We start from the raw sequence: 57,034 nt of genomic DNA on the forward strand, positions 1-57,034 counted from the left end.
CCGCCGAAGCCTTGCACCATGCGCGCGATCGCGAGCGCGGGGAGCGACGTGGCCAGCGCGCAGCCCAGCGACGCGACCGTGAAGAGCGCGAGCCCCCACAGATACACTCGCCGGTAGCCGATACGGTCGCCGAGCGAGGCGAGCGGCAAAAGCGAGATCGTGACCGAAAGCTGGTACGCGTTGACGATCCAGATCGAACTGGCCGCGCTCGCGTTCAGGTTGCGCGCGATGGTCGGCAGGGCGACGTTGGCGATCGCGCCGTCGAGCACCGCGAGCGTGATACCGAGCGCGACCACGATGATCGCGTGATAGCGCTGCGGGAACGGCAGGCCGGGCTCGGCTTCTGCAGTGGCGTGATTCGGGTGCGTGGAAGCGGGGGAGGTGGTGGAAGTGGTGGGCATCGATGATCGGGTGTGCGTCGCGCGGCGGTCGGGCGTGCGTCGCGCGGCGACTTGCGTCGTGTTCGCACATGCGCTTGCGGCGGCCCGCGCGGCTGAGCGCGGGCCCGCTTGCGGCAAAACGTTATTTAAGTTCGTAGAGTCCGACGTAGGTCGTCGAGTCCAGTTCGTTCAGGTGCGTCATGAAGCGGGCGACTGCGTTGGTCGTCTCCGGCGTAACCGGAAGGTGTGCCGCCTTCAGCGCATGCACCCGGAAAATATAGCGATGGGGCTGGTCGCCGCGCGGCGGCGCCGCGCCGCCGAAGCCGACTGTGCCGTAGTCGTTGCGCATCTGCACGGCGCCCTGCGGCAGCAGACTGCCGTCCGCCTTGCCCGCATTGCGCGCGAGCGAGCGCACGTCCGGTGGAATGTTGACGACGACCCAATGCCAGAAGCCGCTGCCAGTGGGCGCGTCGGGATCGTAGATCGTCAGTGCGAAGCTTTGCGTGTCCTCGGGCGGCGCGTCCCACTGCAGGGCGGGAGAGACGTTGTCGCCGTCGACGCCGAAAGCCCGATCGTCGAATTCCTGCGCCTTCGGCATGAAGCCGTTGCTCGGAAAGTCGTCGGACCAGAGTCGGAAATCTGCCATTGTTTATCTCCTTCTCGCAGGTTCTTGCAAGCGTTCCTGAACCGGACGCGGCTGAGCAAAACCGGTCGAGTGAGTTTATCACCGCGACACGACTCTCAGCCTTCATCCGCGCGCTTCGAACCAGACCGAGCCGCTGTCCTTCAACCACGCGTCGAGACGCTCGACTACCGCTTGCGGATCGTGATCCGCGCCGCGTAGCGCACATTCCCAGATCACGGCGACGCGCCAGCCCTGCGCGGCGAGTGCGGCGAGCGTGCGCGCATCGTTGGCGCGGTTGCGCGCGATCTTTTCGCGCCAGAACTCGGGACGGGTCTGCGGCCATTTGAAGAGCGCGCACGCGTGGCCGTGCCAGAAACAGCCATGTACGAGCACGACCGCGCGATAGCGCGGCAACACGATGTCGGGGCGTCCCGGCAGTTCCCGCACGTCGAGCCGGAAGCGAAAGCCGCGCCGATGCAGCAGGCTGCGGATCACTCGCTCGGGTTTCGTGTCGCGGCCGCGGATGCCGGACATCATCCGGCTGCGGGTGGCGGCATCGACGACGTCGACCATGGCTTGGCGTCCGATCGTCGTGGGTTGGCGCGCCGCGGGTCAGGCCGCCTCGGCGGCCGGTTCGGTGCGCGGCGCTCGCGAAGTCGCGCCCGCTTTCCCTGCTTTCGCCGCTGGCTTGCGCACCGCGCCGGATTTCGCCTGTACCTTCGGGCCAGCCTTCGCGAGCGCCGCGTCGAGGTGCGGCATCATCGTGCGCGCCACTTCGCGCATCACCGGCATCACCACGCTGTTGCCGAACTGGCGATATGCCTGGGTGTCGCTCACGGGGATGCGGAACGTGTCGGGAAAGCCCATCAGCCGTGCGCACTCGCGCGGCGTAAGGCGGCGTGGGCGCAAGCCTTCGCCCTGGTGGACGAGAATCTCGCTGCCGTCCTTGTGATAGCGCGCCGAGAGCGTGCGCGTGACGCTCTGCTCGAACGCGAGGCCGTAGCCGAAGCCGTTGCCGGCGGCGCGATGCTTCTCGGCGTATTGCTGGAGGTACTGCCAGAGACCCGGCGTGAGTGTGTACTTCGGTTGGACGCGGCGTGCGCCGTGATCGAAGAAACGCTCGCCGTCCCACGGGAGGACGGGCTCGCAGCCGTCGGTGCGATGAAGGATCGATCCGAGACGCGGGCCCGCTTCGGGCAGCGCGAGCGCGTCCCAGGTGAACGCGGCGGGCTCGCGGAACCCGGCGATGATGATGCGCTCGCGATGCTGCGGCGTGAAATGGCGCCCGTCGATCACGCGATAGTGGACGTCGTAGCCGAGTTCGTCGCGCAGCACCTGGCGGATCACGTCGAACGTGCGACCGCGGTCGTGCGACAGCAGGTTCTTGACGTTCTCGAGCAGGAAGGCGGCGGGCCGCTTTTCGGCGATGATGCGCGCGACGTCGAAGAAGAGCGTGCCCTGGGTCGAGCATTCGAAGCCGTGCGGACGGCCGAGCGCGTTCTTCTTCGAGACGCCGGCAATCGAGAACGGTTGGCACGGAAAGCCGGCGAGCAGGACGTCGTGATCGGGGATATCGGCGGCGGGGACCGCGGTGATGTCGCCGGCGAACGCGTGGTCCTCGCCGTGGTTCTCCAGATAGGTCTTCTTCGAGAACGGATTCCACTCGCTCGTGAACACGCACTCGCCGCCATGCGCCTCGAAGCCCATGCGGATGCCACCGATGCCCGCGAACAGGTCGACGAAGCGAAAACGAGCGGGTGCCGCGACGGCGCGCGCGCCGCCGTGCAGGAGTTCGCGCAGCGCGGCTTCGAGCATGGCGGGGCAGGGTGTTTCGCCTTTTTCCCAGCGACGCACGGTTTTGACGTCTTTGCCGACATGCTCGGCGATCTGCTGCTGGGTGAAGCGCTGGCGTGCCTGCTGCAGCAGGTCTCGCGAATGGGCCGGGGACACGGGATTCTCTCTGGGGATTTTGGCGGACATTATGACCGATAGCCGACCCGCGGCACCAGGAAAACTGCCTGCTGGCTGCGAGGCGTCACGCAAAACCGGCCAGCGTCGTTGGTCCCGGCGAGGAGGGTCAGGCGAGTGTCGAACCGCCGGCAGCGGCCCGCAGCCCGGAAGCCGCGTCGGCATCTTCGGCCGCTTTCAGGTCGTGCTCGTCGAGCACGTTCAGCAGGCTGTCGATTTCGCTGAGCTGGCCCTTGTTGACGTAGCCGGTGTCGAGCAGGCGATGGAGACGCTTGCGCCAGTAGGTCGACGGGAGGATCGGACCGGCGAGATCGCCGTTCAGCGCGAGCGGCATGACACGGCGAATGTGCGTGATGTCCTGATCGATGAGGCTCGACATGAGTTGCCCGGCAGGAGTGGGACGATCGGAGTCCATACCGGACATAACGGCATGGATCGCCGCAGCTTGAGGGCTGCGCGCATCCATGTTTACCCGCGGCGATGAAGCGGCACGTGCAACCGCGCGCGCGGCCCGGCTGGCGCGGTGACGCGACACCGCGCGAACGGGCTTGCCGGACTTACTTGTCTTGCAGCGGCGTGTCCGCCGGCGGAAGCGCCGCGGCTTCGAAGAAGCGGCGGGTCGCTTCGAACGACTGCAGCATTTGTTCGGGCCACGGCGTTTGGAGCATCACGGCCTGATGATTTTCGAACGCCGATGTGAGCAGCCGGCCGAGTTCCGGCGAATTCAGATGACGCAACACGACGCTCAGCGCGATGGCGGTAGCCTGGCTGGCGCCGGCCGTCTGCAGTTCGGAGGCGGTGAGGGCTGCGAGTTGCTTGTTGATGTCCATGAGGAGTCAGGGCTCTGAGAATTGCGTCGCCGGGCGTATCGCGGATAGCGGCCTGTGGCGTGGGATGGGTGTTTGCGCGGAGCCTCGCCGGATTGGGTAACGGGATAGCGGGCTAGCCGGCTAACGGGCTAATGGGCGTCGGGCGGCTGGTCCCCCTGGCAGGAATCGAACCTGCATCTAGCGCTTAGGAGGCACTTGTTCTATCCATTGAACTACAGGGAGGCGTGCGGGACGCGAACCTGCGGGCTCCGCTATGTCCGCCATGTTTCCCAAGTCACCCGTCATGGCGCGGAGCGTTCGCGTTTTCGCGCCGAAGGCGAATCGCGATGCAGGACGTGGAGTATAGCAAACGCCTTCCAGCGCGAAAATGATGCGTTGCGGTGCGCCGGGGCAAGCGCGTTAGTCCCGGGGTCGCATCCACATTGCGTGCGGTCACTCACCAGTGAAACTGTGCCGGGAAACGGGCCGGATGCAATGACCTGGCAGCGGCGTCATTCCAGCTGACGTCGGCCTCGGCCGGGCATCGCGATGCCCGGCCGAGGCCGACTAGCGACTCAGCGATGCGCTGCGTCACGCGTTCCCCACGCTTCATGCACTGCCGTAGGCCTGGATGAACATCCCGTAGTTGTCGGCATTGGTGATGGCGGCCCGGGTGTTCGTCGCGGCGAGACGATGGTCATCCGCCCGGCCGTACGAATGATCCTCCGTGCCGCCGATGTTCGTGAAGTGACTTAGCTCGTGGATAAGCGTCGTCTCGAGCGTATTCCGACCTTCCACGTTGGTGAACGCCAGCGGTGCCAGATCGATCTTGTGAGGGGAGTCGGGGAACACGTGGGCCAGTTCATGACTGTTCGCTCCTCGGGTGGCGACCAACATGTTCACATCGTGTGCCAGAGCATGCTGGATGTTGCTCAATACCTGCGTCACGTGTTGTACGTTCGCGGGTGTCGGTGCTCCGAACCAACGCTGGAAGTTGCTGTCCGGGCCATGAGCGAGAAGATGGTCGAGCGCTGCATCGACCATTTGTTTTGCGTGGTGATACGCGTCGCGTAGCATGTGTTGCTGCTCCGCGTTAAAGCCTCTCATGAGCGGGTCGCGGGCTGATGCGTGCGGCGATTTCTCAGCGGGAAACGTGTCCAGCGCACCGCCTCGGCCGGTTGAGCCCGCCCCATTGGGTGCCCCGAATTCGCCGGGGAATTGGCCCGGATCGCCACCTCCAGATTCGCCGACTGGACCGGCTCCGCCACCGCCACCGCCGCCGCCCGCTCCGCCGGGTGCGCCACCACCGGCTGCTCCGCCTCCACCTGCTCCGTTGGGCGCACCACCACCTGCCCCGCCGGGTGCGCCACCACCGTCTGCCCCGCCGCCGCCCGCTTCGTCGGGTGCGCCACCACCACCGCCACCATCTGCCCCGCCCGGTGCGCCACCACTGTCACCACTGGCGTCCGCTCCGCCACCGCCGCCGCCATCCGGGCCGGACCCGCCATCTGCATCTCCGGGAGTACCGTTTGCCTCGCCGCCTGTTGGCCCGCTCATACCCGGGCCGCCGGGACCCGCGGGTGGCAGGCCGTCCCAGGGGTGTTTGTGGCGTGGAATTCCGTCGTCGTAGTCGATGAAGCGCTGATGGTGACCTTGCTTGTTCCAGATGTCGCGTATGTGGTTACCAGCCTTGTCCTGAGTCTCGCGAATGTGGTTGCCAGCCTTGTCCCAGATCTCGCGAATATGGTTGCCAGCCTTGTCTTGGGTGTCGCGTATGTGGTTGCCGGCCTTGTCCCAGGTCTCGTGAATATGGTTGCCGAACTTGTCCTGGGTGTCGCGTATGTGGTTGCCGGCCTTATCCCAGGTCTCGCGAATATGTTTGCCAGCCTTGTCCTGGGTGTCGCGTATGTGATTGCCAGCCTTGTCCCACGTGTCCCGTATGCGCTCGCCGTTTTTGCCCCGTGATTCGAGTACGGTGTTGCCATTCTTGTCCCGTGTGCCACCTATAGGACTACCAGCCTTATCGCGCGTATTGCCTGCGGGGCTATTCGCTGTATCTCCGCGTGGGTCGTGCGATTTGCCGAAGACTCCGGTATCGAGTGGACGATTACCGCTTCCAGGACCGTATTCAGTTGGTGAATGGATTTCGGGCTCGCGAGCGATACCGGCGGATTGCACTGCGCGTTCCGCGTTTTCCGAATGCCACGCGCAGTGAGTGCTGGAGAGGGAATTGACGTCCATGGGCGCTCCAATAGATTAAATTGGCAGAACGATTTAATCATCGGAGAATCACCCCAGGTAACACGCTGGTATGGTGATCGCCTTCCGCGCCCGCAGGCATTTTCACCCAATGCAGCGATGTGCTGGTCGATCTGGATTTGGCGAGGATTCGGCGTCATCCATTGCGTATATATGCTGCCCGTCCTCGCGTTGTGGTTTCATTTCAACGCATGCGAATTTCAATCGATGCCTTTGCAGCGAATTATCTGGATGCGCATGCGCGTGTCGTATCCGGAAACGACGACCTGGCTGACGCGATCTGGTTTTCCAGAGGATCACAAAAGTTTCTTGCGAGTGCCTCCGCGGGAAACTTGCGGGCATACGCGACGGTTTGTTCGCGGTGCGGACGTGGACCCTGCATTCAACGTGAACGTGCAAGAAACTGAGTCGGCATTGATTTCGTCAGGCAGAGGGAGCCGGATCGTGAACGGCGTGTCTGGCCAGGACAGGTACGTAACTGCCACGCTGTAACGTCCTTCATAACGCGTGCGCCATTCGTCCGTCGCTTTCCCGTCGCTGGACTGGCGTCCCCGCAAATCGACCGACCGACCCGACCAGCGAAGCGTGAACAATGATCGACGTGATTGAATCTCCACGATTGCTTCTTGCGCCTTTTTCTCCCGCTGACGCCGATGAAGCGTATCCGTGCATGACGCCTTCGCTGACGCGTTACATGGTGTCCGAGCCACCGGCAAGCCCGGATGAATTCGCCGCAAGCTGGCGGGCGTGGATCGAGGCCTGCGCCGACGGCACGGAGTGGGTCTTTACGGTGAGAGAGAAGATGAACAACCGTTTCCTGGGACTGGCCGGACTGGGCCGTATACAAACACCGAATCCGGAACTCGGAATATGGATTCGCGAAAGCCGCCAGGGCAACGGATTCGGACGGGAAGCGGTAACCTGCCTTTACCTGTGGGCAGGCGCGAATTTCGATTGCTCGTGCTTCATCTATCCGGTTGCTGAAGACAACTACTTCAGCCGTCGCATCGCTGAATCACTCGGTGGTGTCGTGACGAACAGCGGCGCGACGCCAAAATATCGATACGTTGTGTACAGCATTCCACGCTATCGTCCGGTGCCGGACGCTTCATTCGCAAACGCCACAACCCGCTCGACATGCGAACCACAGCCTGGTGCGATTGGCTTGTGAGGTGCGCGGCGCGCTCAGAACTCGACGATAACGAAATCGCCCTTGCCCACGTCGCACAGCGGGCAGCGCCAGTCGTCGGGGATATCGGCAAAGCGCGTACCTGCCGCAATGCCCTCGTTGGGCAACCCTTCTTCCTCGTTATAGATCCAGCCGCAGATCACGCAGACCCAGCTCTTGTATTCGATCACTTCGCTCACTGCATTCCTTTCGTCAGTTCGATGTCATGCCCGTTATGCGTCCCCATTTAGGGGAGCGTGGCGCTGCGCGATGTTACTTGAAATCGCCGCCGCTGCCACCGTGTGTCATCGCTGCCCCGCTGCGGTGGAGGGCGTCGCGCGGGAGCGGCGCATGCGGCGCGGGCGTTCATCGACGCGGTGTATGCTAGCCCGCAGGCGTCTCGTGAACATGGACGCATCACGCGGAGCCGGTCGGACCACTTACTCCCGAGGAGAACCATGATGGTCAAGAACACCTGGCTGGCGGGCGCGGCATTCGCGGCCCTCCTTGCCGTGAGCGGCGTCGCGCGCGCCGAAGGCGTCTCCATCGTCGAGCCGAAGGACGGCGCGACGGTGACCAACCCGGTGCACGTGAAGTTCGCCGTCGAGGGCATGACGGTCGCGCCGGCGGGCACGACGACGTCGGGAACCGGCCACCACCATCTGCTGATCGACGGCGGGCCGCTGCCCCAGGGGCAGGTCGTGCCGGTGGGCGACAAGTCGCTGCACTACGGCAAGGGGCAGACCGAAACCGACGTCACGCTGCCGCCCGGCGATCACACGCTCACGGCGCAGTTCGCCGACGGCGCGCACCGCTCGTACGGGCCCGAGTGGAGCCAGACGATCACGGTCCACGTGAAGTAACGCTGCCGCCTGCGCGGCCCGCGGCGGCGTCGGTGCGCGCAGGCGCTGCCCGATCGTCGCCGCGCCGGACCGGTACAATGCGCGCTTCAGGTCCAACGCAGGCACCCTTTCCCAGTCATGTCGCTTTACACCATTACCGGCGCGCAACTCGCGTTCGGTCACGTCGCGCTGCTCGATCACGCGGACTTCTCGCTCGAAGCGGGCGAACGCGTCGGGTTGATCGGCCGCAACGGCGCGGGCAAGTCCTCGCTGCTCAAGATCGTCGCCGAGCTTGCCAGACCCGACGACGGCCTCGTCACGCGCCAGCAGAATCTATCGACCGTTTATGTGCCGCAGGAGCCTGAATTCGACACCGATGCGACGGTGTTCGACACGGTGGCCTCGGGGCTCGAAGGCGTGCGCGCGCTGCTCGACGAATACGACACCGTCGCGCACCAGCTCGCGGACACGCCCGAAGGCGTGGAGCACGATGCACTGCTCGCGCGCATGAATGCGCTGCAGTCCTCGCTCGACACCGCCGACGCCTGGAACTGGCATACGCGCGTGGCGACGACGCTCGCCCAGATCGGCCTCGACGGCGATGCGCGCGTGGGCGCGCTCTCGGGCGGCATGCAAAAGCGCGTGGCGCTTGCGCGTGCGCTCGTCGTGCAGCCCGACGTGCTGCTGCTGGACGAACCGACGAACCACCTCGATTTCGACGGTATCCGCTGGCTGGAGGACCTGCTCGTCGCGCAGCGCGCGAGCCTCCTCTTCATCACCCACGACCGCGCGTTCCTCGACCGGGTGGCCACGCGCATCGTCGAACTCGATCGCGGGCGTCTGCTTTCCTATCCGGGCAACTTCTCGCAGTATCAGGAGCGCAAGGAGCAGCAGCTCGAAGTGGAGCGCGTCGAGAACGACAAGTTCGACAAGCTGCTCGCTCAGGAAGAAGTGTGGATCCGCAAGGGCGTCGAGGCGCGGCGCACGCGCAGCGTCGGACGCATCGCGCGGCTCGTGCAGATGCGTAACGAACGCTCAGAGCGCCGCAACGTGCAGGGCAACGTGAAGCTCGACGTGGCGCAGGGCGAGAAGTCCGGCAAGATCGTCGCGGAACTCACCGACGTCGTGAAACGTTACGGAGACCGAACGATCGTCGATCGTTTTTCGACGATCGTGATGCGCGGTGACAAGATCGGTTTCGTCGGTCCGAACGGTGCGGGCAAGACCACGCTGCTCAAGCTCATTCTCGGCGAACTGAAACCCGACGAGGGCACCGTGCGCGTCGGCACGAACCTGCAGGTCGCGTACTTCGACCAGATGCGTGCGCAGCTCGACCTCGATAAAACCCTCGCCGACACGATCAGCCCCGGCAGCGACTGGGTCGAGATCAATGGCGCGAAGAAGCATGTGATGAGCTATCTCGGCGATTTCCTGTTCGCGCCCGAACGCGCGCGCTCGCCGGTGAAGTCGCTCTCGGGAGGCGAGCGTAATCGTCTCCTGCTCGCGCGTCTGTTCGCGCGGCCCGCGAACGTGCTCGTGCTCGACGAGCCGACCAACGACCTCGATATTCCGACGCTCGAACTGCTGGAAGAACTGCTCGCCGATTACGACGGCACCGTCCTGCTCGTGAGCCACGACCGCGCATTTCTCGATAACGTGGTGACCTCGGTGATCGCGGCCGAGGGCGAGGGGCAATGGCGCGAGTACGTCGGCGGCTTCACCGACTGGCAGACGCAGAGCGCGCGCTCGCAGGAGCTTGCCGAGGCGCGCGCGCCTGCGGCATCGGCGCCGGTGGCCGCTGCGCCGAAGGACAGCGCGGCGGGCCGCAACGCCCAGCGCACCGTGAAGCTCTCGTTCAAGGAGCAGCGCGAGCTGGAGGCGCTTCCCGCGCGGATGGAGGCACTGGAGGCGGAGCAGAAGGCAATCGGCGCGCAGATCGAGGACGGTTCGATCTTCGCGAAGGACGCGCAGGAAGGCGCGCGGCTCACCGAGCGCTATGCGCAGATCGAAGAGGAACTGCTCGTCGCGCTGGAGCGGTGGGAGGAACTGGAGAGCAAGCGCAAGTGAGCGAAGCGGCCTTTGGACGGCCGCTTTTTTCTTTTGTGCCAGACCTCTCCCGATCGGCCATTTGTCGGCCATTCGACGTGAACCAAATTGCCGGGCCACACCAAATCAGTACAATACCTGGCGAATCGGCCCGCGCTGCATTTGCCTGCGCAGCGGGCAGACCAGTTCACCCCGTTGTTTCGTTTTGCTTTTTTTGAAAATTCAACGCGTTGTCCACGCGGTTGTCCACAGGACCTGTGGACAACCGTGCGGAAAACCGACGGACCACCATGTCTACGAAGAAGTCAAACGCTGCATATAGCGAAGCGTCGATCAAGGTGCTCAAGGGCCTTGAGCCCGTCCGGCAGCGGCCGGGCATGTACACGCGCACCGAGAATCCGCTGCACATCATCCAGGAAGTCATCGACAACGCTTCAGACGAAGCGCTCGGCGGCTACGGCAAGCACATCACCGTCACGCTGCACGCGGACCAGTCCGTCTCCGTCGAGGACGACGGCCGCGGTATCCCGTTCGGCCTCCATCCCGAAGAGAAGGTCCCGGTCGTCGAAATCGTCTTTACGCGGCTGCACGCGGGCGGCAAGTTCGACAAGGCTGCCGGCGGCGCCTATACGTTCTCGGGCGGTCTGCACGGCGTCGGCGTGTCGGTGACCAATGCGCTGTCGAAGCGCCTCGATGTCACCGTCTGGCGCGACGGCAAGGTCGCTGAAATCGGTTTCGCCGATGGCGACGTCGTCAAGCCGCTCACCACGCGCAACGCCGCGCGCGACGAAAAGAAGACCGGCACGCGTGTTACTGCCGTTCCCGACCCGAAGTATTTCGATTCGGCCAACGTGTCCGTCGGCGAGTTGCAGCGTCTGTTGCGCTCGAAGGCCGTGCTGCTGCCTGGCGTCGAAGTCACGCTCGTCAACGAGAAGACGGGTGAGCGTCAAACCTGGAAGTACGAAGACGGCCTGCGCGGCTATTTGCTCGAAGGCATGAACGGCAGCGATCTCCTGATCCCACTCTTCGAAGGCGAGCGTTACGCCGACAACGCGCGCACCGGCGACGACACCTTCGCGGACGGCGAGGGTGCTGCCTGGGTCGTCGCGTGGAGCGAGGAAGGGCCGCTCACGCGCGAGTCGTATGTGAACCTCATCCCGACGCCCGCAGGCGGCACGCACGAATCCGGCCTGCGCGACGGTCTGTTCCAGGCCGTGAAGAGCTTCGTCGAATTGCACAACCTTCAGCCGAAGGGCGTGAAACTGCTGCCCGAAGACGTGTTTGCGCGCGTCTCGTTCGTGCTGTCCGCGAAAGTGCTCGATCCGCAGTTCCAGGGGCAGATCAAGGAGCGCCTGAACAGCCGCGACGCGGTCAAGCTCATCTCGTCGTTCTCGCGTCCCGGGCTCGAACTGTGGCTCAACCAGCACGTCGAGCACGGCAAGAAGCTCGCCGATCTCGTCATCAAGCAGGCCCAGGCGCGCACGCGCGCGGGCCAGAAGGTCGAGAAGCGCAAGAGTTCGGGCGTGGCCGTGTTGCCCGGCAAGCTGACCGACTGCGAATCGACCGATATCTCGCGCAACGAGCTTTTCCTCGTCGAGGGCGACTCGGCGGGCGGTTCCGCGAAAATGGGCCGCGACAAAGAGTATCAGGCGATCCTGCCGTTGCGCGGCAAGGTCCTCAACACTTGGGAAACCGAGCGCGACCGGCTGTTTGCCAACAACGAAGTGCACGACATTTCGGTGGCGATCGGCGTCGATCCGCACAATCCGGACGAGACCGTCGATCTCTCGAACCTGCGTTACGGCAAGATCTGCATTCTGTCCGACGCGGACGTCGACGGTTCGCACATTCAGGTTTTGCTGCTCACGCTCTTCTTCAAGCACTTCCCGCAACTGATCGAGCGCGGCCATGTGTGCGTGGCGAGACCGCCCTTGTTCCGCGTCGATGCGCCCGCGCGCGGCAAGAAGCCCGCACAGAAGCTCTACGCGCTCGACGAGGGCGAACTCGATGCGATCCTCGACAAGCTGCGCAAGGATGGCGTGCGCGAGACGCAATGGTCGATCAGCCGCTTCAAGGGCCTGGGCGAAATGAGCGCCGAGCAGCTCTGGGATACGACCATGAACCCGGACACGCGGCGTCTTTCGCCGGTTGCACTGGGCGAGCTCGACTACGAGGCCACCGTCGCGCGCATGACGATGCTGATGGGCAAGGGTGAAGCGGCGTCGCGCCGCTCGTGGCTCGAAGAAAAGGGCAACGAGGTCGAAGCGGATATCTGACGCGCGAACCTGCGCTTACATGCGCTTTTCTGCGCTTCTTTGCAGGTCTGGACAGGAACACGGACTGATTGAATATGGACGATCTTTTTGCTGAAGTGACTGGCGGCGCCGAAGGCGACACGCTCACGCTCGGCCATTACGCGGAGCGCGCGTACCTCGACTACGCGGTGAGCGTCGTGAAGGGCCGCGCGCTGCCCGATGTCTGCGACGGCCAGAAGCCGGTGCAGCGGCGCATTCTCTTTGCGATGAACGAGATGGGCCTCGGCGACAACGCCAAGCCCGTGAAGTCGGCACGCGTGGTGGGCGACGTGCTCGGTAAATACCATCCGCACGGCGACCAGTCGGCGTATGACGCGCTCGTGCGTCTCGCGCAGGACTTCTCGATGCGCTATCCGCTCATCGACGGCCAGGGCAATTTCGGCTCGCGCGACGGTGACGGCGCAGCGGCCATGCGTTACACGGAAGCGCGCCTCACGCCCATCGCGAAGCTGCTGCTCGATGAAATCGACATGGGTACCGTCGATTTCATGGCGAACTACGATGGCTCGTTCCAGGAACCGAAGACGCTGCCGGCGCGCCTGCCGATGCTTCTGCTGAACGGTGCATCGGGCATCGCAGTGGGTCTCGCCACTGAGATTCCTTCGCACAACCTGCGCGAAGTCGCGGCGGCGGCTGTCGCGATGATTCGTAATCCGAATCTTTCGCACGCCGAGATCATGGAGCGGTTGCCGGGGCCGGACTTCCCGGGCGGCGGCCAGATCATATCGAGCGAAGCGGAGATCGCGGCGGCCTACGAAACGGGACGCGGCAGCCTCAAGGTGCGCGCGCGCTGGAAGATCGAGGATCTCGCGCGCGGCCAGTGGCAACTGGTGGTCACCGAACTGCCGCCGAACACGTCATGCCAGAAGGTGCTCGAAGAGATCGAGGAGCTGACGAACCCGAAACTCAAGCTCGGCAAAAAGACCCTCACGCCCGAGCAGTTGCAGAACAAGCAGTCGATGCTCGCGCTGCTCGACGCCGTGCGCGACGAGTCGGGCAAGGACGCACCTGTGCGTCTCGTGTTCGAGCCGAAGACGAGCCGCATCGACCAGACCGAATTCGTGACTTCGCTGCTCGCGAACACGAGCCTCGAATCGAACGCATCGCTCAATCTCGTCATGGTCGGCGCGGACGGCCGGCCGCGTCAGAAGGGCATCAGCGAGATCCTGTACGAGTGGATCGGCTATCGCTTCGCGACGGTCACGCGCCGCACGAAGCACCGTCTGATGAAGGTCGACGATCGCATCCACATCCTCGAAGGGCGGATGATCGTCTTCCTCAACATCGACGAAGTCATCCGCATCATCCGCGAGTCGGACGAGCCGAAGACGGCGCTCATGAGCGCATTCGGGCTTTCGGAGCGCCAGGCCGAAGACATCCTCGAAATCCGTCTGCGCCAGTTGGCGCGGCTCGAGAAGATCAAGATCGAGAAGGAACTCGAGGAGCTGCGCGACGAGAAGGCGAAGCTCGAAGAGCTGCTCGCAAACGAGTCGTCGATGAAGCGGCTCATCGTGAAGGAAATCGAAGGCGACGCGAAGCAGTACGGCGACGACCGCCGCACGCTGATCCAGCAGGAAAAACGCGCGTCCTTCGAGGTGCGCGTGGTGGACGAGCCGGTCACCGTGGTCGTGTCGCAGAAGGGCTGGGTGCGCGCGTTGAAGGGCCACGGGCTCGACCAGCAGGGCTTCACGTTCAAGGCCGGCGACGCGCTCTACGCGGCGTTCCAGTGCCGCACGCCCGACCTGCTCGTCGCGTGGGGCAGCAACGGCCGCGTCTATTCGGTTGCCGTGGCGCTTCTGCCAGGCGGGCGCGGCGATGGCGTGCCGGTTACGTCGCTGATCGAACTCGAAGCGGGCACGCACCTGCTGCACTACTACGCGGCGGGTGAGAACCAGCAACTGCTGCTCGCGTCGAGCAACGGCTTCGGCTTCATCGCGACGATCGAAAACATGAAGAGCCGCGTGAAGGCGGGCAAGTCGTTCATGACGATCGACGAAGGCGCCCTGCCGCTCGCACCGATGCCGATGTTGCCCGGTGCCATCCAGGTGGCGTGTCTTTCGTCGGGTGGGCGTCTGCTCGTGTTCGGCCTCGACGAGATGAAGACGCTCTCGGCGGGCGGCCGCGGTGTGACGCTGATGCAACTCGACGACAATGAAAAGCTCGTGCAGGCGCTCGCGATCAGCTCGGCGGGCGTGGTGCTGACCGGCACGGGCCGCGGCGGCAAGCCGGGCGAGGATCTGATGGCGGGGCCGGTGCTTGCGCCGCAGATCGGCAAACGCGCGCGCAAGGGTCGCGTACCGGACTCGAAGCTCAAGCAGATCGCGGCGTTGCGTCCGGTTCTGCCGCAGTAAGGCGCGCAATGTAGCTATGAGCGCCGCGTGAAATTATCGTGCGCAGTCGGGTGCGCGCCTTGAGCGCACCCGCCGCGCCGTCCCATTACGACAAAAAGGAATCTGAAGCATGGGTTACGCGATGGAAATTGCGCTGTTCGCGCATCTGCTGAGTGTTGCCGTCTGGGTGGGCGGCATGGTGTTCGCGCACTTCTGCCTGCGCCCCGGGCTCGCAGATCTCGCGCCGCAGTTGCGGCTGCCGCTCTGGGAGTCGGTGTTCGGCAGCTTCTTCAACTGGATTGGGGGCGCCGTGATCGTGATTCTGGTCAGCGGTGGCTTCATGCTGATGGAGTTCGGCGGCGCCAACGCCGCCTGGCAACTGAACACCATGGCCGCGCTCGGCTCGGTGATGATGCTGATCTACGGCCACATCCGGTTCGCTGTTTTTCCGCGCATTCGCCGCGCCGTGCAGTCGCAGAGCTGGCCCGAAGGCGCGCAAGCCGTGAACACGGTGCGCCGGCTCGTGGTCGTCAATCTCGTGCTCGGCGTCGTGACGATCGGCGTCGCGGTATTGGCGCGCGGGTACTAAGCTTCTTCCTTGATCGAGCAGTAGGTCGCGCGGCGCTGCCCACAAGCGCGTCGAGCGCCACCCACATTTAGCCGGAATGCGGCGCGTCGCTCAGGCGCTCGCTCTGTCCGCTGTGTCTGTTGCGTTCGGCCGTGTCCCCGCCATGCGCGCTCGCGCATACGCCGAATCGTTCGATCAGCGCGCCTATGCCTTCCACCGGTACGGGACGCGAAAACAGGTAGCCCTGTGCCTCGATCGGCCCGAGCGCCGAAAGCCATGCGATCTGCTCCTCGGTCTCCGTGCCTTCGACGACCACCGTCAGTCCGAGCGAGCGCGCAAGATTCACGATCGCCGAGACCATCATGCAGACGCTGCGGTCGGCGGGAATCGCCTGCACGAACGAGCGGTCCACCTTGAGCGTATCGACTGCGAAGCGGTTCAGATACGAGAGCGACGAGTAGCCCGTGCCGAAGTCGTCGAGGGCCACGCGCACGCCAAGGCGCTTTAGCGCGAAGATCTTCTCGGAGACGAGTTCGGGGTACTCCATCATCGCCGTTTCGGTGATCTCCAGTTCGAGCCGGTGCGCGGCGACGCCCGATTCCTCGATCGCGCGCGTGACCGTTTCGTAGAGATCGCCGCGCCAGAACTGGACCGCTGAGATATTGATGGCCAGCGTGAGCGTTTCATAGCCCTGTTGTTGCCACTGCGCGAGCTGCGCGCAGGCCGAACGGATCACGAAATCGCCGATGGGCACGATGAGGCCGGTCGATTCGGCGACGGGAATGAATTCGTTTGCGGCAATGAGCCCGTACTGCGGATGGGTCCAGCGCACGAGCGCCTCGAAGCCCGTAATGCAGCGCCGCCGTAGATCGATCTTCGGCTGGTAAGCGAGGAACAGCTGACCTTCGGCGAGCGCCACGCGTAATTGCTGCTCCCACTTCATCAAATGGTCGGCGCGATGTGCGAGTTGCGGCGAGTAGAAGCGGAAGCAGTTGCGGCCCGCTTCCTTCGCGGCGTACATCGCGAGATCGGCCTTTTTCAGCATATCGATTTCGCTTTCGTGCGCGACTGAGTAGAGCGCGATGCCGGTGCTCGCGTGCAGCACGAACGCGCTGCCGCGCACTTCGAAGGGCTGCGTGAACGCTGCGCTGGTCGCTTCCGCGATCGCGATCGCACGATTCTCGATGTCGTCGCCCTTGACGATCACGACGAACTCGTCGCCGCCGATGCGCGCGAGCGTGCCACCCCCGCCCACGGCGTCGGCAAGACGCGCCGAACTCATCTGCAGCACGATGTCACCGGCGTTGTGGCCGAGCGTGTCGTTGACGGTCTTGAAGTTGTCGAGGTCGATGAAGAGGATCGCAAGGCGTCCGACGTTGCCCGGCTGCGAGACCTCATGGCGCAACTGCTGCAATGTGGCGTAGCGGTTGGGCAGGCCGGTCAGCAGGTCGTACTGCACGAGTTGCGACATCTCGCGCTCGCGCCCGAGCAGCTTGCCGATGAGTCCCGTCGCGACCGCGAAGAACGACAGCATGGCGAGCGAGATGAACGTCGCCATGAGCAGATAGACGTCGCGCGTGTGGTTGTAGTCGCTGAACTCTTCGGCATGCGAAAGACCGACGAGCACGCCGAGCGGATAGCCGTCGATATGCCGGTACGACACGATGCGCTTGACGTGGTCGAGCGGGTCGTCGTAAGTCCCGGAGACGTGTTCGGAGATCGGGTACTCGCCGCTCGCGGAGAACGTGCCGTTCGCGCGTTCTGCGATGCCGGTGCGGCGGGCCAGCACCGTGCCCGTGTCGGAGATCACGGCGATCACGCCTTCGCGCCCGATGGCCGCGTTGTTGTAGAAGTCGCTCGTAAAGTAGCTCGGGTCTTCGGAGACCACCACGACGCCCGCGAACGAGCCGTCGGGATGGTTGAGCCGGCGTGTCATCTGCAGCGTCCACTGGCCGGACAAACGGCCGAGCACCGGTTTGCTGATAAAGAGCTGGTCGTCGTTCTCGTGCTCGTGCACGCGGAAGTGTTCGCGATCGGAGAGATCGATCGGCTTCGGGTTCGGCTCCGCAGTGCTCGCCATGAGCCGGCCGTGTTCGTCGATGAGCGAGACCTGCACGAGCGAGTCGCTCTGCACGACGCCCTTTTCGACCGTGTTCGCAAGATTGAAATGCTCCGGCGATTTCTCGAATTCGTACTTCACGAAGCGCGTGATCTGGTCGACCTGATGGATCGCCTTGACCGTATGTTGTTCGAGCGCCGCCGAGAGGAGCGCTGCGGACGCGGTGGCCTCGCGCATCGTCGATTCTTTTTCGACGGAGAGGCGCACGAAGATCACGGCCCACAGCAGCACGAGCACGAGGAGGCCGAGGATCGGGATTGCCAGAAGCGTGCGCGGGCGCGCGATGATGGGAGCGGGCGTTGCATGCAGGCCCGCTCCGCGGGAGAACGGACTGCGGCCAGCGCTCATCTCGACCGCCTCGCGCATGACTCACCGTGCCGCGGGTGCGGCGGCCGGGACGGCAACGTGGCGCTCGGACTTGTCGGCGGCATGCTGGGCGGGACGGCTGAGGAAGGCGCGCAGGACGTGCGCGAAGCGATGGCATCAGCCGCCTTTCAGCGCCCGATGCGACCGTTCGATATTAAAGGTTGGGAATAGTTTACGGAAGCGCTTGCGCCTCAGGTAATACGCGAGTTTCGTTGCCGCGCGGGCCGTTGCGGCGATACGCGGAGCATAAATGAGCGATGGCGCATAAGCCGACGCCTGTCGCTGCAGAGGCGCGAGGCGTCGACGCTTGCTCAGGGCAGGCAGCAGGTACCGTCGACGATCGTGACCGACGTACCGCCGATCCACACCCGGCCGCTGTCCTCGTAGTCAACTGTGACGCGGCCATCGCGCCCCATCACGGTGCCCTGGCGCACGGTGTAGTGTGCGCCGGGTCGACGGTTTTGCTGATCGAGCAGCATGGCGATAGCGGCGTTGGCGCTGCCCGTGACGGGGTCTTCGCCCTTGCCGAGGCCCGTCATCAGGCAACGGACCTCGAACGTGGCCGGGCCGCCCGCCGCGTGCGGTCCATAGGCGGCGAGGCCTTGTGCGCCGACGCCCTCGGCGATCGCCGCGAAGGCCTCCATGTCGGGGTCGAGCGCGAGTACGGCATCGGCGGACGCGAGGCGCACGACGAGCCACGGCGCGCCGTTGTCGACGCCACACGGCGCCGCGTCGAAATCGATTGCATCCGAGCGCAATGCGGCGCGCAGTGCGTCGTACTGCGCGGGCGGCAGTGGGCTCACACGCGCGGGCGGCGCGGCGAATGCCCAGGCACCCTCCTTGCGTTCGGCCAGTTCGACGAGACCGGCGCCGCACTCCTGCACGAGGCGTCTCGGCGTCTTCGGTCGATAGCCGCTTTCGAGCAGGGCGTGCGCGGTGCCGAGTGTCGGATGTCCGGCGAAGGGCAGCTCGCCGCACGTCGTGAAGATGCGCACGCGGTAGTCGGCGCGTGCGTCGGTGGGCGACAAGAGGAAGGTGGTCTCGGAGAGATTGGTCCAGCGTGCGATGGCTTGCATCTGCGCGGTTTCGAGGCCGTCGGCGTCGAATACCACGGCGAGCGGATTGCCCTTGAACGGCACCGGCGTGAACACGTCGACCTGTTTGAAGCGGACGCTGCGATTAGTCATGGCAGTGTGGAGTGAAGGCGTAAAAGAAAGGCCCGCGCACGGGGCGCCGTGGGCGGCCCGCACGCGGGCCGCATGCAGTCAAACCGGTGGGCGTCGCAGGAGCGCGAGGCCCGGAAGCCGATCGACGTTTATTCGACTTCGGCAATCAGCTCGATCTCGACGCACGCGCCGAGCGGAATCTGCGCCACGCCGAACGCCGATCGCGCGTGCTTGCCCTTTTCGCCGAACACGTCGGCGATCAGTTCCGATGCGCCGTTCGTGACGATGTGTTGTTCGGTGAACGTGAGCGTCGAGTTTACGAGGCTCATGACCTTGACGACGCGCTTGACCTTGTTGAGGTCGCCGGTGTGGGCATGCAGCGTGGCGATCAGGTCGATCGCGATCGAACGTGCGGCGGCCTTGCCTTCTTCGGTGGTCAGGTTGTCGCCCAGCTTGCCGGCCCACACCTTGCCATCCTTCCTGGCGATGTGACCGGAGAGGTACACCGTGTTGCCGCTCTGTGCGCTCATCACGTAGGCCGCGGCGGGCGCGCCGGCCTGCGGCAAGGTGATGCCAAGCTGTTCGAGACGATCGTAAACGTTGATGTCGGCCATGTTCGGAAATCCTCGTGCGAGAAATATAAGTACGAAAACGTGTGTGCCGGTCGACGGGTGCGCGACTTCAGGCGCGCGCACGGATCAGTGCGCCGAGCCTTGCGATGCCTTCGTCGATCTTTTCGGGCGGCACCGTGACGAACGACAGGCGCAGTGTATTGTGTCGCGCCTCATTCGCAAAGAACGGCGCGCCGGGCACGAACGCCACGTTTTGCGCGATGGCTTCGTCGAGTAGCTTCATGCTGTCGATTCGCGCGGGCAGATTCACCCAGATGAACATGCCGCCTTCAGGCCGGTTCCAGCTTACGCCCTCGGGCATGTAGCGCGCGAGCGCGGTATGCATCGCCTCGCACTGGTCGCGGTAGAGCGCGCGGATCTTCGGCACATGCGTATCGAGGAAGCCGTCTTTGACGACCTCGTGGACGATGCGTTGCGTGAAGCTCGGCGTGTGCAGATCGGCCGCTTGCTTGGCTTGCACGAGTTTGAAGTGCAGCGCTTCGGGCGCGACGATGTAGCCCACGCGCAGGCCCGGCGCCAGCACCTTCGAGAACGAGCCGAGATGGACGATGTGCTCCGGTGCCATTGAGAGCAGCGTCGGCAGCGGTTGGCCCGCGTAGTCGAGCGCGCCGTAAGGATCGTCCTCGATCACCGGGAACGGCGCGCGCAATGCGTACGCCGCGAGCGCTTCGCGACGCGCGAGCGGCAGGCGGCGGCCCGTCGGGTTCTGAAAATTCGGAATCGCGTAGAGCAGGCGCGCGCCGGCGGTCAGTTCGGGCGTGAGACCTTCGGGGACGAGGCCGAGGTCGTCGGACGGTACCTGCACGTAGCGCGGCTCGAAGAGCGAAAACGACTGGAGCGCGCCGAGGTACGTGGGCGTCTCGACGAGCACGGGGCTGCCCGGCGACACGAGAACCTTGCCGAGCAGGTCGAGCGCCTGTTGCGATCCGGTGGTGATGAGCACCTGCGAAGGACGGATTTTCACGCCGCCAACCGAATGGCGTTGGGCGACCCACTCGCGCAGCGGCAGATAGCCTTCGGTCGCGCTGTACTGGAGCGCGGCGGCGGCGTTTTCGCGCAGGATGCGGTCGGAGGCGGCGCGCATTTCCTCGACGGGGAAGGTGGCCGGCGAGGGCAGGCCGCCCGCGAACGAAATGACCTCGGGACGTTCGGTGACCTTCAGGATTTCGCGAATCGCCGAGCTGGTGAGCTTGATGGCGCGCTCGGACAGTTGCCAGGCGCGGGCGGCTTGAAGATCGCTTTGATCCATGTGGGTCTCCTGTGTCGACGGGAGTTAGCGCTTCAGCGCTTACTCCCGTCCCATGCCCGTAAGGGCGGTCCCATGCCCGTCAGGGCGGTCGACTGGAATAGACGCTTCAGCGCTTACTCCGGTCCCAAAAAGGTGCGGCTTACCACAACGCGGAACATCAAATGTACCGGCACGCGACCAGACAGTAACGGTACAATCGATCCGATAGTGTTCGGTACAGTTGAGAGAAATCATGTCCTCCGTCCCGCTCGACCAGATTCCGGCCCCGCACGACGCGGCCACGCTCACCCTCGTCGACCAGCTCGTGCAGTGGGGCCGTCGCCGCATTGACGAGCGCGTGTTTCGACCCGGCATGCGCATGCCGTCGATCCGCAAGCTCGCGCTCGACAAGGGTGTGTCGCGCTTCACGGTGGTCGAGGCCTACGAGCGGCTCGTCGCGCAGGGTTATCTCGATTCGCGGCGCGGCTCGGGCTTCTACGTGCGCGAGCGGTTTGCGAGCGCGTCTCCCATCGAGCGTCGCGCAACCGGGGCGAGCGGCCCGGCCGATTCAGCCGGGCCCATCGAGCCACCCACCATCGACGTAGTCTGGCTGCTGCGCAACATGCTTCAGTCCTCGACGCGTCCGGAGAAGGGGCCCGGCCTCGGCTATCTGCCAGCGCGCTGGCTGGACGGCGAACTGATCTCGGGCGCGCTGCGCTCGCTCGGGCGCCAGAGCGGCTCGCAGATACTCGGCTTCGGCTCGCCGCAGGGTTTCCTGCCGCTGCGTCAGCAACTGCAGACGCGCCTTGCCGAATTCGAGATCGGTGCCTCACCCGATCAGATCGTGATGGTTTCCGGCATCACGCAGGCCATCGACCTGCTCGCGCGCATCTACGTGCAGCCGGGCGACACGGTGATCGTCGGCGATCCAGCGTGGTTCCAGATGTTCGGGCGTTTCGCGTCGCAGGGCGCGCGGCTCGTCGGCATGCCGTACACGCCCGAGGGCCCCGACCTCGACGCGCTTGAGTCGCTCGTCGAAACGTGGCGGCCAAGAATGCTCGTCATCAATTCGGTGCTGCAGAATCCCACCGGCACGTCGCTCACGGCCGCGCAGGCGTTCCGCATCCTGCGGCTGGCGGAGCAGTACGACTTCATCGTCGTCGAAGACGACGTCTACGGCGACCTCTGCCCGGCGGGCTATCCGGCCACGCGTCTCGCGAGCCTCGACCAGCTGCGCCGCGTGATCTACCTCGGCAGTTTTTCCAAGACGCTCGCGCCGAATCTGCGCGTCGGCTTCATTGCTTCGGCGCTCGACGTCACGCAGGCTGTCAGCGACCAGAAGATGCTCGTGGCCATGACGACGCCTGAACTCAATGAGCGCGTGCTGTATCGCGTGCTCTCCGAAGGCCATTACCGGCGCCACGTGGAGCGCCTGCGCGCGCGGCTCGACGGCGTGCGCGACAAGGCCGCGCGGATGCTCGAGCGCACGGGCATGCGCCTTTTCACGGCGCCCGGGGCGGGCATGTTCCTGTGGGCCGACACGGGTGTCAGCGCCGACGCGCTCACGGCCGCCGGCCACGAGGCGGGCTTCCTGCTGACCCCCGGGAGCCTGTTCTCGCCGCACCAGTCGCCGACCACGTGGATGCGCTTTAACATCGCGAACTGCGGGGACCCGGCGCTGGCGTCGTTCCTGACGAGCTACCTGGACAGCGTCGAGCGGCGAGCCGGTTCGACCGGCGCTTGAAACATTCAAAACACGCGAAACACTTGAAACGCGCGTGGATCGTCCCCATTTGCACGGACGGCGCGCCGCACCGGGCGCGAACCCACCCAATTCGCATTGCAACGAAAGAGGACCCTCGACCATGGCTCAAGAAACGATGAGCTTCCAGGCGGAAGTGAAACAGCTTCTGCACCTGATGATCCATTCGCTGTACAGCAACAAGGAAATTTTTCTGCGCGAGCTGATCTCGAACGCATCCGACGCGGCCGACAAACTGCGCTTCGAAGCGATCGCGAACAACGCGCTCTACGAAAACGATCCGAACCTGCGCATCCGCGTGGGCTACGACAAGGCTGCGCGCACGATCACGATCGACGATAACGGCATCGGCATGAGCCATGACGAGGCGGTCGCGCACCTCGGCACGATCGCGCGCTCGGGCACGAAGGAATTCTTCGGCAAACTGTCCGGCGACCAGCAGAAGGACGCCGCGCTGATCGGCCAGTTCGGTGTGGGCTTCTATTCGGGCTTCATCGTCGCGGACAAGATCACCGTCGAGAGCCGCCGTGCGGGCCTCCCAGCGAGCGAAGGCGTGCGCTGGGAAAGCGCGGGCGAGGGCGAGTTCTCGGTGGACACGATCGAGCGCGCGCCGCGCGGCACCACGATCACGCTGCATCTGCGCGCGGACGAGGACGAACTGCTCTCGTCGTGGAAGATCAAGTCGATCATCCAGAAGTATTCGGATCACGTCGGCCTTCCGATCGAAATGCAGCAGGAAGAGTGGGACGCCGAAAAGAGCGAGACGGTCACGAAGGACGAAGTCGAGACCATCAACCAGGCCAGCGCGCTGTGGACGCGTGCGAAGAGCGATATCAGCGACGAGCAGTACGAGCAGTTCTATCAGCACCTCGCGCACGATCATCAGAATCCTCTCGCGTGGACGCATAACCGCGTCGAAGGCCGCAGCGAGTACACGCAACTTCTCTACGTGCCGTCGCACGCGCCGTTCGATATGTGGAACCGCGATCATCGCGGCGGCCTCAAGCTCTACGTGAAGCGCGTCTTCATCATGGACGACGCCGAGCAATTGCTGCCCGCTTATCTGCGCTTCGTGAAGGGCGTGGTCGATTCGAGCGATCTGCCGCTCAACGTTTCCCGCGAAATCCTGCAGGAAAGCCGCGACGTCAAGGCGATCCGCGATGGCGTGACCAAGCGCGTGCTGTCGATGCTCGAAGAAATGGCCGGCGCGCAGACCGACGCGGAAGCGAAGGACGAGGACAAGGCGAAGTACACGACGTTCTGGACCGAGTTCGGCCAGGTGATGAAAGAGGGCATCGGCGAGGACTTCGCGAATCGCGAACGCGTCGCGAAGCTGCTGCGTTTTGCCTCGACGCATGGCGATACCGCAGAGCAGAGTGTGTCGCTCGCGGACTACGTCGCGCGCATGAAGCCCGAGCAGACGAAGATCTACTACGTTACCGCCGACTCCTGGCTCGCGGCGAAGAACAGCCCGCATCTCGAAGTGTTCCGCAAGAAGGGCGTGGAAGTGCTGCTGCTCACGGACCGCGTGGACGAGTGGATGCTGTCGTACCTGAACGAGTTCGACGGCAAGCCGCTCGCGAGCGTCGCGCGCGGGGACCTCGATCTGGGCGCGCTCAACGACGAGGAAAAGCAGCAGCAAGAGAAGGTGAGCGAGGATCTGAAGCCGCTCGTCGAAAAGATGAAGGAGACGCTCAAGGACAAGGCGAAGGACGTGCGCCTCACGTTCCGCCTGACCGATTCGCCGTCGTGCCTCGTGGCCGACGAAGGCGAGATGAGCGGCTATCTGCAGCGCATGCTGAAGGCCGCGGGCCAGCAGGCGCCCGAGTTCCATCCGATTCTGGAAGTGAACCCGGAGCATCCGCTCGTGAAGGCGTTGTCTGCCGATCACGCCGATTTCGCGGATTGGTGCCATCTGCTCTTCGATCAGGCGCTGCTCGCTGAAGGCGGCGCGCTCGAAGATCCGGCGAGCTTCGTGAAGCGTACCAACGCGCTTCTGCTCGCTCGCGCAGGCTGACTGCACAGGGCGCGTGACGTAAGCGCCTTCGAAACCCCTCGCGGCCTGTGCGCTGCGAGGGGTTTTTCTTTGACGCGTCTGAGTGCGGCGCGAACCATGCGCGGCCTATAATGCGCGCCATGCCCATCCGATTTGATGCAGCCGACGCGCACTGGCGCGTGGCGCCTATGCCCGGCTTCAGTGCCGATCAGAAAGACTGGCTTACGCGCGGCGGTTCGCTGACCGCACATCTGCGCACGCTAGGCCAGGTCGAGGTGCGCGTGACGCGCGAAGCCGTGGATCTACCGTGGCCCGACGAGCGTGCGGCGCTTGGACTCGCACCGCGTGCGAGCGCGTGGGTGCGCGAGATCGTGCTCGTCGTCGACGGCGTGCCGTTCGTCGCCGCGCACAGCGCGACGCCGCTCGCCGCGAGTCATGGCGCCTGGCGGGCGATGCGCAGCTTGCGCACGCGGCCGCTGGCCGAACTTCTGTATAGCGACAGCGGTGTTTCGCGATCTGCGCTCGTTAGTCGGCGCGTAAATGCGCGACATGCACTTTATGCGCTCGCCGCGAATGCAACACACTCACGCGTGCCGCACGCTCACGCTGCGCGCCGGTCGGTGTTCGAGCGGCACGGCGCCCCCTTGCTCGTCACCGAGTGCATGTTGCCCGCACTGTGGACGCATCTCGCGCACGTTGCGCACATAGAGCACGTAGAGCACAACGTGCATATGGGACGCGAACGCGGCCCGCTCGATCACACGGCTTCGCGTGCAAATGCTGCGCAACGTGCGCATTCTGAATTGCGTTGAGGCGTTGCCGGAGGGGCGATGACTTTCAAGCGCTGTTTTCCACCCGTCGTCGATGATAAGACGCGTGTGCTGATTCTCGGCAGTTTGCCGGGGGAGGCGTCGCTTGCGCAACAGCAGTACTACGCGCATAAGCAGAACAAATTCTGGCTTCTGGTCGGACATGTGATCGAACGGGATCTTGCCGGTGCCGACTACGCGACTCGTCTCCATACCTTGCTTGAGAACCGCATCGGACTGTGGGACGTCGTAGCAGAAGCCCGGCGAACCGGTAGCCTTGATAGCCGTATCAGAGATCATTCGAGTAATGATCTGATCGCTCTCATCGATACGCTACCGAGTCTGTGTGCGATTGCATTCAATGGTGGGGCGGCCGCGAAGATTGGGGTAAAGACACTTGGCGAGCGCGGGGATAAATATAGGCTTCTCCGCTTGCCATCAAGCAGTCCTGCCCACGCCTCTGTTCCCTATGCTGAAAAATTGGCCGTTTGGCGGCAGCTACGCCAGTTGATCTGAGAGGGCAACAACGCAACCTGTTTCACGCGGGCACCCGTTGCGTTGCCTTCGTGTGACGCCAAATGAACGAGGCGGTGGGGTTGGGCGCCGGAAGGTGGCGGCTTACGCCGACGGTTAAAATGGCAGCACTTTTCTTGGGAGCGGCAAATGTCCTGGTTCATCTATGAAGTGCCCGAATACAACGAAGACGCGGCGCGTATCGAACCTTTCAGCGATTTGCGTAGCCGGGTCGTGAAAGTAAGTGGTCAGGCAATGGCGGACGAACTGGAAAGCGTCCGCGAGAACGCCGCGACGACGGCGGACACGCCCACGCGCCCCCTTCGCGCCGCGGAAAATCCGCACGTATTCCCGATTCCCTATGCCGAGTCGATGATCCTGGTCGGGTTCATCTTCGAACTGAAGCGCGAGGCCCGACAGCTTGTGGTGTCGCCGGTGGAAATGCCCTGGCTGAAAGACGCGTAGAGTGCGAGTCTATTGCTTGCATCACGCGCCAAAAGAAAGTACGGAGTCGCATACGTATGAACGAGAGACTTGCTTCCAAGGTTGCGCTCATCACTGGCGCGGCCCAGGGAATCGGTGCATCGATTGCACGGACGTTCGCAGAGAGCGGTTGCTTCGTCTACGTCACTGATATCAACGATGAGCTTGGCGGAACTGTTGCGACGTCGATTGGCGAGCGCGCAGCGTATTTGCGGCTTGACGTTCGAGTGGAAGGCGATTGGCAGCGCGTAACGACGCAGATCTTGAAGGAGCGCGGACGACTGGACGTATTGGTCAACAACGCAGGAATCACAGGCTTCGAGGCTCGGGCCGTGCAGCACGACCCGGAGCACGCAAGTCTGGAGGACTGGCGTGCTGTGCATCGGACGAACCTCGACGGCGTGTTCCTCGGGTGCAAGTACGCTATTCAGGCCATGCGGCGTCACGGGCAGGGGTCGATCATCAATATCTCGTCGCGCTCTGGCCTGGTCGGTATTCCGGGAGCTGCGGCATATGCATCGTCAAAGGCCGCTGTTCGCAACCACACAAAAACGGTTGCGCTCTACTGCGCAGAGCAGAACCTCAAGGTTCGCTGCAATTCGATTCACCCAGCTGCCATCCTCACGCCCATTTGGGAGCCCATGTTGGGTACCGATGCAGGCCGCGAGGAACGAATGGCTGCGCTGGTTCGTGATACCCCACTTCGGCGGTTCGGCATGCCTGAGGAAGTTGCTGCCCTCGCATTGTTACTGGCGTCGGACGAGGCGACGTACATCACGGGTAGTGAATTCAACATTGATGGCGGGCTCCTGGCAGGTTCGGCGGCGACACCTGCCCGATCGCGCGAGTGACATTGGCTTCTCGTCGCCAGGGCGTTGTTTGTTAGTGGCAACTGCACAGGGGTGCCGCGAGCTTTTACCTTGTCTGCGCCGGGCCGCCCGGTCATCGTGCGCTGTCCCTTAATGGAAAAGCGTCGCGGTTGGCGGAGCGGAACCTGCCCAACTCCAGCTTCCGTGCCCGCGGCGACCGGATTTATGGCTCAGGTAAAATCACCCGCCGCCGCGTTTCGCCAGGGCAGATGAACTGACGCTGGCGTCCCGGCAAGTGTAAATTCGTGCCATTTCCCCTTCTTATGAACCGGCGTCAGGTCCGCTGCTTTTTCGTCGGGCGAGCGCGTCACCAGAACGCGAATATCAACTGAATACCATGCCAGCCGCACCAAACTCACCCCACGAAAACAGACGACTTGCCGCCGTTCACAAAGTCAGGTTGCTCGGTACCCCGGCCGAGGAGCGCTTTGACCGGATCACCCGGCTGGCCCGGCGGATTTTCGGTGTGCCGATGGCATGCATCGACATCGTCGGGGAGAAACTCGCGTGGCTCAAAAGCGTTCAGGGCTTCGACGGCGTGGAAGGGCTGCGCAAGGACTCGTACTGTCACTACACGGTGCTGGACAAAGACGTCTGCGTGATACGCGACGCCCGCGAGGACGTTCGCGTCAGCGATAGCGCATTAGCCCACAATTGGGTTTTCTACGCCGGCGTGCCTTTGCTGTTCGACGGCGAACACGTTGGCGTGCTGTGCATTGGCGATAACACGCCCCGTGACTTCGGCACTGACGAGATGGATAGTCTCGCCGATCTGGCCGCAATGGCGAATCACGAATTGCAGGTGGTGGCTTTGTCGGAGTCGCAGGTCGCGCTCGCGTTGTCGAACGAAGAGCTTGAGATGAAGGCGCGCATCGACGTACTGACGCATCTGTGGAATCGTCTGGCGATCCGGGAGTTGCTCGACGCAGAACTGGCGCAGCCGGGGACGTCGTCGGTTGCCGTTCTGATGATCGATGTCGATTACTTCAAGGCCATCAACGACAAGCAAGGGCACGCGGCCGGCGATCAGGTCTTGCGCACCGTGGCCGAACGACTGCGGGCCGGCGCACGGGCGATGGACGCGGTAGGCCGATACGGCGGCGAAGAATTCCTGATGGTGCTGTCGGGTGTCGATGAGGACGAGGCGGTTCGAGTCGGCGAGCGCGTTCGGGAGCAGGTCGCGAGGACGGCGATCCAGTTCGACGAGCAGGGCATTGCGGTGACCTGCAGCATCGGCGTCGCAGTGGCGGCGGGTACGACCGACGCCGACGCGTTGATCCGGCGCGCCGATGATGCGTTGTACCGGGCCAAGGCGGCGGGCCGCAACCGCGTCGAGATCGAGCGCGCGCAGGGCGGATCGCGGAATTGAGCGCTGTGTAGAGCCGTTGCCGTCAGCAACGGACACTCCGCATTTCGCCGTGAGTGTCCGAGCTATGCTAATCACAATTGCGGCTTGGCGGCACGTTTTGACCGTTGACAGCTGTGCCATCGGGCAGCGAGTGCAACGATCAGGTGCTGAATCGTCCGCGCATTGGTATGTACTCCTGATGCATTGACCGTTCATGTGGTCGGTGGAGGACTCCGCTGCACATACTGACGCGGTCGCGCCATGCTGGAGAAGTTGGCCGATGTTGCGGAAGATGCATCAGGTGGCGCGAACCGCATGCATGACGCTGACGAGTGAGGCCGGCACAACATAATTTAGTGCCTGATCTAGAGTGTGGCTTGTGGCTGTTCGCTTACGGCGCACCAGCACATTCGCAACTGGCGGCCACGCCTGAACGCCGTTTACAAAGCTAACTGACTTGATTGATGTGGGACTATTTTTAAATGTCGCTTTTCGGACTGCCTGTTGGGCATTAGGTAAGCAATTACATAGGTGTTATTAACAAAAAAGGGACATTACCTAAGCGTCAGTAGCAAAAAGAAATCGAAGCAAAACCCTCAAGGATTCTCCCAGGTTGGCCGACATTTGATCCATAACAAGCTAAAAGCGTCGAGGCGCTTTTCAAGAGTTTGCTAATCAATGGAGTCGTAGATGGGGTTTAGTTTGAACAGCTTGCGCATTGGTGCCCGACTCGGTGTTGGTTTCGGAATTTTGTTGATTCTGCTGTGTGCGGTCGGTGGCTTCGCCACGTTCGAGGCGTCGAGACTCAACGACAAAACCGTCGATCTTGCCGATAACTGGCTGGTGGGCACGCGCACGCTCGGCGATGTGCGGGCGGCCGAGAACGGAGTGCGGCGCACGTCGTTGCGTTTCGTGCTCGAGACGGATGCAGCAAAGAAGCAGACTCTGCACGCCGCCCACGAAGCTGCGCAACAGCAGTTCGAAACGGCGATGAGCGCCTACGAGAAGACGATTGACGGGGCGGACGAGACACAACTGGCCCAGCGCATCCGGAGCACCTGGAGCGACTATCTGACGACCGACAAGCAGATGCTCGCCTTGTCGGAGGCGAACAATGTCGCGGCAGCCGATGCGCTCGCAACCGGCGACACTTCCGTGACCTTTAACACGGCGATGGACGCGATCTCCAAAGATGTCGCGTTTCAGACGCAGGGCGCCAACGCGGCGCGCAACGAGGCCTCGTCGACCTACCATACGGCGCTCGTTGCGATCGGGGTGGCGATTGCGCTCGCGGTGGTGATCGGCATCGTGACGGCTGCAGTAATCGCGCGCTCGATCGTCGAGCCGATGCAAAAAGCTGTCGCGGTCGCGCAAACGGTTGCGAATGGCGATCTGACCTCGCATATCGACGCGCACGGCAGCGACGAGGCGGCACAACTGCTCGGCGCACTCAAGCAGATGAACACGAATCTCGCGAATCTGATCGGCCAGGTGCGCAACGGCAGTGAAACCATCGCCACCGGTGCATCGCAAATCGCCACGGGCAACACCGATCTGAGCTCGCGTACCGAGGAACAGGCCGCGTCGCTCGAAGAAACCGCAGCAAGTATGGAAGAGCTGACTGCCACCGTGCGTCAGAACACGGAAAGCGCGAAGCAGGGCAACACGCTGGCAGCGAATGCATCCGAAGTCGCTGCGCGTGGTGGCGAAGTGGTGGGGCGCGTGGTTCACACCATGCGCGAAATTTCGGAAAGCTCGGCGAAGGTCGCCGACATCATCAGCACGATCGAAGGCATTGCGTTCCAGACCAACATCCTCGCGCTGAACGCGGCTGTCGAAGCGGCGCGGGCGGGCGAGCAGGGGCGCGGTTTCGCGGTGGTCGCGGGCGAAGTGCGCAGCCTCGCGCAGCGTGCGGCGACGGCAGCGAAGGAGATCAAGGAACTGATCAACGAGTCGGTGGATCGCGTCACGACCGGCACGGAACAGGTGGACGAGGCGGGTCGCACGATCAACGAGGTGGTGTCCGCCGTGCGTCGCGTGACGGATCTGATGGGGGAGATCGCCGCCGCGTCGAACGAGCAGCACAAGGGCATCGAGCAGGTGAACTCGGCGGTGGTCCAGATGGATCAGGTCACGCAGCAAAATGCGGCGCTGGTCGAACAGGCGTCGGCTGCGGCGCAGTCAATGGCCGAGCAGGCGCGTGGTTTGCGTGATGCCGTGTCCGTGTTCAAGGTCTCGACGGCACACGCGGCTTTTGCGGGGACTGCCAGTGTCGCGCCGCGCAGACAGGCTATGCCAGCGAATAAAGCATCCGTGGCACCCGTGCGTTCCGTGCCGCGTGTTGCGATGAAGTCGGTCGTCGCGGCAGAAGCGGTCAAGCCGGTTGAGCAAAGCGACGAATCCTGGGAAACGTTCTGACCGGATTCTTTCGTGCGCGATATAAGAGCGGAAGTTATGCCTGTCGCCCTAAACCGCGTTCGTGCCGCGTTGCAGATGGTCAAGGACGGGGAGATCGTCGACGGCAAGACGATCATCACAGTGCTGAGGTGACGGAGTGCGAGGCCGACGAGTGCTATGCTCTCGTTCGCCCGGGAAACCGCCTCTTTAGCACGATATCTCTAACATGACGACCTTGATCAAACGCGCCTCGGCTGAGGCACGCGCATTCCGCCAGACCCGTACTGCCCGCAACGCGGACGCTGCCGCGAAACTGGAGAGCGCGGAAGCCGGAACCGCGCCACGCGCAAAGACCGCGAAAACTGCAAAGGACGCCGCACGCACGCGCCGCGCCGCCGACGATCTCGACCGTGCGCCGATTATCGAAGCGCCGCGCAAGCCGCGTTTTGCGCCGGTGACGTTTTCGGAAGAGGACGGCGTGCGCTATCTGCACTTTGGCACCGAGTGGGTGCAAGGCGCGATGCGCCTGAAGAAGCCGCATCATATCGAGCTGGAATACGCCCAGCAGATGATGGCCTGGCTGCTGTTCCTCGCGACGCCGAAGCGCATCGTGCAACTCGGCCTCGGCGCAGCAGCGCTGACGAAATTCGCGCACCACTATCTGCGTGACGCGAAGGTTGAAGCGATCGAACTGAATCCGGCGGTCGTGGTGGCTGCACGCACGATGTTCGAACTCCCGCCCGACGATGCGCGTCTCACCGTGCGTGAGCTCGACGCGTGGGACTTCGTGAACGACCGCGCGAACAACGGTACCATCGGCGCGCTGCAGATCGACGTCTATGACGCGACCGCGCGCGGCCCGGTGCTCGACGGTGTCGCGTTCTATCGCGCCGTGCGCGCGTGCCTCGCCGATGCCGGTATCGCGACGATCAATCTCTTCGGCGATCATCCGAGCTTCGTGCGCAACATGAAGCGCCTCAACGAGGCGTTCGAGGGCCGCGTGATCGCGCTGCCGGAAGTGCACGAGGGCAATCGCGTCGCGCTCGCATTTTCCGGTCCCGCGCTCGAGGTGACGTATGCGGCGCTCGAAAAGCGCGCCCGCGTGCTCGAAACCACGCTCGGTCTGCCGGCGCACCAGTGGGTCACGGCGTTGCGCGAGTCGAGCGGCCAGAAGGGCGAGACGTTCTCGATCTGAGCGGATATCCCCCCCCGTTTTCTTTCCATTTCGCTTCGCAAGACCGGCCAATGCGCCGGCCCGGCGATGTCAACGGACACAAACCGGCCACTGGCCGGTTTTTTATTGCCGGTTGAGTATTCGCAACGGTATCTATGCGCAAATGTGCGCTGGCCGCTTGACAGCCGCGCCAGGATTGGGGTCCGCCCCGGGTTGACCTCGCGCTGCACCCTCGATACTCTTTTCCTGCTTTCGGGGACCTTGCTGGCTACGGATCGGCAAGGCGATCGACCGCTCCGCGGGGCGGTGCGCACATCACATCACAATAAGTAGAGAGGAGACGTCATGGCTCACAACGCCGACAGCGGCAAGGGCAGCAAGCACTGGCTCTGGCTGCTGGTGCTGCCCTGGATCGCGATGGTCTGGGTGCCGTCGTACAACCGGATCGAACCCACGCTGTGGGATTTCCCGTTCTTCTACTGGTATCAGCTCCTCTGGGTGCTGATCAGTGCCGTCATTACCGCGTTCGTCTATCAGAAGACGAAGCACCGCAATCGCGGCGATGAAGGGGGTGTGCAATGAACATCGTCGCCACCACTGTCTTCGTCCTGTTTTTCATCGGCGTCACGATTCTCGGCTTCTTTGCCGCGAACTGGCGCAAGGGCGACCTCGCCCATCTCGACGAGTGGGGCCTCGGTGGACGCCGCTTCGGCACGATCGTCACCTGGTTCCTGCTCGGCGGCGACCTTTACACCGCCTACACGTTCATCGCGGTGCCCGCGCTCGTGTTCGGTGCGGGCGCAACGGGTTTCTTCGCGCTGCCGTATACGATCCTGATCTATCCGTTCGCGTTTGTCGTGTTCCCGAAGTTGTGGGCCATCGCGAAGCGTCATCGCTATGTGACGGCCGCCGACTTCGTGAGCGCACGCTACGGTAGCCGCTGGCTCGCGCTTGCCATCGCCGTGACGGGTATCGTCGCGACGATGCCGTACATTGCGCTGCAGCTCGTCGGTATCGAGGTGGTGATCGGCGCGCTCGGCTTCAATACGACGGGCTTCGTCGGCGACCTGCCGCTCATCATCGCATTCGCCATCCTCGCCGCGTACACGTACACATCGGGACTGCGCGCGCCGGCGATGATCGCGGTCGTGAAGGACGTGCTCATCTACATCACGATCGCTGCGGCAATCATCGTGATTCCGGCGCAGCTGGGCGGCTGGGGCCACATCTTCGCTGCCGTGCCGCCGGAGAAGCTGCTGCTCAAGTCGCCGGATGCGTCAAGCCTGAACGGCTATAGCGCGTACGCGACGCTCGCAGTGGGTTCTGCGCTCGCGCTGTTCCTGTACCCGCACTCGGTCACGGCGATTCTCTCGTCGTCGTCGGGCAACACGATTCGCCGCAACATGGCGATGCTGCCCGCGTACTCGTTCGTGCTCGGCCTGCTTGCGCTGCTCGGCTTCATGGCGCTCGCCGCGGGCGTGCAGAACATGCCGGAGTTCGTGCCGTACTTCAAGGCCTTCGGTCCGAGCTTTGCGGTGCCGGCGCTGTTCCTGCACTTCTTCCCGTCGTGGTTCGTAGGCGTCGCGTTCGCCGCGATCGGCATCGGCGCACTCGTGCCCGCTGCGATCATGTCGATTGCCGCCGCGAACCTCTACACGCGCAACGTCCACAGGGAGTTCGTCAACCCGCGAATGAACCACGAGCAGGAGACCAACGTTGCGAAGCTGGTTTCCCTTATCGTGAAGGTCGGTGCGGTGGCGTTCATCGTCGGCTTGCCGCTCAAGTACGCGATCCAGCTGCAGCTCCTCGGCGGTATCTGGATCATCCAGACGCTGCCGGCCATCGTGCTCGGGCTCTACACGCGCAAGCTCGACTACCGCGGCCTGCTGCTCGGCTGGGCCGTGGGCATCGCGACGGGCACGTGGATGGCGATCTCGCTGAAGCTCGCAAGCTCGATCTTCACGATTCATGTGTTCGGTATGGCGGTCCCAGGCTACGCGGCGGTGTGGTCGCTGATCGTGAACCTCGTGGTGGCAGTCGTCGTATCGGCGCTCGTGCACGTCGTCGGCATGCAGAAGGGCGAGGACCGCACGCGTCCGGAGGACTATCTCGACGTCGTCGAGAGCTGATCGACGCCGATAGAAGCGGTGGCAGGGCCGTATCCACGAACCCGCCGCCCCGATGCCCGCAACGCGCAGTTGCGGGCATTCGTTTTTCTGGTGCACGATGAGCGCTCCAGACGCTTCCTCGCCGGTTCACGTTAGCCCGCGCCATGGCCCATTCCGAATCCGATTCCGCCGCCGTTCGTCCCGCGCCACCATTGCGCCGCCGCCGTTCGCGGATCTCGCGCATCTGGCACGCGCTGGCTTCGCCGTATTACCGCTACCGGAACGCCCGGCTTGTTCACAGCATCCGCGTCGGACTTGCGATGATGGTTTCCATCCTCGCGACCACCGGCATCGACATTCCGCATGGCATCTGGTCGTCGGTGACGGTGCTTGTCGTGATCGGCGGGCTTCAGCATCACGGCAATATCCGCAAGAAGGCCGCCGAGCGCTCGGTCGGCACGCTGCTCGGCGCGGGCATCGGCCTCGTGCTTATCGTCGTGCAGGCGGTTACGGAGTCGGCCGCGCTAACCTACCTGCTGATGTCGATCGTGGCGGGCGTCTGCGCCTGGCACGCGATCGGCAAGGCCGGCTACGTCGGGCTCCTCACGGCGATTACGATGTGCATCGTTGCGGGCCACGGCGACAATCTCATCGACGTCGGTCTGTGGCGCACGCTGAATGTGATGATCGGCATCGTGATTGCGGTGGCGTTCTCGTTTGCGCTGCCACTGCACGCCACGTACTCGTGGCGCTACCGGCTCGCCGACAACCTGCGCGAATGCGCGCGCATCTACGCGCAGGTGGCGCACGGCGAGCATGTCGACGGTGAGGAGCAGATCCGGACCTTCATGCGCCTGAATGAGCGGCTCGTGCAATTGCGCGCGCTGATGCCTTCGGTGGCCAAGGAGATCGATGTGCCGCTCGCGCGGCTGGAGCATATCCAGCGTTTGCACCGGTCACTCCTGAGCGCGCTGGAAATGATGTCGATGGGGATGCAGCGCTACGAGCAGGATCTCATTCAGGTGGCGTTCGCCGGACGTGGCGCGAGCGTGCGCGTGGCGCTGCTCCAGACGGCGCGGGCGCTGCGTTTTGGCGGCGGACGTCATCCGGAGGTGGTGGCCGGGGCGCTCGGCCCCAGCCGTGACATAGGGCCGGAGGGTGGGACTGCAGCGAACGGCGCCGGTGACGACGCGTTGCCCGAATCGGCCGCTCCGCTTGCGCCCGAGATGCAGGGACCGTACTGGCTCGGTCTGCGCGTGGAGGAACTGGTCGACATGCTGCGCGCGCTGCTGCTCGAAACCGAGCCGCACTGGAATATCGAGCGCACCTCGGCGCACCGGCCGGCGTGAGTGCGGTGAAGCGCGTCCCTTAGCCTGGCGTCATCCGGCGGGCATTTCCAGCGGCGGCGCGGTGACCATCCAGGGCACGCCAAAGCGGTCCGTGAGCATGCCGAATCCCGGCGACCAGAAGGTCTTCTGGAATGGCATCGTCACCTGCCCGCCTTTGGCGAGCGCGTTGAAATGCCGTTCGGCGGTCGCGACGTCCGGCGCGCCGAGTGAAATGCTGAAACCCTGGAACTTGTCGTTCTTCGTCATGCAGCCGCCGTCGGACAACATGAGTTCCGCCTCGCCGACCTGGAGCGTCGCGTGCATGATTTTTTCGGCGAACTCGGGCGGCGTCGGGTGCTCGGGATCGGGCGGGGCGTCCTTGAAACGCATCTTGAACAGCTCCTTCGCGCCAAGTGCCTCGCGGTAGAACGCGATCGCTTCCTCGCAGGTGCCGTTGTAGAAAAGATAGGGCTGGATTTGCATCGTCGGTTTCCTTGCGGATGGGACGTATGGCCGGCCCGAAGCCAGGGCCGGATCGTGCGGCAGAGGGTGCCGCTCAAGTGATTCTAGGCGTGCGGGTTCGTGCCTGCGTGCCATTTGTCCGGCCAGGGTTTGCGTGGTCGCTGCGGGGAAATAGCGATTGCGGGGTGGGGCAGCTGCGAGAGGTTGCCAGACCGGGGCAAACCCGGGCAAACCGGTGCGTAGAGCCCTGGGCCGGTTGCTGGGGGATACGCGCACGGGCCGGCCGTAGCGGGCCCGTGCGTGGCGTGAGTGCCGCCCGAAAACGCGATAGCGGCGCCACGGTGCCCTGGCGCGTCAGTGCGCGCGCACTTCCTGGATCAGCTTTTCGAGCTTCACGGCGTCGGCGGCGAACGCGCGGATGCCTTCGGCAAGCTTTTCCGTCGCCATCGCGTCGTCGTTCACGAGGAAGCGGAACGACGCCTCGTCCACCGGTACGCGTGCGATTTCCGCATTCTTCGACGCCTCCGGCGAGAGCTTGCGCTCGACCGTTTCCGTGCTGTCATGAAGCTTCTGCAGCAGGTCCGGGCTGATCGTAAGCAGGTCGCAGCCCGCGAGTTCGACGATCTGGCTCGTGGTGCGGAAGCTCGCGCCCATCACCTCGGTCTTGTAGCCGAACTTCTTGTAATAGGCGTAAATGCTGCGCACCGACCGCACGCCCGGATCGTTCGCGCCGCCGTCCTTCGCCTCGTCCCAGTTCGGGCCTGCGGCCTTCTTGTACCAGTCGTAGATGCGGCCGACGAACGGCGAAATCAGTTGTGCGCCCGCTTCAGCGCACGCCGCGGCCTGCGCGAGCGAGAACAGCAGCGTCATGTTGCAGCGGATGCCGTCCTTCTGCAGCACTTCGGCCGCGCGGATACCTTCCCATGTCGATGCAAGCTTGATCAGCACGCGCTCCTTCGGGATGCCGGCCGCCTTGTACAAATCGATGATGTGGTGGGCCTTGTCGATCGACTTCTTCGTGTCGAACGAGAGGCGCGCGTCGACTTCGGTCGACACCCGGCCCGGGATGATCTTGAGGATTTCGGTGCCGAAGGCGATCAGCAGGTGATCGATGATCGATTCGACCGATTCGTCCGCGTGATCGCGTACGGTTTTCTCGAGCAGCGGACGGTACTCGGCCTTCTGGACGGCCTTGAGGATCAGCGACGGATTCGTCGTCGCGTCCTGCGGCTTGTACTGTGCGAACTGCTGGAAGTCGCCCGTGTCGGCGACGACGGTGGTGTACTGCTTCAACTGGTCGAGTGCGGTAGTCATGTCAGGCCTTGAGGGCGCTCACGCGCCGTGACGGTTGAGAGTCGAACGGCTGGCCGGCGTTGGCGCCCAGCCGTTACGTCAGGGGGCACTGCAACGCCCCCGCGTCCGGTATGGATGGTACAGATTGTGTGCTTCACACGGACGGGGTGCGGTTCGCGACAATCATTTTATGGCGGATCGGGTGTAGTTGCGATGTCGCGGTCGAGGCCCCCGCCTGAGCCTCGGGACAGCGCCTTCCGGCGTGATCAGGCGCGCCGGGTGTTCAGCACGAACTGCGTGATCGCGCCCGCGATGAGTCCCCAGAATGCTGCGCCGATGGACAGCAGTGTCAGGCCCGAGGCGGTCACCATGAACGTGACGAGCGCGGCTTCGCGCTGCTTCGGATCCTGCATCGCGTTGGTGAGGCCGCTCATGATCGAGCCGAACAGGGCGAGTGCCGCGATCGAGACGACCAGCGCCTTCGGAAACGAGGCAAACAGCGCGGCGATGGTCGCGCCGAACGTGCCTGCGATCAGATAGAACACGCCGCCCCACACGGCGGCCATGTAGCGTTTCGTGGGGTTCTCGTGTGCGTGGGGTCCGGTGCAGATCGCCGCGGTGATCGCGGCGAGGTTCACGCCATGCGAGCCGAACGGCGCGAGCACGAGCGACGCGAGCCCCGTAGTCGCAATGAGCGGCGAGGCGGGCGCGACGGTGTGATCGTATCCGTCGGCACGCAGCACGGCGACGCCGGGCACGTTCTGCGATGCCATGGCGACGACGAAGAGCGGAATGCCGATGCTCACGATGGCTGAAACGGAGAACGCGGGCATCGTGAAGACAGGCTTCGCGACGGCCACATGGAAGTGGCTGAAATCGAGCAGGCCGAGCACGGCGGCCGCCGCAATGCCGACTAGGAGTGTCGCGACGATTGCATACCGCGGCAGGTAGCGCTTGATGACGAGGTACGCGAAGAACATCGTGAGAACGAGGGGTGTCTGGTACTGAGCGGCCCGGAATATCTCGATGCCGATCTCGAAGAGAATGCCCGCGAGCAGCGCGGCGGCGATTCCCGCCGGAATGCGCTTCATGAGCGGGTCGAACCAGCCGGACACGCCCACTGCGGTGAGCAGTAACGCGCAGACGATATACGCGCCGATCGCCTCGGCATAAGGGACATGGGGCAGCGAACTGATGAGGAGCGCCGCGCCCGGCGTGGACCATGCGACCACGATCGGCGCGCGGAACCACAGCGAAAGGCCGATGGTGCAAACGGCCATGCCGATGGAAAGTGCCCAGATCCACGAGGAAATCTGTTCCGCGCTGAGATGGGCGGCCTCGCCGGCCTGGAACATCAGCACGAGCGAACTCGTGTAGCCCGTCATCATCGCGACGAAGCCCGCGACCACCGTGGACACCGATGTGTCCGCGAACGGTCGCAGCGGTCCCGGCCGGAATGCCTTGAGGTCGGGGGATGAAGGCGCGCTCATGCGGTGGGTCTCCTCGTCGTGCTCGATTGTGATAGTAGGTGGTGATGACGTTTTACTTGCTCATCGCGCGCATGGCCGTCTCTAGCCCCGCGATCGTGAGCGGATACATGCGGTGGCCGAGAATCTCGCGGATGACCGACACTGACTGACGATATTCCCAGAGCCGCTCGGGCTCGGGATTGAGCCACGCGAAACGCGGGAAATGATCGGCGAGACGGCGCAGCCACACGGCGCCCGCTTCCGGATTGTTGTATTCGACCGAACCACCCGGCTGCAGCACCTCGTACGGGCTCATCGTGGCGTCGCCGACGAAGATCAGCTTGTAGTCGGGCGTGAACTTGTGCAGCAGGTCCCACGTGGGCGTGCGCTCCGCATGGCGGCGGCGGTTGTTCTTCCACAGATAGTCGTAGACGCAGTTGTGGAAGTAGTAAAACTCGAGATGCTTGAACTCGGCTTTCGCTGCCGAAAAGAGTTCTTCCGTGCGCTGAATGTGATCGTCCATCGAGCCGCCCACGTCGAGCAGCATCAGCACCTTCACGTTGTTGTGCCGCTCGGGGACCATCTTGAGGTCGAGCCAGCCCGCGTTCGCCGCGGTGCTGCGAATCGTGCCGGGAAGATCGAGTTCTTCGGCGGCGCCTTCGCGCGCGAAGCGGCGCAGCCGCCGCAGCGCGACTTTGATGTTACGCGTGCCGATCTCGACCTGGTCGTCGTAGTCGCGAAACGCGCGCGCGTCCCATACCTTCACGGCTTTGCGCTGGCCGCCTTCGCCGCCGATACGCACGCCCTCGGGATTGAAGCCGCCGTGGCCGAACGGCGACGTGCCGCCCGTGCCGATCCACTTGTTGCCGCCTTCGTGGCGCTCCTTCTGTTCCTCGAAGAGTTCCTTGAGGCGCTCCATCAGCTTGTCGAGGCCGCCCATCGCTTCGATCTGCGCGCGTTGCTCCGGCGTGAAGTCGCGTTCGAGCCGCTTCTTGAGCCAGTCCTCAGGAATGTCGAAAGCGAGTTCCGACTTCTTCTCCATGCCGCGGAAATACGCGCCGAACGCAGCATCGAAGCGGTCGAAGTATTGCTCGTCCTTCACGAGCGTCATGCGCGAGAGGTAGTAGAACTCGTCGAGCGACGGCGCGATCACGCGTTCCTTGAGCGCTTCGACGAGTGTCAGATACTCCTTCACGGAAACCGGCAGCTTCGCGTCGCGCAGCGAGTAGAAAAAGTCGATCAGCATGCGGGGGCTCCGGGCGCGCTGCGCTCAGCGGTTGTGACGGTTCATGTAGATCAGGCGCTCGAACAGGGTCATGTCCTGTTCGTTCTTGAGCAGCGCGCCTGCGAGCGGCGGCATGGTTTTCTGCCCGTCGGCGGCGCGCAGCGCTTCGGGCGGAATCTCTTCGGCGAGCAGCAGCTTGAGCCAGTCGAGCAGTTCGGACGTCGAAGGCTTTTTCTTCAGGCCCGCGACGCTGCGCAGTTCGAAGAAGCTTTCGAGCGCCGCGTTCAGCAGTTGCTTGCGGATGCCCGGATAGTGCACCTCGACGATTTGCTGCATCGTCGACGGATCGGGGAAGCTGATGTAGTGGAAGAAGCAGCGGCGCAGGAATGCATCGGGCAGTTCCTTCTCGTTGTTCGACGTGATGATGACGAGCGGGCGCTGCTTCGCTTTCACGAGCTCGCGCGTCTCGTAGACGTAGAACTCCATGCGGTCGAGTTCGCGCAGCAGGTCGTTCGGGAATTCGATGTCGGCCTTGTCGATTTCGTCGATCAGCAGCACGCTCTGCTGATCCGACTCGAAGGCCTGCCACAGCACGCCCTTCACGATGTAGTTGCGGATGTCCTTCACGCGCTCGTCGCCGAGCTGCGAGTCGCGCAGGCGCGAGACCGCGTCGTATTCGTAGAGGCCCTGCTGCGCCTTCGTCGTCGACTTGATGTGCCACTGCATGAGCGGCAGATCGAGTGCCGCCGCGACTTCCTCGGCCAGCATGGTCTTGCCGGTTCCGGGTTCACCCTTGATGAGCAGCGGGCGCTTCAGCGTGAGTGCGGCATTGACCGCGAGCTTGAGATCGTCGGTGGCGACGTATTGCGAAGACCCTTCGAAACGCATGGCGCACATGGTGTACCGCTCGCTGAAAAAAATTCCAGTATAAATCTAATGCGGTTCGGCGTCGGGATCAGCCCTGGGGACACAAAGTGTGTCAGGCATCGTGCACAGGCGTGACACGCTGCGCGCCCCGTGCCACGCGGCTTTGACGCCGTCGCCCAGGCAATCTGCGACGCTCGCCGGGTGCCCCGGGCCGTGTGGACGCACGCGTGGGCAGCACGGTACAATCGATTCGATTTTTTTCGGCCTGCACGGCGACGCATAAGTAAAAACAGCAGTACCTACGGCGCAGGCCGTCGCCTGCGGTTCGAGCGTTCGATTCCCCTCAAGCCAGGTAGGGTGCTATGAAAAAAATTGTCGGCAGGCACGTCGTGTTCGGAGCATTGACGGTGCTGGCGGGCTTCGCGGTCACGGCTCACGCGGATGTCGTGGGCAACGCGAAGGCGGGGCAGGCCAAGGTGGCGATGTGCATCGGCTGTCATGGTATTCCCGACTACCGTACCGCTTATCCCGAGGTTTATCACGTGCCGATTCTGGGCGGTCAGAACGCCCAGTACATCATGAACGCGCTGCACGGCTACAAGAAGGGCGACCGTCACTTCGAGACGATGCATGCGATCGCCGCGTCGCTCACCGAACAGGACATCGCCGATATCGCGGCCTACTACGCGTCCCAGACGGTCACTTCGAAGAACAATCCCGAGAAGTAACGGGCACCCCGCACGCACGGGACCGGAGGAAGTGCTCTGCACCAACTCTGGTCGACAGCTTTGCATGGGACCAGAGTAAGCGCCTGAAGCGCCAACTCTGGTCGACAGACAGGAGAATTCATGAACCAGTCGACCCAGGCCGCGCAGTCTTTCTTCGCCGATGTTTTCAACGCGCCCGCCTCGTTTGTGAAAGGCGCTGCATACGCGGCGACGCTGGCCGCCATGCTGGCGCTGAGCCCGGCCCACGCCGCCGACGCAGCCAACGGCAAGGTGCTCGCCGATGCCCACAATTGCGCCGCCTGCCACGGCGTCGGCCTGAACAAGCCGATAAGCCCCGAATATCCGAAGCTCGCGGGCCAGCATGCCGACTATATCTACTGGGCGCTGCGCCAGTATCAGATGGGCGTCGGCAACCCGCATATGGGCCGCAGCAATCCGATCATGCAGGCGCAGGTGCAGACGCTTTCGCAGAGCGACATGAAGGATCTCGCCGCGTATATCGAGTCGCTACGGGGCGATCTGATCGACAAGAAGTGATGCGTCGGTGTGTGCGGGCCATGCCTCACGGCGCCCGCGCCACTTGCGTCGCTTACGTCGCTCAAGCCAGATAGCGCGCAACGAAAACCCCCCGCGAAAGTATCGCTGTCGAAAGCGAGCCGTTCGCGGGGTGTTTTTTTGCTCGTCGGGAATGCTTGTGGATCGGCCTCTGCATACGGGCGTTCGCACGAGGGGCCACGTTCGCGCAAACGCGTGTTGGGTCAGGTCCGATGGGGAATCGGAGATATCAGTTGAGCAAACGCGGCTAGGCGCATGCGCGCCGGTGCAGGCGACCATATCGCCACCTGCACGATCTAGACTCTCTTCACGGACGTGACCCCATGCCAACCAACGCCGCCTACGCGAAGCGCTTCGATGCGGTTCTTGCCCACATCGACGCCAATCTCGACGGTGACCTGTCGGTGAAGGCGCTGAGTGAGGTCGCAAACTTTTCGGCGTTTCACTTTCATCGGCAATTCAAAGCGTACGTGGGCGTTCCCGTTGCACGGTACGTGCAATTGATGCGATTGCGCCGGGCAGCCCAGCGCCTTGCTTCCGCTGCGAACGGTTCGGTGCTGGACGTCGCGCTCGATGCCGGATTCGAAAGTCCCGAGGCATTCAGCAGGGCGTTCAGGCGCGCGTTCGGCATGGCGCCGAGCCACTTCCGGCAAAACCCGAACTGGCAGGTCTGGAGTGCGGTATTCGTTGTCCCTTACTTTTCCAGGAGCTTCATCATGCAAGTGCAAATTGTCGAGTTCGCTGAAGTCCGGGTCGCGGCGCTCGAACACTGCGGGCCACCCGGACTCATCAACGAGAGCGTGCGCAAGTTCATCGACTGGCGCGTGCAAAGCGGGCAATCGCCCGTTTCATCGAGCCGCACGTTCGGCATCCCTTATGGCAACCCCGACGTCACGCCGCCCGACGAATTCCGTTTCGCCATCTGCGGCGAGATCCACGAGGCGGTGGCGCCGAATAGCTATGGCGTACGCGAACTCGTCATCCCCGGCGGTCGTTGCGCTGTGGTGCGGCACGTGGGATCGACGGACCACATCGGCGAATCGATTTACCCGATCTACCGCGACTGGCTTCCCACGAGCGGGGAAGAACTACGCGATCAGCCGATGTTCTTTCACTACCTGAGTGTTTACCCCGAGACGCCACAGGACCAGTGGCAGACCGATATCTACATTCCGCTGGCGTAGCGACCGTGTGCGCGAGGTAGTTTTGTGGCTTCGGTCTGACGCTGGTGGAATTCAGTACTGGCGGTGGGAGGGGCAAACGATCGGGGCATCGACCGCCTCACGGCGATGCCGGAGCCGATCGAGATCCGTGCCCTCGCAACAGAATCAGACAGGTCACAGCAACCGGGTCGCCCGCTCATCGTCCATGCGATTTTGCAGAGCCCGGTTCTTCGCCGCGCGCAACCGGCACGCGCACGCTAAAACGCTCCGGTTTCAATCGCGCGAGGCGCGGCGCTCGATGCGGGCGAGATAGGCGTCGGTGTCGGGCGGCGTGTTGGTCCGTTGCGCTTCCCAGATCGTTTCACCGAGGCATTCCATGATCGCGTGCTGCGCGTCGTGCGTGGAGCCGAGGCGCGCGGCGAGCCGCTCGTGTGCCGCGCGGATGCCGGGCGGTTGATCGATCGACAACTGTTCGCTGATCGCGAGGTGCATCGACAGATGCAGGAACGGGTTGCTCTGGCCACGCTCGGGCGAGTAGTCCTGCGCGGACGCCGCGTCGGCGTCGGCGAGTTCGGTGTGATACTCGGGATGCTCGACAATCCAGTCGGCAGCGATCGCCTCGAGCGGGGTGAGGATCGCGCCTGCGCGCTGCTTGCGCCAGGTTTCGGTGAAAAAGCGGCGGACTTCGTCGCGGCTGGGATTGAACATCTTCGGTGGGTGGTGACGTTTAAGGCGAGCGCCTATTTTACGCCGCACGGCGTGCGGTCGCTGGCGGCGCTCAGAGTTCGGGCGGTGGCGTCTTCGGCTTGAACTCGCAGAGCGGTTCGATCACGCAGTGCCAGCATTCGGGGCGACGCGCCTTGCACACATAGCGTCCGTGCAGGATGAGCCAGTGATGTGCGTCGTGGCGGAACTCGGACGGCGTGAATTTTTCGAGCGCGACTTCGACGGCCCGCACGTCTTTCCCGGGCGCAATACCGGTACGGTTCGCAACCCGAAAGATATGCGTATCGACGGCGATGGTCGGCTCTCCGAATGCGATATTGAGCACGACGTTGGCCGTCTTGCGCCCGACGCCGGGCAGGCCTTCGAGCGCTTCGCGCGTCTTCGGGACTTCACCGCCATATTGCGCGAGCAGGATCTCGCAGGTCGCGACGACGTTCTTCGCCTTCGTGCGATAGAGGCCGATGGTCCTGATGTATTCAGCGATACCTTCCTCGCCGAGCTCGAGCAGCTTGCGAGGCGTGTTCGCGACCGGATACAGCTTGCGCGTGGCCTTGTTCACCGACACGTCGGTCGCCTGCGCCGAGAGCATCACAGCGATCAGGAGTTCGAAAGGCGTCTCGTACTCGAGTTCGCTCTTCGGGTGCGGGTTCAGGCTCTGCAGCGTTTCGTAGATGGCTCGGCGCTTGGTGGCGTTCATTGCTCGTGGGCTTTGTCGCGTCAGCTCGTGCCCGCTCAGGCGGGCGTGTCCTCGTTCTTGTCGCGGCGCGGCGCGGGCGTATCCGTGCCGTCCTGCGCGGATTCGTCGATGCCGAGGCGGCGTCGGCGCGCATGCGCTGCGTCGATCTGCGCCTGCACGTCGGCGCTCACGTTCTCGGTGTTGCGAGGGCCGTCGCCCCGCTCGGCCATTTCCGCCTTCTTGCGGCGCGCGCGTTCGAGCGCCGCCTCGATGATGGCCTTTTTCTTTGCTTGCGCGTCATCGGCGGGTGTGACTGGGCTTTGTGCTTCTGCAGCAGATGCGGCGTTCGGGGCCGCGCCGGGCGTCGACGCAGAGGAGGCGGTGGACGAAGCCGCCGCTCGCCGTGCCGCGAGCCTTGCCTCGGCTGCATCGCGCTCGCTCGCGAGCCGTGCCTGGCGGCGCCCGTAATGCACACGTGCTTCGTCGGCCTGATCCTGCGTCCACGCATCCCAGCCGGTCGCGATGCCCGTGACGGGGATCATGGCGATGCAATCGACGGGGCAGGGTGCTACGCACAGATCGCAGCCCGTGCACACGTCCTTGATGATGGTGTGCATCTGCTTGGGCGCCCCGACGATCGCATCGATCGGGCATGCCTGCATGCACAGCGTGCAGCCGATGCAAAGACTTTCGTCGATGAACGCGACGGGGCGGGGACGCTCGACGCCGTTGTCGGGATTGATCGGGATAACGCTCTTGCCGAGCAGCTTCGCGAGGCGCGCGACACCCTCGGCGCCGCCTGGCGGGCATTGGTTGTAGCTGGCCGTGCCGGCGGCGATGGCCTCGGCGTAGGGCCTGCAGCCGTCGTAGCCGCACTTCGTGCATTGCGTCTGGGGCAGCAGATCCTCGATGCGGTCTGCGAGGGTCCTGGAATCGTTCACGGGTTTTACGTTTGCAGCATCAGGGCGGGCCGCGCGGATTGTGTCTTGCGTGTCTTGTGTGTCTTGCGCGCCGCAATGCGGCGGCGTGTGCACGGCCCGAAAGTCGCATTATCGCCGATTTCCCGCATTGCGATTGGCGGGTCATGTGCCATAATCAAAGCGCTTACTTCGAAATGATTGTCGGGGACAGCGTCGAAAGATGGCGCGCGAAACGGCAAAGTACGGCAACCAGGCCGGCCCGTAAAACAGAGAACGCAAGACCGTAGGATGAAGGGTGTCTGTCCATTAACCTGGCGCGCCCCGTTCAACGCCGCCGCCCGCGTGTATGAATAAGGGCGAAAAACGGGCTAGGAGAGGCCCGGCGGTGTGATCCGGAAAACGCGGCTTACCGAGCGATCCTGCCACTATGAATCAGCCAAAAATCAAAAGAGATCCTGAAGGCACCCGTCGTCGCATCCTGCTTGCCGCGGCGGAAGAGTTTGCAGGTGGTGGTCTGTTCGGCGCACGCGTCGATCAGATTGCACGCCGCGCGGAAACCAACGAGCGCATGCTCTATTACTACTTCGGCAGCAAGGAGCAGCTGTTTACGGCTGTGCTCGAGCATGCATTCGGCTTGCTCACCGACGCCGAACGCGCGCTCGACCTCGCCGACCTGGCGCCTGTCGAGGCGATGACGCGGCTCGCGCATTTCGTCTGGGACTACTACCGGGACCACCCCGAGTTCCTGCGGCTCATCAATAACGAGAACCTGCATGAGGCTCGCTACATGCAGAAGTCCACGCGCATCCGCGAGATGATTTCGCCGATCGTAACGACCGTCTCATCGATTCTCGCGCGCGGCGAGGCGGCGGATCTGTTCCGCCCGAACGTCGATCCGCTGAGGCTTTACGTGACGATCTCGGGCATGGGCTACTACATCGTGTCGAACCGCTTCACGCTCGCTGCTACCCTCGGGCGTGACTTCAGCTCGAGCGCCGAGCGCGCGGAGATCGTCCAGCTCAATACGGAGATGCTGCTTGCATACGTGATGCGCAAGTAGCGTCGCTGAAGACCCGGGCTAGCAAGGAAGCGCGCGCCGCACACGACGGCGCGCTTCATGGCGTTCGTACCGTTGACGCGGTCCTTGAGGGAACTCAGGCGACCGCGTTTTCGCTCGTGCGTTGCTTCGTTTGCTGGTGCTGACGGATGAACTCGCGCAGTTGCGGATAGATGATCGTGCGCCAGCGGCGGCCCGAGAAGATGCCATAGTGGCCGCACTTCTCGGCGGTCAAGTGATTCTTCTGCGCTTCGGGGATGCCCGTGCACAGGTCGTGCGCGGCGCGCGTCTGGCCTGCGCCCGAGATGTCGTCGAGTTCGCCTTCGATCGTCAGCAGCGCCGTGGTCCGGATGTCCTGCGGCCGCACGCGCTCACCGGCCACGTCCCATGTGCCTTCCGCGAGGCGGAATTCCTGGAACACGGTCTTGATGGTCTCCAGATAGTAGTCGGCGGCCATGTCGAGCACGGCGTTGTATTCGTCGTAGAACTGGCGATGCGCTTCAGCATCCTCTTCGTCGCCGCGCAGCAAGCTCTTGTAGAAGTCCCAGTGCGACGCGGCGTGGCGCCCCGGATTCATCGCGACGAAGCCTGCGTGCTGCAGGAAGCCCGGATACACCTGGCGCCCTTCACCCGGATAGTTCGCGGGCACCGTATGGATCACGTTGTTCATGAACCAGTCGAGCGAACGCTCGGTGGCGAGCGAGTTGACCGACGTGGGGCTGCGGCGCGCGTCGATCGGGCCACCCATCATCGTCATCGTGCGCGGCGTGTCTTCTCCGCGGCTCGCCATCAGCGAAATGGCCGCGAGCACCGGCACCGTCGGCTGGCAAACGGAGACGACGTGCAGGTTCTTCGCGCCGATATGGCGGATGAATTCCTGGATGTACGCGACGTAGTCGTCGAGGTGGAACGGGCCGGCCTCGAACGGGACCATCCGTGCGTCGATCCAGTCGGTGACGTAGACCTTGTGGTCCTGCAGCATCGTGCCGATGGTGTCGCGCAGCAACGTGGCGTGGTGGCCCGAGAGCGGCGCGCAGATCAGTACCACCGGATCGTCCTTGAGCGCCGTGACGGTGGCGCTGTCGTCGGCGAAGCGCTTGAAGCGCAGCAGGCGGCAAAACGGCTTCTGGATGATCGTCTGCTCGACGATCGGAATGTTGAAGCCGTCCCTGACGATCTGGCGGATATTGAATTCCGGTTTCTCGTAGTCCTTGCCGAGCCGGTAGATCAACTCGTAGCCGGCGGCGAGGCGCGTCGCGCCCGGCACGAGCGAGAACGGGCTCGCGGGATTCGAAAACGACTTGGACGCCGCCTGGGCCCAGGCGGTCATCGGGCTCAGCAGTGCGCGCTGAAATTCGCGGATGTGATAGAGCATGGGTGCTCCGGCGTTATGGTGTGGTCTGTATCCGGCGTATCCGGTGCGCGCGGGCTAGCGCGTCTCAAAAATGGGCCGGACGGATTAGTATTTTTTCGGGCGCCACACCGATCAAGGTAAGGAAACACGCGGACCACGTGTGACGCACAGGTCATGCCAATTCCTTAGGGTGCCAGATCGTTGTGCAGCGCAACAACTCTAGTTTAGCTCAGCTTTGGGAATCCTGACGCATGCGTCACTGCGTCGCAACAGTTTCCGTCTCCGCGGGTACGCCTTTGCAAGGCGGGTGCCCAGTCTCCTTTGCCATTTCCTGTTCGTGGCGGATCAGGTTCAGGCCCGTATGCACGAGCGCAACGTGTGAAAACGCCTGGGGGAAATTGCCGACCAGCCGCCCTGCGACGGGGTCGTATTCCTCGGACAACAGCCCAACGTCGTTTGCCAGCGACAGCAGGCGCTCGTACATCGCGCGTGCGTCGTCCGTGCGGCCTTGCAGCGCGAGGTTGTCGACCATCCAGAAACTGCAGGCGAGGAAGGTGCCTTCGCCCGGTGGCAGTCCGTCGTTGAATTCCGTCGTGCGGTAGCGCATCACGAATCCTTCGCACATCAGGTCGCGCTCAATGGCCGCAACCGTTCCGGCGATGCGCGGATCCGACGCAGGCAGAAAACCGACCAGCGGCATCAGCAGGAGGCTCGCGTCGAGTTCGGTGCCGTCGTAGATCTGTGTGAACGAGTTGAGCTGCGTGTTGAAGCTGCGCGCGCAGATGGTCGCGTGGATCGTGTCGCGCAATGCGCGCCAGCGGTCGAGCGGACCCGGCAGACCGAATTTTTCAGCGGATCGGACCGCGCGCTCGAAGGCCACCCACGCCATTACTTTCGAGAACGTGAAGTGCTGGCGGCCGCCGCGCGTCTCCCAGATGCCCTCGTCGGGCTCGGTCCAGATCTTTTCCAGGTGATCGAGCATCGCGCACTGGATCGACCACGCGGTTTCGTCGGCCTGCAGTCCGCCCACTCGGGCGAGATGCAGCGCGTTCGCCACTTCGCCATAAACGTCGAGCTGCAGTTGGCCGACTGCGTTATTGCCGATCCGCACAGGCTTCGCGCCCTCGTAGCCGGGTAGCCAGTCGATTTCGGACTCGGGCAGACGCCGTTCGCCCGCGAGCCCGTACATGATCTGCAATTGCGACGGCGAGCCCGCCATGACGCGGCCGAGCCACGCGCGCCAGGCGCGCGCCTCGTCGAAGTAGCCGCCGCGCATCATCGCGAGCAGCGTGATGGTCGCGTCGCGCAGCCAGCAGTAACGGTAGTCCCAGTTGCGCGTGCCGCCCAGTTGCTCGGGCAGCGAGGTGGTCGGCGCGGCGACGATGCCCCCGGTCGGCTCGTAGGCGAGCGCCTTCAGCGTGATCAGCGAGCGCCGGATCGGCCCGGCCCAGCGGCCCTCGACCGTGCCGCGCGCCGACCATTCGGTCCAGTAGTTCTCGGTGCGCGCGAGCGCCGTGAACGGGTCGCGCGGCGGCGGCAGGCGCAGGTGCGAGGCCGCATACGACATCGAGAACGGCACGCGCTCGCCTTCTTTCACCTCGAACTGCGCGACCGTGTGCATGTTTTCGCCTTGCAGGTCCACGGGCGTGCGCACGACGACGGTATCCGGGCCGACGACCGCCTTGATGCCGTTCTCGTAGGTGAGCCGGCTCACCCACGGCACCGAAAAGCCATAGTCGAAGCGCAACACCAGCTCGGAATGCATGCGCACGGTGCCGCGCCGGCCCACCACGATGCGTACGAGTTCCGACCAGCCGTTGCCCGGCGGCATGAAGTCGATCAGCGTGACGGCACCATCGGGCGTTTCGAAGTCGGTTTCGAGGATCAGCGTTTCGCCGCGGTAGCGGCGCGTGATCTTGACCTCGACGCCGGGGTCGACCTCGGGTGCGATGAGCCAGCGGCCGTTCTCCTCGGTGCCGAGCAGCGCGGCAAAGCACGCACCGGAATCGAATCGCGGCCAGCAAAGCCAGTCGATGGATCCGGCGCGGGACACGAGCGCGGCGGTGTGGCCGTCGCCGATCAGGGCGTAGTCTTCGATGGGAGCGGGCATGGTTAGCGGTCCGACAGGCGTTGTATGGTTTAACGGCACATGCACGGACAAGATTAGTGGGTGCAGGGGTGTGTGCGCAACGCGTTTTGCCGGAGCCGCTTGCCCGATGGGGCCGGGCGTGTTGTTCAGAGGTGGCCGCTGACGCCGACGAGACCGAGCATTCCTATGATGATCAGGTACAACGCGACGATGTAGTTGAGCAGGCGCGGCACCACGAGAATCAGGATGCCGGCGATCAGCGAGGCAATCGGGCCGATGCCGAGATGGATGTTCATGTTCGATTCCTGGTAGGGCCTGTTTGCGCTAATAACAGGCGTGTTCCCTGGCTTAAAAAATCCATTTCACGGGCTGGCCGCCAGAAGGGCCGCTTGCCGGTTCGTCGCAATCCTCGTGCTCGGCTTGTCCGGCGGAGCGCGCAGGCCTGTTACTGGCGTGAATGGGCCGTATGCGGGCGCGTGTCGCGCGCGGGTGATCAACGTCTCTTATACTCGGGGCGGATCCGTCAGAACATGGTGCGCTCGCGCGTGACGCCGATCTGCTTCGCTGCGCAAGAAGGGGAGACCGACGTGTTCTCGCGCCTTGCATCTGCATACGCCGTGCCCGGTTTGAACCGGTGCATCCCGCGCGGGCGTGCCCGCGGACTTTTCCATCGTCTCAATCAAATCATCGACGGTCTCGTCATCATGACTCTCGTCTCCGCTACCCACGCCCTCGCCCAATCGTCCGCCGCCACCGCACCTGCGGACGACGGTGTCTGCAACCTGATCGTCGGAACCTACACGGGCGGCAAGAGCGAGGGGATCTACGTCTTCCGTTTCGATGCGAAGACTGGCGACGCCACTCCAGTGAGCGTCGCGAAGACGGTGAATCCTGCTTATCTGGCCGTGAGTCGCGACCGTCGCTTCGTTTATGCCGTCAACGAATTGCCCGGTGAAGACGGGCCCGCGTCGCTACGTGGCGACGTGAGCGCGTTTGCCTTCGATCCCGCGAGCGGGCAACTCAAGTTTCTCAACAAGGTTTCCGCCGAGGGTAATGATCCGTGCTATCTGAGCCTGTCCCCGGACGGGCGTTATGTGTTCGTCGCGAACTACTCGATTGCCGCTGATCCCGGTGGCAGTTTTGTCGTGCTGCCGGTCGAGCAGGACGGCACGCTCGGCACGCCCCTGCAAACCGTGCGTCACGAGGGGCGCGGCCCGGTGAAGGGGCGTCAGGACAGCGCCCACGTCCACTCGACGGTGTTCTCGCCCGACGGCCGTTTCCTCTACGCGCAGGATCTCGGCGCCGACAAGCTCTACACCTGGCGCTACACGGCGGACGGTAAAGGTGGTGTCGTCAGTCCGGCTGAGTGGCATTACACGGAGATGAAGGCAGGTTCCGGCCCGCGTCATCTGGTCTTCAGCAATGACGGACGCCACGCGTACGTCATCGACGAGCTGGCCGCGTCGGTCACCGTGCTTCGTGATCAGAACGGGCGCCTCGTGCCCGAGCAGACCGAGCCGCTCGTCGAGCCCGGCTTCAAGGGCGCGGTGGGTGCGGCGGCGCTGCATCTGTCGCCGGACGGTCGCTTCCTTTACGCGTCCAATCGTGGCGACGCCAACGACATCACGATCTTCGCAGTCGATCAAGCTGGCGGGAAGCTTTCGCGCGTCGGGCGTCAGTCCAGCCTCGGAAAGACGCCGCGCGAGTTCTCCATCGATCCGACCGGCCGGTGGCTGATCGTCGGTAACCAGAATAGCGACACGGCTTATGTGTTCCGCCGCGATCCGCAGACCGGCCTGCTCGGGCCAGACCCGAAGCGGCTCGACATCGGGGCGCCGGTCGATTTCAGGTTCGTCGCGCGGTAACGCGTTTGCCGTGCGACGCCCCACGAGCGTCAACGCGCTGTGATTCCGGTACGTCGAATGAGGCGCGGCGTGCGCCGCGCCTCGCTTACTCAGGCTGACCCGGCGCGAGCACTTCACGGCTGCCGTTGATGCCCATCGGCGAGACTAGACCCGCCGCCTCCATCTGTTCGACGAGCCGCGCGGCGCGGTTATAGCCGATGCGCAACTGCCGCTGCACGGACGAGATCGACGCGCGCCGCGTGCGCACGACGAACGCGACGGCTTCGTCGTAGAGCGGATCGGCTTCGGCGTCGGGCGCGTCGCCGAAGAGGTCCTGCGGCGCGCCTTCGGAGGCCGGTCCGTCGAGGATGCCTTCCACGTACTCCGGCTCGCCGAACTGCTTCAGATACTCGACGACTGCGTGCACTTCTTCATCGGCGACGAACGCGCCATGCACGCGCTGCGGATAGCCCGTGCCGGGCGGCAGGAACAGCATGTCGCCCTGGCCGAGCAGCGACTCGGCGCCCATCTGGTCGAGGATCGTGCGCGAGTCGATCTTCGACGACACCTGGAACGCCACACGCGTCGGAATGTTCGCCTTGATGAGGCCTGTGATGACGTCGACCGAGGGGCGCTGCGTCGCGAGAATCAGGTGGATGCCGGCCGCGCGCGCTTTCTGCGCGAGACGTGCGATCAGCTCTTCGATCTTCTTGCCGGCCACCATCATGAGGTCGGCGAGTTCGTCGATCACGACGACGATCATCGGCATCGGCGAGAGCGGCTCGGGTGCCTCGGGCGTGAGCGAGAACGGATTGCCGATCTTCTTTTCCTGCGCTTGCGCGTCGCGGATCTTCTGGTTGAAGCCTGCGAGATTGCGCACGCCCACGGCCGACATCAGCCGGTAGCGCTTTTCCATTTCGCCGACACACCAGTTGAGCGCGTTGGCGGCGAGCTTCATGTCCGTGACGACCGGCGCGAGCAGATGCGGAATGCCCTCGTAGACTGACAGTTCGAGCATCTTCGGATCGATCATGATGAGCCGCACGTCCTCAGGCGCCGCCTTGTAGAGGAGCGAGAGGATCATCGCGTTGATCGCGACGGATTTGCCCGAGCCGGTCGTGCCCGCGACGAGCATGTGCGGCGCCTTCGCGAGATCGGTGACGATGGGCTGGCCGACGATGTCCTTGCCCAACGCGATCGTGAGCTTCGAGGGCGAGCGCTGCCACGGCGCCGATTCGAGGATCTCCGAGAGCCGGATCATGTGGCGGCGTGCGTTGGGCAGTTCGAGCCCCATGCAGGTCTTGCCGGGGATCGTTTCGACGACGCGGATCGACGTGAGGCCGAGGCCGCGCGAGAGGTCCTTCATGAGGCCGACGATCTGGCTGCCGCGCACGCCGAGCGCTGGCTCGATTTCGAAGCGCGTGATGACCGGACCCGCCGATGCGCCGACCACAGTAACCGGCACCTTGAACTCCTGGAGGCGCTGCTCGATGAGCTGGCCCGTTTCGGCGAGCTTTTCCTCGGAGACCGGTTCGGCGTCCGACGAAGCGTGCTCGAGCAGATCGAATCCGGGCAACTCGACCGCCGACGCGGTGAGCGGTTCGAACACGAAGCCAGTCGGTGCGTGGCCGCGCACCGGCTGGCGCGCGGCGGTTTCTTCTGTCGTGGGGGGCAGTCCGGCTGCCTCGTCGTCCGAGTCGCTTTCGGACACTGCGGCCGGGGCCGAGGTGGCTGCGGCGAACGTCGGTCCGGGTGCGGCAGCGGTCACGGCGTGTGGGAACGGCGCGGCGATTGCTGCGGCGTCCCATGGTGCGGCGATCGACGGCGCGCCGGGTGCGGTTGGCGTGGCTGGCGACGCCGCTGGTTGTGCGGTATGTGCGGGGGTGATTTCCCACGGCATTTCAGCGACGCGCGGGAAGCGCACGATGTTCGAGCCGTCTGATGACCCCTGCGAAGGGGGGAGGGCGCTCGCGGGCTGTTGCGCGGTTTCGTCGGCGCCGATCGTCACGCGCGCGGGTAGCGTTTCATTTGCGTTCGCGTCTGCTGTTACGAGTTGCACGGCGACTGCGTCGGGGACGATCGGTTCGCTCGCTGCAGGCGTCTCGTCCGTGTCCGTATGAATCGTGACGGGGGCCGCAACCGGCGCAGCCGTCGGCGCGGTGGACATCGCCATGTCCGCGTGCGTGGGGGCGAACGTCGTGACCGCTTCGTCGCTGCCCGTTGTGTCAGCAGGCTCCGGTGACGCTTGAATCTCGTCCAGCGGTTCGTCGTCGAGCAGGATCCACGGTGCGAGGCCGTGGTCAGCCGCGGGCCAGGACGGCTGCGGCGGCGCGGCGAACGCGAGCGGCGACACGCCGCTGTCCTGACCAGCCGTCACGGTCGTGCTTTGTTGCTGCACGGCTTCGGCTGGCGGCGCGTCGGGCATCACGTCGTGCCGGAAGTGACTGGGCGTTGTCGCAGCGGTTACGTGGCCGGTTTCCGTGGGCCGCATCGAATGAATGCGCGCGAGGGGTTCGCCGGGGTCGGTATCGTGTGCCGACGCGGCGACGGGCGCATCCATGCCTGTAGTGGCCGGCACCGCTGCAGACCACGCGTCGTGCAGAGCAAACGGCGTCGCGGAAAACGGCGTTGCCGTATCGGGCGCGAGCGCGCGCGTGTCGCGGGTGTCATACGCGATCGAGTCAGCGAGCGCTGCCTCGTCACCCGGCACGACGTCCGGATCGGCATCGTGCATGAAGCCGGGTTGCGGCGCGCCGAACGTCGTTGGCGTCTCGGGCAACCATGCGAAAGGCGCGGCTGCGGACTGCGTCTGATGCACTCCGGTGGCTGGTGACGCATCGAATTCGCCATGGGCGGTGGCCACAACGTCCGTTTCGGCGGACCACACCCCTGCGGTGGCCGGGCGAGGCGCGGCAATGGTGCCTCCACCCGTCGTAGCCGGGGCAGCGACCGGCTGTGTTGCAGCCTGTAAATTAGCGCTCGGGAATTGCGGCTCCGATGTATTCGCGTCAGAGAGATTCGCGTCCGTCCCGATCGCGACCTCCGGGTGTCCCCCGGCGCTCGAGTGCCGCGCGAGGCTCGCGCCAGCGAGCGTCGTCCAGCGCGCGGCGTTTTCCTCGATCGAGCGCAGCGTGTCGAGCACGTTCGTCGTGAGCGGTGCGGGCGATTTTGGCTGGACCGGCAAAGTCGTCTGCGGCCAGGTTGCGGTCGCTTCGGGCAGCGCCGCCATCGGTGCGCCCGGCTGTGCTCGCATGGAGTCGCGCGCGGATTTCGTCGGCCAGACGAAAGGGCGAGGCGGCTTCGGCCGAGGCGGCGGCGGAGCAGAAGCCGCGGCGCGCGCGGCCGTGCTGCCCGCTACCGGCGGCGGGCCGTTGCGCCGGGCCGGCGGCGTTTTCGCAAATGGCGACGCGAGCGGATCGAGCGGCGTCGCGGCGCGTGCGGCCGTACTGCCGGCGTCGAAGGCGTGTGCGGCCGGCGTAGCGCCGGGCGCGACCGAAATAGCCGATGCCACAGTGCGACCCGCTGGCATCGGCGGGCGAACCGGTTCGGGCCGCCATGGCGCATTGGCGCCGGGCGTCGGCGTGACGGCTGCGGCCAGGGGTTCGGCCGCGCGAGCCGTTTGCCGTCGCGCGTCGGCGGCCGAAGCCGGTCCCGTCATGGCACGCCCGCCCGTGGGCGGCGTCGCGCGCAGCCATCCCGAAGGCGCGACCGGTTCGCTGCGGGCCAACCCCGATGCCGGGGCCACCGGGTCCGCCAGACGTGGCTCAACGCGCCACGACGAGGCGCCACGCGACGCGTCACTGCTTGCCGCTGCGATGCCCGAGGCAATGCCACCTGCAGCAGCGCCCGTCGCCCGTGCGGTCGTTGCGGGCGGCCGCCACACGGTCGGGCGCCGACGCGGCGAACCGTCGAGTGTGGTCTGCGAATCGACGGAATGCGTACCGCTCACGCTACGCGCAGGCGCGGTGTCGGTATCCGCTGCACGGCGGCTGCGCCGCTCGCTGCGCGACGTGCGATCGTCGTCACGGTCCGCGCGGATGTTGAGGCCCAGCCCGAGCGACGCGTCCGCCCACGCAAGCACGCCGCGCCAGCGGAAATCGAGGAACCACGGCAGGCTCACGACGAGAAGTGCCGTCATGACGAGCGGTGCGGCGACGTGGCCGACCAGTTTGCCGAGTCCCAAGCCGAGCGCCTGCCCGAGCGCATTGAAACCGCTAATGTGAATCAGCGTCGCTTCGAGCGTGCAGCTCGCGACGAGCACGCCGAGAAAACCAAGCCAGAGCCGGATCGTGCCCGGTCCGCGCACGCCGGCGCCGCCGGGCAGTACGGACCTGACGAGACGCCAGATCAGAGGGATCAACCAGACGGACGAGGCGCCGAGCCAGCCAGGAACTACCGTGTGCATGCCAGAAATAAACGAATGGAAGTAGTACAACGCGTCGAGTGTAACCGCTCGGCCGTCCCGGACCGACACGCGGTTGGCGGCGACGCTACGCGCGCCTTGACGCAAGTTTTGCCGCGTGCGGAACGCCGCGGCCTGTACCTGTCGTGCGTATCGCGCGTATTCTGCGAACCGTGCGAATCAGGCGTAATGCCACGCTGGGCCACGGCGTGGCGGGCGGAGCATGAGGCGCTCACTGGGCGGGCTGCGCCGCCGCGGCGCCGTCCGGATGCTTGAAGGTCAGGCGGTCGCCGTTTTCGAGGATAAGCAGCAGCGAGCGCGGCTCACGCATTTGCACGCCGCTGCGCGCGATGTGGGAGAGGGCGTCGAGGAACACACCTTCGATATCGCCGCCCAGGCCGACACACGCCATGCGAGTGCCGGCCATCTGCCCGAACGAAAGCAAGCCGTTTTTCAGCGTATAGCTGCCCGTGTAACGGTTGCAGCCCGAGAAGCCACTCGCGCGGCGCTGGCCGGTCTCAGTCGACAGATCGAGCGTGATGGGGTGAGCGCCGGCCGCTCCGTTGGTCGCCGCGCCCGGCACTGCGCGCAGCGTG

Annotated in this window: 48 protein-coding genes and 1 tRNA gene (2 of these 49 only partly in view); 23 read left to right on the forward strand and 26 right to left on the reverse strand. The window is 64.4% G+C overall.

Features of this window, described 5'->3' with window-relative positions; all coding sequences use genetic code 11:
- From D1Y85_RS05645 to D1Y85_RS05680, 8 genes are all read right to left on the reverse strand, one after another.
- Nucleotides 1-401, reverse strand: partial view of an MFS transporter gene (locus tag D1Y85_RS05645; protein WP_124150052.1) — the start only. 1,024 nt of this gene lie to the left of the window's left edge; the window shows 401 of its 1,425 coding nt (coding positions 1-401); the start codon lies at nt 399-401; the stop codon falls past the left edge of the window.
- 121 nt (nt 402-522) lie between these two features.
- A complete protein-coding gene (locus tag D1Y85_RS05650; protein ID WP_124150053.1) occupies nt 523-1,026 on the reverse strand; it encodes a YbhB/YbcL family Raf kinase inhibitor-like protein in 504 nt (167 codons plus the stop codon).
- 102 nt (nt 1,027-1,128) lie between these two features.
- Complete coding sequence (locus D1Y85_RS05655; protein WP_124150054.1) at nt 1,129-1,578, reverse strand: very short patch repair endonuclease; 450 nt, start codon at nt 1,576-1,578, stop codon at nt 1,129-1,131.
- A gap of 39 nt (nt 1,579-1,617) precedes the next feature.
- Nucleotides 1,618-2,985: a DNA (cytosine-5-)-methyltransferase gene (gene dcm / locus D1Y85_RS05660; protein ID WP_124150055.1), complete on the reverse strand. Its 1,368-nt coding sequence runs from the start codon at nt 2,983-2,985 to the stop codon at nt 1,618-1,620.
- A 97-nt stretch (nt 2,986-3,082) separates the two neighbouring features.
- Nucleotides 3,083-3,439 carry a hypothetical protein gene (locus D1Y85_RS05665; protein ID WP_246024794.1) on the reverse strand — a complete coding sequence of 119 codons (357 nt, stop codon included), beginning with the start codon at nt 3,437-3,439 and terminating at the stop codon, nt 3,083-3,085.
- Between the two features lie 91 nt (nt 3,440-3,530).
- Nucleotides 3,531-3,803: a hypothetical protein gene (locus tag D1Y85_RS05670; RefSeq protein WP_124150056.1), complete on the reverse strand. Its 273-nt coding sequence runs from the start codon at nt 3,801-3,803 to the stop codon at nt 3,531-3,533.
- Between the two features lie 147 nt (nt 3,804-3,950).
- A tRNA-Arg gene (locus D1Y85_RS05675) sits at nt 3,951-4,025 on the reverse strand.
- A gap of 366 nt (nt 4,026-4,391) precedes the next feature.
- Nucleotides 4,392-6,023, reverse strand: a complete 1,632-nt coding sequence (locus tag D1Y85_RS05680) for a M35 family metalloendopeptidase (RefSeq protein WP_124150057.1) — start codon at nt 6,021-6,023, stop codon at nt 4,392-4,394.
- Between the two features lie 610 nt (nt 6,024-6,633).
- On the opposite strand from D1Y85_RS05680, the gene D1Y85_RS05685 reads away from it, so the two are divergent.
- On the forward strand, nt 6,634-7,212 hold the full coding sequence (locus tag D1Y85_RS05685) for a GNAT family N-acetyltransferase (RefSeq protein ID WP_124150058.1): 579 nt from the start codon (nt 6,634-6,636) through the stop codon (nt 7,210-7,212).
- 14 nt (nt 7,213-7,226) lie between these two features.
- On the opposite strand, the gene D1Y85_RS05690 is transcribed toward D1Y85_RS05685, so the two are convergent.
- Nucleotides 7,227-7,409, reverse strand: a complete 183-nt coding sequence (locus D1Y85_RS05690) for a rubredoxin (protein WP_124150059.1) — start codon at nt 7,407-7,409, stop codon at nt 7,227-7,229.
- A 261-nt stretch (nt 7,410-7,670) separates the two neighbouring features.
- On the opposite strand from D1Y85_RS05690, the gene D1Y85_RS05695 reads away from it, so the two are divergent.
- The 5 genes from D1Y85_RS05695 (at nt 7,671) to D1Y85_RS05715 (ending at nt 15,331) form a co-directional block, all read left to right on the forward strand.
- Complete coding sequence (locus D1Y85_RS05695) at nt 7,671-8,072, forward strand: DUF4399 domain-containing protein (RefSeq protein ID WP_124150211.1); 402 nt, start codon at nt 7,671-7,673, stop codon at nt 8,070-8,072.
- A gap of 117 nt (nt 8,073-8,189) precedes the next feature.
- Nucleotides 8,190-10,118: an ATP-binding cassette domain-containing protein gene (locus D1Y85_RS05700; protein ID WP_124150060.1), complete on the forward strand. Its 1,929-nt coding sequence runs from the start codon at nt 8,190-8,192 to the stop codon at nt 10,116-10,118.
- 269 nt (nt 10,119-10,387) lie between these two features.
- On the forward strand, nt 10,388-12,373 hold the full coding sequence (locus D1Y85_RS05705) for a DNA topoisomerase IV subunit B (protein ID WP_124150061.1): 1,986 nt from the start codon (nt 10,388-10,390) through the stop codon (nt 12,371-12,373).
- Between the two features lie 74 nt (nt 12,374-12,447).
- A complete protein-coding gene (gene parC, locus D1Y85_RS05710; protein WP_124150062.1) occupies nt 12,448-14,763 on the forward strand; it encodes a DNA topoisomerase IV subunit A in 2,316 nt (771 codons plus the stop codon).
- Nucleotides 14,764-14,872: 109 nt separating this feature from the next.
- The gene (locus D1Y85_RS05715) at nt 14,873-15,331 is read left to right on the forward strand and encodes a CopD family protein (RefSeq protein ID WP_124150063.1); all 459 of its coding nucleotides are present in this window, start codon (nt 14,873-14,875) and stop codon (nt 15,329-15,331) included.
- Between the two features lie 67 nt (nt 15,332-15,398).
- Here the strand turns inward: D1Y85_RS05715 and D1Y85_RS05720 are convergent, their stop codons facing one another.
- From D1Y85_RS05720 to D1Y85_RS05735, 4 genes are all read right to left on the reverse strand, one after another.
- Nucleotides 15,399-17,777 carry a bifunctional diguanylate cyclase/phosphodiesterase gene (locus D1Y85_RS05720; RefSeq protein WP_124150064.1) on the reverse strand — a complete coding sequence of 793 codons (2,379 nt, stop codon included), beginning with the start codon at nt 17,775-17,777 and terminating at the stop codon, nt 15,399-15,401.
- Nucleotides 17,778-18,106: 329 nt separating this feature from the next.
- A complete protein-coding gene (locus D1Y85_RS05725; protein ID WP_124150065.1) occupies nt 18,107-18,982 on the reverse strand; it encodes a PhzF family phenazine biosynthesis protein in 876 nt (291 codons plus the stop codon).
- A 128-nt stretch (nt 18,983-19,110) separates the two neighbouring features.
- Nucleotides 19,111-19,575, reverse strand: coding sequence for a RidA family protein (locus D1Y85_RS05730; protein WP_124150066.1), 465 nt, complete (start codon nt 19,573-19,575; stop codon nt 19,111-19,113).
- Nucleotides 19,576-19,642: 67 nt separating this feature from the next.
- Nucleotides 19,643-20,842, reverse strand: a complete 1,200-nt coding sequence (locus tag D1Y85_RS05735; RefSeq protein WP_124150067.1) for an aminotransferase-like domain-containing protein — start codon at nt 20,840-20,842, stop codon at nt 19,643-19,645.
- Between the two features lie 232 nt (nt 20,843-21,074).
- On the opposite strand from D1Y85_RS05735, the gene D1Y85_RS05740 reads away from it, so the two are divergent.
- The 12 genes from D1Y85_RS05740 to D1Y85_RS05795 all read left to right on the forward strand — a co-directional run bounded on the left by D1Y85_RS05740 (nt 21,075) and on the right by D1Y85_RS05795 (nt 35,629).
- Nucleotides 21,075-22,565, forward strand: a complete 1,491-nt coding sequence (locus D1Y85_RS05740; RefSeq protein ID WP_124150068.1) for an aminotransferase-like domain-containing protein — start codon at nt 21,075-21,077, stop codon at nt 22,563-22,565.
- Between the two features lie 121 nt (nt 22,566-22,686).
- The gene (gene htpG / locus D1Y85_RS05745) at nt 22,687-24,600 is read left to right on the forward strand and encodes a molecular chaperone HtpG (RefSeq protein ID WP_124150069.1); all 1,914 of its coding nucleotides are present in this window, start codon (nt 22,687-22,689) and stop codon (nt 24,598-24,600) included.
- Nucleotides 24,601-24,719: 119 nt separating this feature from the next.
- The gene (locus D1Y85_RS05750; RefSeq protein WP_124150070.1) at nt 24,720-25,391 is read left to right on the forward strand and encodes a chorismate--pyruvate lyase family protein; all 672 of its coding nucleotides are present in this window, start codon (nt 24,720-24,722) and stop codon (nt 25,389-25,391) included.
- Between the two features lie 18 nt (nt 25,392-25,409).
- On the forward strand, nt 25,410-25,904 hold the full coding sequence (locus D1Y85_RS05755) for a DNA-deoxyinosine glycosylase (protein WP_124150071.1): 495 nt from the start codon (nt 25,410-25,412) through the stop codon (nt 25,902-25,904).
- 147 nt (nt 25,905-26,051) lie between these two features.
- On the forward strand, nt 26,052-26,366 hold the full coding sequence (locus D1Y85_RS05760) for a helicase (RefSeq protein WP_124150072.1): 315 nt from the start codon (nt 26,052-26,054) through the stop codon (nt 26,364-26,366).
- Between the two features lie 56 nt (nt 26,367-26,422).
- Nucleotides 26,423-27,235 (forward strand): SDR family oxidoreductase, encoded by an 813-nt coding sequence (locus D1Y85_RS05765; protein ID WP_124150073.1) that lies wholly within the window; start codon nt 26,423-26,425, stop codon nt 27,233-27,235.
- Between the two features lie 355 nt (nt 27,236-27,590).
- Nucleotides 27,591-28,622, forward strand: coding sequence for a sensor domain-containing diguanylate cyclase (locus tag D1Y85_RS05770; RefSeq protein ID WP_124150074.1), 1,032 nt, complete (start codon nt 27,591-27,593; stop codon nt 28,620-28,622).
- A gap of 669 nt (nt 28,623-29,291) precedes the next feature.
- Nucleotides 29,292-31,019: a methyl-accepting chemotaxis protein gene (locus D1Y85_RS05775; RefSeq protein WP_124150075.1), complete on the forward strand. Its 1,728-nt coding sequence runs from the start codon at nt 29,292-29,294 to the stop codon at nt 31,017-31,019.
- Nucleotides 31,020-31,224: 205 nt separating this feature from the next.
- Nucleotides 31,225-32,193 carry a class I SAM-dependent methyltransferase gene (locus D1Y85_RS05780; protein WP_124150076.1) on the forward strand — a complete coding sequence of 323 codons (969 nt, stop codon included), beginning with the start codon at nt 31,225-31,227 and terminating at the stop codon, nt 32,191-32,193.
- 324 nt (nt 32,194-32,517) lie between these two features.
- Nucleotides 32,518-32,754, forward strand: coding sequence for a DUF3311 domain-containing protein (locus D1Y85_RS05785; protein ID WP_124150077.1), 237 nt, complete (start codon nt 32,518-32,520; stop codon nt 32,752-32,754).
- Nucleotides 32,751-34,301 (forward strand): monocarboxylate uptake permease MctP, encoded by a 1,551-nt coding sequence (gene mctP, locus D1Y85_RS05790; protein ID WP_124150078.1) that lies wholly within the window; start codon nt 32,751-32,753, stop codon nt 34,299-34,301. The genes D1Y85_RS05785 and mctP overlap by 4 nt, the downstream gene beginning before the upstream one ends.
- Nucleotides 34,302-34,444: 143 nt before the next feature.
- On the forward strand, nt 34,445-35,629 hold the full coding sequence (locus tag D1Y85_RS05795; protein ID WP_124150079.1) for an FUSC family protein: 1,185 nt from the start codon (nt 34,445-34,447) through the stop codon (nt 35,627-35,629).
- 30 nt (nt 35,630-35,659) lie between these two features.
- Here the strand turns inward: D1Y85_RS05795 and D1Y85_RS05800 are convergent, their stop codons facing one another.
- The 5 genes from D1Y85_RS05800 to D1Y85_RS05820 form a co-directional block, all read right to left on the reverse strand.
- On the reverse strand, nt 35,660-36,091 hold the full coding sequence (locus D1Y85_RS05800; RefSeq protein WP_124150080.1) for a VOC family protein: 432 nt from the start codon (nt 36,089-36,091) through the stop codon (nt 35,660-35,662).
- A gap of 333 nt (nt 36,092-36,424) precedes the next feature.
- Nucleotides 36,425-37,384, reverse strand: coding sequence for a transaldolase (tal, locus tag D1Y85_RS05805; RefSeq protein ID WP_124150081.1), 960 nt, complete (start codon nt 37,382-37,384; stop codon nt 36,425-36,427).
- Nucleotides 37,385-37,629: 245 nt separating this feature from the next.
- Nucleotides 37,630-38,853: a benzoate/H(+) symporter BenE family transporter gene (locus D1Y85_RS05810; protein ID WP_124150082.1), complete on the reverse strand. Its 1,224-nt coding sequence runs from the start codon at nt 38,851-38,853 to the stop codon at nt 37,630-37,632.
- Between the two features lie 52 nt (nt 38,854-38,905).
- On the reverse strand, nt 38,906-40,078 hold the full coding sequence (locus tag D1Y85_RS05815) for a vWA domain-containing protein (RefSeq protein ID WP_124150083.1): 1,173 nt from the start codon (nt 40,076-40,078) through the stop codon (nt 38,906-38,908).
- 24 nt (nt 40,079-40,102) lie between these two features.
- Nucleotides 40,103-40,945, reverse strand: a complete 843-nt coding sequence (locus D1Y85_RS05820) for an AAA family ATPase (protein ID WP_124150212.1) — start codon at nt 40,943-40,945, stop codon at nt 40,103-40,105.
- Nucleotides 40,946-41,286: 341 nt separating this feature from the next.
- Between D1Y85_RS05820 and D1Y85_RS05825 the strand changes: the two genes are divergently transcribed.
- The 3 genes from D1Y85_RS05825 to D1Y85_RS05835 all read left to right on the forward strand — a co-directional run bounded on the left by D1Y85_RS05825 (nt 41,287) and on the right by D1Y85_RS05835 (nt 43,391).
- Nucleotides 41,287-41,652 carry a c-type cytochrome gene (locus tag D1Y85_RS05825; RefSeq protein ID WP_124150084.1) on the forward strand — a complete coding sequence of 122 codons (366 nt, stop codon included), beginning with the start codon at nt 41,287-41,289 and terminating at the stop codon, nt 41,650-41,652.
- 222 nt (nt 41,653-41,874) lie between these two features.
- A complete protein-coding gene (locus D1Y85_RS05830) occupies nt 41,875-42,189 on the forward strand; it encodes a c-type cytochrome (RefSeq protein WP_124150213.1) in 315 nt (104 codons plus the stop codon).
- A gap of 341 nt (nt 42,190-42,530) precedes the next feature.
- Nucleotides 42,531-43,391, forward strand: a complete 861-nt coding sequence (locus tag D1Y85_RS05835) for an AraC family transcriptional regulator (protein ID WP_124150085.1) — start codon at nt 42,531-42,533, stop codon at nt 43,389-43,391.
- Between the two features lie 252 nt (nt 43,392-43,643).
- Here the strand turns inward: D1Y85_RS05835 and D1Y85_RS05840 are convergent, their stop codons facing one another.
- The 3 genes from D1Y85_RS05840 to rsxB all read right to left on the reverse strand — a co-directional run bounded on the left by D1Y85_RS05840 (nt 43,644) and on the right by rsxB (nt 45,713).
- Nucleotides 43,644-44,078, reverse strand: coding sequence for a DUF1841 family protein (locus D1Y85_RS05840; protein ID WP_124150086.1), 435 nt, complete (start codon nt 44,076-44,078; stop codon nt 43,644-43,646).
- Between the two features lie 70 nt (nt 44,079-44,148).
- Nucleotides 44,149-44,793: an endonuclease III gene (gene nth / locus D1Y85_RS05845; RefSeq protein WP_124150087.1), complete on the reverse strand. Its 645-nt coding sequence runs from the start codon at nt 44,791-44,793 to the stop codon at nt 44,149-44,151.
- A 35-nt stretch (nt 44,794-44,828) separates the two neighbouring features.
- The gene (gene rsxB, locus D1Y85_RS05850) at nt 44,829-45,713 is read right to left on the reverse strand and encodes an electron transport complex subunit RsxB (RefSeq protein ID WP_124150088.1); all 885 of its coding nucleotides are present in this window, start codon (nt 45,711-45,713) and stop codon (nt 44,829-44,831) included.
- Between the two features lie 406 nt (nt 45,714-46,119).
- Between rsxB and D1Y85_RS05855 the strand changes: the two genes are divergently transcribed.
- Nucleotides 46,120-46,752, forward strand: a complete 633-nt coding sequence (locus tag D1Y85_RS05855; RefSeq protein WP_124150089.1) for a TetR/AcrR family transcriptional regulator — start codon at nt 46,120-46,122, stop codon at nt 46,750-46,752.
- A 94-nt stretch (nt 46,753-46,846) separates the two neighbouring features.
- Here D1Y85_RS05855 and D1Y85_RS05860 read toward each other — a convergent pair whose 3' ends face one another.
- The 3 genes from D1Y85_RS05860 to D1Y85_RS05870 all read right to left on the reverse strand — a co-directional run bounded on the left by D1Y85_RS05860 (nt 46,847) and on the right by D1Y85_RS05870 (nt 50,488).
- The gene (locus D1Y85_RS05860) at nt 46,847-48,124 is read right to left on the reverse strand and encodes a polyhydroxyalkanoate depolymerase (RefSeq protein ID WP_124150090.1); all 1,278 of its coding nucleotides are present in this window, start codon (nt 48,122-48,124) and stop codon (nt 46,847-46,849) included.
- A 235-nt stretch (nt 48,125-48,359) separates the two neighbouring features.
- A complete protein-coding gene (locus D1Y85_RS05865; protein ID WP_124150091.1) occupies nt 48,360-50,213 on the reverse strand; it encodes a glycoside hydrolase family 15 protein in 1,854 nt (617 codons plus the stop codon).
- 125 nt (nt 50,214-50,338) lie between these two features.
- A complete protein-coding gene (locus D1Y85_RS05870) occupies nt 50,339-50,488 on the reverse strand; it encodes a DUF3096 domain-containing protein (RefSeq protein WP_124150092.1) in 150 nt (49 codons plus the stop codon).
- A gap of 408 nt (nt 50,489-50,896) precedes the next feature.
- On the opposite strand from D1Y85_RS05870, the gene D1Y85_RS05875 reads away from it, so the two are divergent.
- Nucleotides 50,897-52,057 (forward strand): lactonase family protein, encoded by a 1,161-nt coding sequence (locus tag D1Y85_RS05875; protein WP_124150093.1) that lies wholly within the window; start codon nt 50,897-50,899, stop codon nt 52,055-52,057.
- A gap of 85 nt (nt 52,058-52,142) precedes the next feature.
- On the opposite strand, the gene D1Y85_RS05880 is transcribed toward D1Y85_RS05875, so the two are convergent.
- Both D1Y85_RS05880 and D1Y85_RS05885 read right to left on the reverse strand, forming a co-directional pair.
- Complete coding sequence (locus D1Y85_RS05880) at nt 52,143-56,546, reverse strand: DNA translocase FtsK (protein WP_342773450.1); 4,404 nt, start codon at nt 56,544-56,546, stop codon at nt 52,143-52,145.
- A 124-nt stretch (nt 56,547-56,670) separates the two neighbouring features.
- A protein-coding gene (locus tag D1Y85_RS05885) for an META domain-containing protein (RefSeq protein ID WP_246024803.1) crosses the window boundary here: on the reverse strand, nt 56,671-57,034 show its 3' portion. The gene runs 176 nt beyond the window's last position; the window shows 364 of its 540 coding nt (coding positions 177-540); the start codon falls outside the window, past its right edge — the gene reads right to left on this strand; the stop codon is at nt 56,671-56,673.

The organism is Paraburkholderia dinghuensis, assembly GCF_003837865.1.
GTDB classification, from domain to species: Bacteria; Pseudomonadota; Gammaproteobacteria; order Burkholderiales; family Burkholderiaceae; genus Paraburkholderia; species Paraburkholderia dinghuensis.

What these genes read in the sequence shown, in the direction of transcription:
- D1Y85_RS05650 (WP_124150053.1), bottom strand. Translation starts at nt 1,026, where the DNA reads ATGGCAGATTTCCGACTCTGGTCCGACGACTTTCCGAGCAACGGCTTC.
- D1Y85_RS05655 (WP_124150054.1), bottom strand. Translation starts at nt 1,578, where the DNA reads ATGGTCGACGTCGTCGATGCCGCCACCCGCAGCCGGATGATGTCCGGC.
- dcm (WP_124150055.1), bottom strand. Translation starts at nt 2,985, where the DNA reads ATGTCCGCCAAAATCCCCAGAGAGAATCCCGTGTCCCCGGCCCATTCG.
- D1Y85_RS05665 (WP_246024794.1), bottom strand. Translation starts at nt 3,439, where the DNA reads ATGGATGCGCGCAGCCCTCAAGCTGCGGCGATCCATGCCGTTATGTCC.
- D1Y85_RS05670 (WP_124150056.1), bottom strand. Translation starts at nt 3,803, where the DNA reads ATGGACATCAACAAGCAACTCGCAGCCCTCACCGCCTCCGAACTGCAG.
- D1Y85_RS05680 (WP_124150057.1), bottom strand. Translation starts at nt 6,023, where the DNA reads ATGGACGTCAATTCCCTCTCCAGCACTCACTGCGCGTGGCATTCGGAA.
- D1Y85_RS05685 (WP_124150058.1), top strand. Translation starts at nt 6,634, where the DNA reads ATGATCGACGTGATTGAATCTCCACGATTGCTTCTTGCGCCTTTTTCT.
- D1Y85_RS05695 (WP_124150211.1), top strand. Translation starts at nt 7,671, where the DNA reads ATGGTCAAGAACACCTGGCTGGCGGGCGCGGCATTCGCGGCCCTCCTT.
- D1Y85_RS05700 (WP_124150060.1), top strand. Translation starts at nt 8,190, where the DNA reads ATGTCGCTTTACACCATTACCGGCGCGCAACTCGCGTTCGGTCACGTC.
- D1Y85_RS05705 (WP_124150061.1), top strand. Translation starts at nt 10,388, where the DNA reads ATGTCTACGAAGAAGTCAAACGCTGCATATAGCGAAGCGTCGATCAAG.
- parC (WP_124150062.1), top strand. Translation starts at nt 12,448, where the DNA reads ATGGACGATCTTTTTGCTGAAGTGACTGGCGGCGCCGAAGGCGACACG.
- D1Y85_RS05715 (WP_124150063.1), top strand. Translation starts at nt 14,873, where the DNA reads ATGGGTTACGCGATGGAAATTGCGCTGTTCGCGCATCTGCTGAGTGTT.
- D1Y85_RS05720 (WP_124150064.1), bottom strand. Translation starts at nt 17,777, where the DNA reads ATGAGCGCTGGCCGCAGTCCGTTCTCCCGCGGAGCGGGCCTGCATGCA.
- D1Y85_RS05725 (WP_124150065.1), bottom strand. Translation starts at nt 18,982, where the DNA reads ATGACTAATCGCAGCGTCCGCTTCAAACAGGTCGACGTGTTCACGCCG.
- D1Y85_RS05730 (WP_124150066.1), bottom strand. Translation starts at nt 19,575, where the DNA reads ATGGCCGACATCAACGTTTACGATCGTCTCGAACAGCTTGGCATCACC.
- D1Y85_RS05735 (WP_124150067.1), bottom strand. Translation starts at nt 20,842, where the DNA reads ATGGATCAAAGCGATCTTCAAGCCGCCCGCGCCTGGCAACTGTCCGAG.
- D1Y85_RS05740 (WP_124150068.1), top strand. Translation starts at nt 21,075, where the DNA reads ATGTCCTCCGTCCCGCTCGACCAGATTCCGGCCCCGCACGACGCGGCC.
- htpG (WP_124150069.1), top strand. Translation starts at nt 22,687, where the DNA reads ATGGCTCAAGAAACGATGAGCTTCCAGGCGGAAGTGAAACAGCTTCTG.
- D1Y85_RS05750 (WP_124150070.1), top strand. Translation starts at nt 24,720, where the DNA reads ATGCCCATCCGATTTGATGCAGCCGACGCGCACTGGCGCGTGGCGCCT.
- D1Y85_RS05755 (WP_124150071.1), top strand. Translation starts at nt 25,410, where the DNA reads ATGACTTTCAAGCGCTGTTTTCCACCCGTCGTCGATGATAAGACGCGT.
- D1Y85_RS05760 (WP_124150072.1), top strand. Translation starts at nt 26,052, where the DNA reads ATGTCCTGGTTCATCTATGAAGTGCCCGAATACAACGAAGACGCGGCG.
- D1Y85_RS05765 (WP_124150073.1), top strand. Translation starts at nt 26,423, where the DNA reads ATGAACGAGAGACTTGCTTCCAAGGTTGCGCTCATCACTGGCGCGGCC.
- D1Y85_RS05770 (WP_124150074.1), top strand. Translation starts at nt 27,591, where the DNA reads ATGCCAGCCGCACCAAACTCACCCCACGAAAACAGACGACTTGCCGCC.
- D1Y85_RS05775 (WP_124150075.1), top strand. Translation starts at nt 29,292, where the DNA reads ATGGGGTTTAGTTTGAACAGCTTGCGCATTGGTGCCCGACTCGGTGTT.
- D1Y85_RS05780 (WP_124150076.1), top strand. Translation starts at nt 31,225, where the DNA reads ATGACGACCTTGATCAAACGCGCCTCGGCTGAGGCACGCGCATTCCGC.
- D1Y85_RS05785 (WP_124150077.1), top strand. Translation starts at nt 32,518, where the DNA reads ATGGCTCACAACGCCGACAGCGGCAAGGGCAGCAAGCACTGGCTCTGG.
- mctP (WP_124150078.1), top strand. Translation starts at nt 32,751, where the DNA reads ATGAACATCGTCGCCACCACTGTCTTCGTCCTGTTTTTCATCGGCGTC.
- D1Y85_RS05795 (WP_124150079.1), top strand. Translation starts at nt 34,445, where the DNA reads ATGGCCCATTCCGAATCCGATTCCGCCGCCGTTCGTCCCGCGCCACCA.
- D1Y85_RS05800 (WP_124150080.1), bottom strand. Translation starts at nt 36,091, where the DNA reads ATGCAAATCCAGCCCTATCTTTTCTACAACGGCACCTGCGAGGAAGCG.
- tal (WP_124150081.1), bottom strand. Translation starts at nt 37,384, where the DNA reads ATGACTACCGCACTCGACCAGTTGAAGCAGTACACCACCGTCGTCGCC.
- D1Y85_RS05810 (WP_124150082.1), bottom strand. Translation starts at nt 38,853, where the DNA reads ATGAGCGCGCCTTCATCCCCCGACCTCAAGGCATTCCGGCCGGGACCG.
- D1Y85_RS05815 (WP_124150083.1), bottom strand. Translation starts at nt 40,078, where the DNA reads ATGCTGATCGACTTTTTCTACTCGCTGCGCGACGCGAAGCTGCCGGTT.
- D1Y85_RS05820 (WP_124150212.1), bottom strand. Translation starts at nt 40,945, where the DNA reads ATGCGTTTCGAAGGGTCTTCGCAATACGTCGCCACCGACGATCTCAAG.
- D1Y85_RS05825 (WP_124150084.1), top strand. Translation starts at nt 41,287, where the DNA reads ATGAAAAAAATTGTCGGCAGGCACGTCGTGTTCGGAGCATTGACGGTG.
- D1Y85_RS05830 (WP_124150213.1), top strand. Translation starts at nt 41,875, where the DNA reads ATGCTGGCGCTGAGCCCGGCCCACGCCGCCGACGCAGCCAACGGCAAG.
- D1Y85_RS05835 (WP_124150085.1), top strand. Translation starts at nt 42,531, where the DNA reads ATGCCAACCAACGCCGCCTACGCGAAGCGCTTCGATGCGGTTCTTGCC.
- D1Y85_RS05840 (WP_124150086.1), bottom strand. Translation starts at nt 44,078, where the DNA reads ATGTTCAATCCCAGCCGCGACGAAGTCCGCCGCTTTTTCACCGAAACC.
- nth (WP_124150087.1), bottom strand. Translation starts at nt 44,793, where the DNA reads ATGAACGCCACCAAGCGCCGAGCCATCTACGAAACGCTGCAGAGCCTG.
- D1Y85_RS05855 (WP_124150089.1), top strand. Translation starts at nt 46,120, where the DNA reads ATGAATCAGCCAAAAATCAAAAGAGATCCTGAAGGCACCCGTCGTCGC.
- D1Y85_RS05860 (WP_124150090.1), bottom strand. Translation starts at nt 48,124, where the DNA reads ATGCTCTATCACATCCGCGAATTTCAGCGCGCACTGCTGAGCCCGATG.
- D1Y85_RS05865 (WP_124150091.1), bottom strand. Translation starts at nt 50,213, where the DNA reads ATGCCCGCTCCCATCGAAGACTACGCCCTGATCGGCGACGGCCACACC.
- D1Y85_RS05870 (WP_124150092.1), bottom strand. Translation starts at nt 50,488, where the DNA reads ATGAACATCCATCTCGGCATCGGCCCGATTGCCTCGCTGATCGCCGGC.
- D1Y85_RS05875 (WP_124150093.1), top strand. Translation starts at nt 50,897, where the DNA reads ATGACTCTCGTCTCCGCTACCCACGCCCTCGCCCAATCGTCCGCCGCC.